At 63.5% G+C, this 55,601-nt stretch carries 59 protein-coding genes (1 of these 59 running past the window's edge); 39 read left to right on the top strand and 20 right to left on the bottom strand.

Features of this window, described 5'->3' with window-relative positions; all coding sequences use genetic code 11:
- From nrdG to ACH6CV_RS11065, 6 genes are all read left to right on the top strand, one after another.
- Positions 1-512: anaerobic ribonucleoside-triphosphate reductase activating protein (gene nrdG, locus ACH6CV_RS11040; protein WP_456358252.1), on the top strand; the 512-nt coding region annotated here is incomplete at its 5' end.
- A complete protein-coding gene (locus ACH6CV_RS11045; protein WP_456358253.1) occupies positions 509-2,776 on the top strand; it encodes a DEAD/DEAH box helicase in 2,268 nt (755 codons plus the stop codon). The genes nrdG and ACH6CV_RS11045, both read left to right, overlap by 4 nt.
- A 124-nt stretch (positions 2,777-2,900) precedes the next feature.
- Positions 2,901-4,028, top strand: a complete 1,128-nt coding sequence (locus tag ACH6CV_RS11050) for a D-alanyl-D-alanine carboxypeptidase family protein (protein ID WP_456358254.1) — start codon at positions 2,901-2,903, stop codon at positions 4,026-4,028.
- Positions 4,029-4,182: 154 nt separating this feature from the next.
- Positions 4,183-5,103, top strand: a complete 921-nt coding sequence (locus tag ACH6CV_RS11055; protein ID WP_456358255.1) for a carbohydrate ABC transporter permease — start codon at positions 4,183-4,185, stop codon at positions 5,101-5,103.
- Positions 5,103-5,939 carry a carbohydrate ABC transporter permease gene (locus ACH6CV_RS11060; protein ID WP_456358256.1) on the top strand — a complete coding sequence of 279 codons (837 nt, stop codon included), beginning with the start codon at positions 5,103-5,105 and terminating at the stop codon, positions 5,937-5,939. Before ACH6CV_RS11055 ends, ACH6CV_RS11060 begins: the two co-directional genes overlap by 1 nt.
- Before the next feature lie 70 nt (positions 5,940-6,009).
- Entirely contained in the window at positions 6,010-7,329 is a 1,320-nt protein-coding gene (locus ACH6CV_RS11065) for an ABC transporter substrate-binding protein (protein ID WP_456358257.1), read from the top strand.
- 123 nt (positions 7,330-7,452) lie between these two features.
- Here the strand turns inward: ACH6CV_RS11065 and gap are convergent, their stop codons facing one another.
- The 3 genes from gap to ACH6CV_RS11080 all read right to left on the bottom strand — a co-directional run bounded on the left by gap (position 7,453) and on the right by ACH6CV_RS11080 (position 10,175).
- Positions 7,453-8,460 (bottom strand): type I glyceraldehyde-3-phosphate dehydrogenase, encoded by a 1,008-nt coding sequence (gene gap, locus ACH6CV_RS11070; RefSeq protein ID WP_456358258.1) that lies wholly within the window; start codon positions 8,458-8,460, stop codon positions 7,453-7,455.
- Positions 8,461-8,569: 109 nt separating this feature from the next.
- Complete coding sequence (gene trpS / locus ACH6CV_RS11075) at positions 8,570-9,580, bottom strand: tryptophan--tRNA ligase (protein WP_456358321.1); 1,011 nt, start codon at positions 9,578-9,580, stop codon at positions 8,570-8,572.
- A gap of 31 nt (positions 9,581-9,611) precedes the next feature.
- Complete coding sequence (locus ACH6CV_RS11080) at positions 9,612-10,175, bottom strand: DUF1836 domain-containing protein (RefSeq protein ID WP_456358259.1); 564 nt, start codon at positions 10,173-10,175, stop codon at positions 9,612-9,614.
- Between the two features lie 146 nt (positions 10,176-10,321).
- Between ACH6CV_RS11080 and ACH6CV_RS11085 the strand changes: the two genes are divergently transcribed.
- Together ACH6CV_RS11085 and ACH6CV_RS11090 are read left to right on the top strand one after the other, a co-directional pair.
- On the top strand, positions 10,322-11,005 hold the full coding sequence (locus ACH6CV_RS11085) for an SGNH/GDSL hydrolase family protein (RefSeq protein ID WP_456358260.1): 684 nt from the start codon (positions 10,322-10,324) through the stop codon (positions 11,003-11,005).
- 55 nt (positions 11,006-11,060) lie between these two features.
- Positions 11,061-11,513: a GNAT family N-acetyltransferase gene (locus ACH6CV_RS11090; RefSeq protein WP_456358322.1), complete on the top strand. Its 453-nt coding sequence runs from the start codon at positions 11,061-11,063 to the stop codon at positions 11,511-11,513.
- Positions 11,514-11,558: 45 nt separating this feature from the next.
- Here the strand turns inward: ACH6CV_RS11090 and ACH6CV_RS11095 are convergent, their stop codons facing one another.
- Positions 11,559-12,596: a CapA family protein gene (locus ACH6CV_RS11095; RefSeq protein ID WP_456358261.1), complete on the bottom strand. Its 1,038-nt coding sequence runs from the start codon at positions 12,594-12,596 to the stop codon at positions 11,559-11,561.
- 188 nt (positions 12,597-12,784) lie between these two features.
- Between ACH6CV_RS11095 and ACH6CV_RS11100 the strand changes: the two genes are divergently transcribed.
- Positions 12,785-13,027: a hypothetical protein gene (locus ACH6CV_RS11100; RefSeq protein ID WP_456358262.1), complete on the top strand. Its 243-nt coding sequence runs from the start codon at positions 12,785-12,787 to the stop codon at positions 13,025-13,027.
- A gap of 70 nt (positions 13,028-13,097) precedes the next feature.
- Here ACH6CV_RS11100 and pyk read toward each other — a convergent pair whose 3' ends face one another.
- Complete coding sequence (pyk, locus tag ACH6CV_RS11105; protein WP_456358263.1) at positions 13,098-14,525, bottom strand: pyruvate kinase; 1,428 nt, start codon at positions 14,523-14,525, stop codon at positions 13,098-13,100.
- Between the two features lie 211 nt (positions 14,526-14,736).
- Between pyk and ACH6CV_RS11110 the strand changes: the two genes are divergently transcribed.
- Positions 14,737-16,782: a sodium-translocating pyrophosphatase gene (locus ACH6CV_RS11110; RefSeq protein WP_456358264.1), complete on the top strand. Its 2,046-nt coding sequence runs from the start codon at positions 14,737-14,739 to the stop codon at positions 16,780-16,782.
- Between the two features lie 68 nt (positions 16,783-16,850).
- Here the strand turns inward: ACH6CV_RS11110 and ACH6CV_RS11115 are convergent, their stop codons facing one another.
- Both ACH6CV_RS11115 and ACH6CV_RS11120 read right to left on the bottom strand, forming a co-directional pair.
- A complete protein-coding gene (locus ACH6CV_RS11115; protein WP_456358265.1) occupies positions 16,851-17,831 on the bottom strand; it encodes an NAD-dependent epimerase/dehydratase family protein in 981 nt (326 codons plus the stop codon).
- Positions 17,828-18,385: a folate family ECF transporter S component gene (locus tag ACH6CV_RS11120; protein WP_456358266.1), complete on the bottom strand. Its 558-nt coding sequence runs from the start codon at positions 18,383-18,385 to the stop codon at positions 17,828-17,830. Before ACH6CV_RS11120 ends, ACH6CV_RS11115 begins: the two co-directional genes overlap by 4 nt.
- 136 nt (positions 18,386-18,521) lie before the next feature.
- On the opposite strand from ACH6CV_RS11120, the gene ACH6CV_RS11125 reads away from it, so the two are divergent.
- Positions 18,522-20,561 (top strand): alpha-amylase family glycosyl hydrolase, encoded by a 2,040-nt coding sequence (locus ACH6CV_RS11125; RefSeq protein ID WP_456358267.1) that lies wholly within the window; start codon positions 18,522-18,524, stop codon positions 20,559-20,561.
- Between the two features lie 149 nt (positions 20,562-20,710).
- Here ACH6CV_RS11125 and ACH6CV_RS11130 read toward each other — a convergent pair whose 3' ends face one another.
- The 10 genes from ACH6CV_RS11130 to ACH6CV_RS11175 form a co-directional block, all read right to left on the bottom strand.
- On the bottom strand, positions 20,711-21,385 hold the full coding sequence (locus ACH6CV_RS11130) for a Crp/Fnr family transcriptional regulator (protein ID WP_456358268.1): 675 nt from the start codon (positions 21,383-21,385) through the stop codon (positions 20,711-20,713).
- 79 nt (positions 21,386-21,464) lie between these two features.
- Positions 21,465-23,165, bottom strand: coding sequence for an FAD-dependent oxidoreductase (locus ACH6CV_RS11135; RefSeq protein WP_456358269.1), 1,701 nt, complete (start codon positions 23,163-23,165; stop codon positions 21,465-21,467).
- Complete coding sequence (locus tag ACH6CV_RS11140; RefSeq protein ID WP_456358270.1) at positions 23,162-23,500, bottom strand: rhodanese-like domain-containing protein; 339 nt, start codon at positions 23,498-23,500, stop codon at positions 23,162-23,164. Before ACH6CV_RS11140 ends, ACH6CV_RS11135 begins: the two co-directional genes overlap by 4 nt.
- Before the next feature lie 2 nt (positions 23,501-23,502).
- Complete coding sequence (gene trxA, locus ACH6CV_RS11145; RefSeq protein ID WP_456358271.1) at positions 23,503-23,817, bottom strand: thioredoxin; 315 nt, start codon at positions 23,815-23,817, stop codon at positions 23,503-23,505.
- Positions 23,818-23,923: 106 nt separating this feature from the next.
- Entirely contained in the window at positions 23,924-25,099 is a 1,176-nt protein-coding gene (locus ACH6CV_RS11150) for a macrolide family glycosyltransferase (protein WP_456358272.1), read from the bottom strand.
- Positions 25,096-25,386 carry an AbrB/MazE/SpoVT family DNA-binding domain-containing protein gene (locus ACH6CV_RS11155; protein WP_456358273.1) on the bottom strand — a complete coding sequence of 97 codons (291 nt, stop codon included), beginning with the start codon at positions 25,384-25,386 and terminating at the stop codon, positions 25,096-25,098. Before ACH6CV_RS11155 ends, ACH6CV_RS11150 begins: the two co-directional genes overlap by 4 nt.
- Positions 25,387-25,519: 133 nt before the next feature.
- Positions 25,520-27,949 (bottom strand): ATP-dependent Clp protease ATP-binding subunit, encoded by a 2,430-nt coding sequence (locus ACH6CV_RS11160; protein ID WP_456358274.1) that lies wholly within the window; start codon positions 27,947-27,949, stop codon positions 25,520-25,522.
- A gap of 84 nt (positions 27,950-28,033) precedes the next feature.
- Positions 28,034-29,041, bottom strand: a complete 1,008-nt coding sequence (locus ACH6CV_RS11165) for an ATP--guanido phosphotransferase (protein WP_456358275.1) — start codon at positions 29,039-29,041, stop codon at positions 28,034-28,036.
- On the bottom strand, positions 29,038-29,577 hold the full coding sequence (locus ACH6CV_RS11170) for a UvrB/UvrC motif-containing protein (RefSeq protein ID WP_456358276.1): 540 nt from the start codon (positions 29,575-29,577) through the stop codon (positions 29,038-29,040). The genes ACH6CV_RS11165 and ACH6CV_RS11170 overlap by 4 nt, the downstream gene beginning before the upstream one ends.
- Complete coding sequence (locus ACH6CV_RS11175) at positions 29,564-30,049, bottom strand: CtsR family transcriptional regulator (RefSeq protein ID WP_456358277.1); 486 nt, start codon at positions 30,047-30,049, stop codon at positions 29,564-29,566. The genes ACH6CV_RS11170 and ACH6CV_RS11175 overlap by 14 nt, the downstream gene beginning before the upstream one ends.
- A 241-nt stretch (positions 30,050-30,290) precedes the next feature.
- Between ACH6CV_RS11175 and ACH6CV_RS11180 the strand changes: the two genes are divergently transcribed.
- The 5 genes from ACH6CV_RS11180 (at position 30,291) to ACH6CV_RS11200 (ending at position 35,128) form a co-directional block, all read left to right on the top strand.
- Entirely contained in the window at positions 30,291-30,914 is a 624-nt protein-coding gene (locus tag ACH6CV_RS11180; RefSeq protein WP_456358278.1) for a TrkA C-terminal domain-containing protein, read from the top strand.
- A 21-nt stretch (positions 30,915-30,935) separates the two neighbouring features.
- Positions 30,936-31,790 carry an aldo/keto reductase gene (locus ACH6CV_RS11185; protein WP_456358279.1) on the top strand — a complete coding sequence of 285 codons (855 nt, stop codon included), beginning with the start codon at positions 30,936-30,938 and terminating at the stop codon, positions 31,788-31,790.
- A 244-nt stretch (positions 31,791-32,034) separates the two neighbouring features.
- A complete protein-coding gene (locus tag ACH6CV_RS11190; protein WP_456358280.1) occupies positions 32,035-33,018 on the top strand; it encodes an ABC transporter substrate-binding protein in 984 nt (327 codons plus the stop codon).
- 18 nt (positions 33,019-33,036) lie between these two features.
- Positions 33,037-33,939 carry an ABC transporter permease gene (locus ACH6CV_RS11195; RefSeq protein ID WP_456358281.1) on the top strand — a complete coding sequence of 301 codons (903 nt, stop codon included), beginning with the start codon at positions 33,037-33,039 and terminating at the stop codon, positions 33,937-33,939.
- A complete protein-coding gene (locus tag ACH6CV_RS11200; protein ID WP_456358282.1) occupies positions 33,932-35,128 on the top strand; it encodes a quaternary amine ABC transporter ATP-binding protein in 1,197 nt (398 codons plus the stop codon). The genes ACH6CV_RS11195 and ACH6CV_RS11200 overlap by 8 nt, the downstream gene beginning before the upstream one ends.
- Before the next feature lies 1 nt (position 35,129).
- On the opposite strand, the gene ACH6CV_RS11205 is transcribed toward ACH6CV_RS11200, so the two are convergent.
- The 3 genes from ACH6CV_RS11205 to ACH6CV_RS11215 are packed head-to-tail and all read right to left on the bottom strand — an operon-like array spanning position 35,130 to position 37,539.
- Positions 35,130-36,110: a GntR family transcriptional regulator gene (locus ACH6CV_RS11205; RefSeq protein WP_456358283.1), complete on the bottom strand. Its 981-nt coding sequence runs from the start codon at positions 36,108-36,110 to the stop codon at positions 35,130-35,132.
- A gap of 12 nt (positions 36,111-36,122) precedes the next feature.
- Positions 36,123-36,677, bottom strand: coding sequence for a Fe-S-containing hydro-lyase (locus tag ACH6CV_RS11210; RefSeq protein WP_456358284.1), 555 nt, complete (start codon positions 36,675-36,677; stop codon positions 36,123-36,125).
- Positions 36,678-36,693: 16 nt separating this feature from the next.
- Positions 36,694-37,539: a fumarate hydratase gene (locus tag ACH6CV_RS11215; RefSeq protein WP_456358285.1), complete on the bottom strand. Its 846-nt coding sequence runs from the start codon at positions 37,537-37,539 to the stop codon at positions 36,694-36,696.
- A gap of 171 nt (positions 37,540-37,710) precedes the next feature.
- Here ACH6CV_RS11215 and ACH6CV_RS11220 point away from each other — a divergent pair, with 171 nt between their 5' ends.
- The 23 genes from ACH6CV_RS11220 to flhB form a co-directional block, all read left to right on the top strand.
- Complete coding sequence (locus ACH6CV_RS11220; RefSeq protein WP_456358286.1) at positions 37,711-38,646, top strand: TAXI family TRAP transporter solute-binding subunit; 936 nt, start codon at positions 37,711-37,713, stop codon at positions 38,644-38,646.
- Positions 38,647-38,649: 3 nt separating this feature from the next.
- Positions 38,650-39,156, top strand: a complete 507-nt coding sequence (locus ACH6CV_RS11225; protein ID WP_456358287.1) for a DUF1850 domain-containing protein — start codon at positions 38,650-38,652, stop codon at positions 39,154-39,156.
- Positions 39,123-39,875, top strand: a complete 753-nt coding sequence (locus tag ACH6CV_RS11230; protein ID WP_456358288.1) for a Crp/Fnr family transcriptional regulator — start codon at positions 39,123-39,125, stop codon at positions 39,873-39,875. The genes ACH6CV_RS11225 and ACH6CV_RS11230 overlap by 34 nt, the downstream gene beginning before the upstream one ends.
- Positions 39,876-39,955: 80 nt before the next feature.
- Positions 39,956-40,960 (top strand): hypothetical protein, encoded by a 1,005-nt coding sequence (locus ACH6CV_RS11235; RefSeq protein WP_456358289.1) that lies wholly within the window; start codon positions 39,956-39,958, stop codon positions 40,958-40,960.
- Between the two features lie 398 nt (positions 40,961-41,358).
- Positions 41,359-41,748 (top strand): flagellar basal body rod protein FlgB, encoded by a 390-nt coding sequence (flgB, locus tag ACH6CV_RS11240; protein ID WP_456358290.1) that lies wholly within the window; start codon positions 41,359-41,361, stop codon positions 41,746-41,748.
- Between the two features lie 11 nt (positions 41,749-41,759).
- Positions 41,760-42,185: a flagellar basal body rod protein FlgC gene (gene flgC, locus ACH6CV_RS11245; protein ID WP_456358291.1), complete on the top strand. Its 426-nt coding sequence runs from the start codon at positions 41,760-41,762 to the stop codon at positions 42,183-42,185.
- A gap of 30 nt (positions 42,186-42,215) precedes the next feature.
- Positions 42,216-42,527, top strand: coding sequence for a flagellar hook-basal body complex protein FliE (fliE, locus tag ACH6CV_RS11250; RefSeq protein WP_456358323.1), 312 nt, complete (start codon positions 42,216-42,218; stop codon positions 42,525-42,527).
- A gap of 48 nt (positions 42,528-42,575) precedes the next feature.
- Positions 42,576-44,168, top strand: a complete 1,593-nt coding sequence (gene fliF, locus ACH6CV_RS11255) for a flagellar basal-body MS-ring/collar protein FliF (RefSeq protein ID WP_456358292.1) — start codon at positions 42,576-42,578, stop codon at positions 44,166-44,168.
- On the top strand, positions 44,165-45,178 hold the full coding sequence (gene fliG, locus ACH6CV_RS11260; protein WP_456358293.1) for a flagellar motor switch protein FliG: 1,014 nt from the start codon (positions 44,165-44,167) through the stop codon (positions 45,176-45,178). The genes fliF and fliG overlap by 4 nt, the downstream gene beginning before the upstream one ends.
- Entirely contained in the window at positions 45,171-45,896 is a 726-nt protein-coding gene (locus tag ACH6CV_RS11265) for a FliH/SctL family protein (RefSeq protein WP_456358294.1), read from the top strand. Before fliG ends, ACH6CV_RS11265 begins: the two co-directional genes overlap by 8 nt.
- Positions 45,893-47,200, top strand: a complete 1,308-nt coding sequence (gene fliI, locus ACH6CV_RS11270; protein ID WP_456358295.1) for a flagellar protein export ATPase FliI — start codon at positions 45,893-45,895, stop codon at positions 47,198-47,200. The genes ACH6CV_RS11265 and fliI overlap by 4 nt, the downstream gene beginning before the upstream one ends.
- The gene (locus tag ACH6CV_RS11275; RefSeq protein ID WP_456358296.1) at positions 47,197-47,667 is read left to right on the top strand and encodes a flagellar FliJ family protein; all 471 of its coding nucleotides are present in this window, start codon (positions 47,197-47,199) and stop codon (positions 47,665-47,667) included. Before fliI ends, ACH6CV_RS11275 begins: the two co-directional genes overlap by 4 nt.
- Positions 47,651-48,958: a flagellar hook-length control protein FliK gene (locus ACH6CV_RS11280; RefSeq protein ID WP_456358297.1), complete on the top strand. Its 1,308-nt coding sequence runs from the start codon at positions 47,651-47,653 to the stop codon at positions 48,956-48,958. The genes ACH6CV_RS11275 and ACH6CV_RS11280 overlap by 17 nt, the downstream gene beginning before the upstream one ends.
- A 12-nt stretch (positions 48,959-48,970) precedes the next feature.
- A complete protein-coding gene (locus ACH6CV_RS11285) occupies positions 48,971-49,387 on the top strand; it encodes a flagellar hook capping FlgD N-terminal domain-containing protein (protein WP_456358298.1) in 417 nt (138 codons plus the stop codon).
- A gap of 46 nt (positions 49,388-49,433) precedes the next feature.
- Positions 49,434-50,300: a flagellar hook-basal body complex protein gene (locus ACH6CV_RS11290; RefSeq protein WP_456358299.1), complete on the top strand. Its 867-nt coding sequence runs from the start codon at positions 49,434-49,436 to the stop codon at positions 50,298-50,300.
- A 35-nt stretch (positions 50,301-50,335) separates the two neighbouring features.
- The gene (locus tag ACH6CV_RS11295) at positions 50,336-50,581 is read left to right on the top strand and encodes a flagellar FlbD family protein (protein ID WP_456358300.1); all 246 of its coding nucleotides are present in this window, start codon (positions 50,336-50,338) and stop codon (positions 50,579-50,581) included.
- 3 nt (positions 50,582-50,584) lie between these two features.
- A complete protein-coding gene (fliM, locus tag ACH6CV_RS11300) occupies positions 50,585-51,562 on the top strand; it encodes a flagellar motor switch protein FliM (protein ID WP_456358301.1) in 978 nt (325 codons plus the stop codon).
- A gap of 60 nt (positions 51,563-51,622) precedes the next feature.
- Complete coding sequence (gene fliY, locus ACH6CV_RS11305; RefSeq protein WP_456358302.1) at positions 51,623-52,924, top strand: flagellar motor switch phosphatase FliY; 1,302 nt, start codon at positions 51,623-51,625, stop codon at positions 52,922-52,924.
- A gap of 18 nt (positions 52,925-52,942) precedes the next feature.
- Positions 52,943-53,260, top strand: a complete 318-nt coding sequence (locus ACH6CV_RS11310) for a flagellar biosynthetic protein FliO (protein WP_456358303.1) — start codon at positions 52,943-52,945, stop codon at positions 53,258-53,260.
- A 23-nt stretch (positions 53,261-53,283) separates the two neighbouring features.
- Positions 53,284-54,117: a flagellar type III secretion system pore protein FliP gene (gene fliP, locus ACH6CV_RS11315; protein ID WP_456358304.1), complete on the top strand. Its 834-nt coding sequence runs from the start codon at positions 53,284-53,286 to the stop codon at positions 54,115-54,117.
- A 32-nt stretch (positions 54,118-54,149) separates the two neighbouring features.
- A complete protein-coding gene (locus ACH6CV_RS11320) occupies positions 54,150-54,416 on the top strand; it encodes a flagellar biosynthetic protein FliQ (RefSeq protein ID WP_456358305.1) in 267 nt (88 codons plus the stop codon).
- Positions 54,417-55,181, top strand: coding sequence for a flagellar biosynthetic protein FliR (gene fliR, locus ACH6CV_RS11325; RefSeq protein ID WP_456358306.1), 765 nt, complete (start codon positions 54,417-54,419; stop codon positions 55,179-55,181). It begins immediately after the preceding gene.
- 12 nt (positions 55,182-55,193) lie between these two features.
- Positions 55,194-55,601, top strand: partial view of a flagellar biosynthesis protein FlhB gene (flhB, locus tag ACH6CV_RS11330; protein WP_456358307.1) — the beginning only. The gene runs 660 nt beyond the window's last position; only the first 408 of its 1,068 coding nucleotides appear in the window; the start codon lies at positions 55,194-55,196; its stop codon lies beyond the right edge, outside the window.

Below are 55,601 nucleotides of genomic sequence, written 5' to 3' on the forward strand. Positions count from 1 at the left end.
ATAGTATGGATATTCGCATTGCGGGCGTGATCGACGACTCGATCGTGGACGGGCCCGGGTTTCGGATGGCGGTGTTCACGCAGGGGTGCAGGCATGCCTGCCCCGGCTGCCACAACCCCGAATCGCATGACTTCGCGGGCGGGCATGTCGAATCGGTTGCGGCGTTGGTCGAACGCATGAGGGCCAATCCGCTGCTCGACGGGCTGACGCTGACCGGCGGCGACCCGTTCGAGCAATGCGCGCCCTGCCGCGCGCTGGCCGAGGGCGCGCGCGCGCTGGGGCTTACCGTTTGGGCCTACACCGGCTACACCTGGGATCAGCTGATGGCGCAGGGCGGTTTGCGCGCGCTGGCCGAGGTCTGCGACGTGGTGGTGGACGGGCGGTTTGAACTGAATGAGCGCACGCTGGAACTGCGCTTTCGCGGCTCGCGCAACCAGCGGCTGATCGACGTGAAGCGCTCGCTGGCGGCGGGCAGCGCGGTGGAGTACCGGCTTGACGGAGATCGGCCATGAACCTTGCGCAATATGTGGAACAGCTCAGGCGCGACGAGCGCTTCATGGAAAACGTGGCGGCCTGGCGGGACATCCCCGCTCGGCCGGCGCATTTCTTGGATTTCCCGGAATGGGCGGACGCGCGGGTCGTCGAAGTGCTGCGCGCGCGGGGCATCCATCAACTCTACAGCCACCAGCGCCATGCCGTGGACGCCGCGCACGCGGGGCGGCACCTCGTGGTGGTGACGCCCACGGCGTCGGGCAAGACGCTGTGCTACAATTTGCCGGTCTTGAGCGCCATCCTCAGCGATCCCGACGCGCGGGCGCTGTATCTATTCCCCACCAAGGCGCTGTCGAGCGACCAGGTGGCCGAGCTGTATTCCGTGATCGAGGCGCTGGGCGAGGACATCAAGGCCTATACCTACGACGGGGACACGCCTGCGCCGGCGCGCACCGCGATCCGCCAGGCCGGGCACGTGGTGGTGACCAACCCCGACATGCTGCACAGCGGAATCCTGCCGCATCACACCAAGTGGGTGAAGCTGTTCGAGAACCTCAAGTACATCGTGATCGACGAGGTGCACGCCTACCGCGGTGTGTTCGGCTCGAATTTGGCGGGCGTGCTGCGCAGGCTTTCGCGCATCTGCGCGTTTTACGGATCGCAGCCGACGTTCATCTGCTGTTCGGCCACGATCCAGAACCCCAAGGAGCTGGCCGAGCGGCTGACCGGGCGGGACATGTTGCTCATCGACGACAACGGCGCGCCCGCGGGCGTCAAGCATGTGGTGTTCTATAACCCGCCGGTCGTCAACCGGCAGCTGGGCATCCGCAAGGGCGCGGCGAACGAGGCGGTGTCACTTACGCGCGACCTGATCGCAAACGGCATCCAGACGATCGTGTTCGCGCGCGCGCGGGTGACCGTGGAGGTGCTGGTGCGCAGGCTTAAGGACGCGGTGCGCGACCCGCTCGGGGAGTCGGGCCGGGTGCGCGGCTACCGCGGCGGGTATCTGCCCACGCTCCGGCGGCAGATCGAGCGCGCGCTGCGCTCGGGCGAGGTGGACTGCGTGGTGTCAACCAACGCGCTGGAACTGGGCATCGACATCGGCCAGCTCGAGGCCTGCGTGCTGTGCGGCTACCCGGGCACGATCGCCAGCACCTGGCAGCAGGCCGGGCGCGCCGGAAGGCGGAGCGCGGAATCACTGCTGATCGTGGTGGCTACGTCAGGCCCGCTCGACCAATACATGTGCGCGCATCCGGAGTTCTTCTTCGGCGCGTCGCCCGAGCGCGCCTACATCAACCCCGATAACCTGTACATCCTGCTCAACCATCTGAAGTGCGCGGCTTACGAGCTGCCGTTCGACGACGGCGAGTTGTTCGCGCTCAACCCGTCGACCGGCGAGTTGCTTACTTACCTGGCCGAGCAGTACATCCTGCGCAAGGTTCAGGGGCGCTACTACTGGATGGCCGAGGAGTTCCCGCAGGCCGGGATCAATTTGCGCTCGGCGAGCGACGAGAACTTCGTGATCGTCGAGATCACGCGGCCCGAGGCGCATCGCGTGATCGGCGAGATGGATCGATACACCGTGCCGATGCTGCTGCATGAGCAGGCCATCTACCTGCACGAGGGGCGGCAGTACCAGGTCGAACGGCTGGACTTCGACAACAAGAAGGCCTACGTGCGCGCGGTGGACGTAGACTATTACACCGACGCCGACCTTTCGACCAGCCTCAAGGTGCTCTACGACACCGAGGAAGCGCCGCTCGGGCAATTGGTCAAGCACCGGGGCGAGGTGCTCTTGAGCAGCATGGTGACGCTGTTCAAGAAGATGAAGCTGGACACCGGCGAAAATCTGGGGTGGGGGCCGGTCACGCTGCCGGAGCTCGAGATGCACACCAGCGCCTGCTGGTGGACGCTGCCCGACGCTCTGGCCGAACGCTACGGGCGCGACGGCCTCCAGGACGCCATGGTGGGCCTTGCGCATCTGATGCGCCATCTCGCGCCCGCCTACCTGATGTGCGCGCCTTCCGACATTCACGTGTCCTACCATGTGCGCGACCCGTTCACCGAGCGGCCGACGCTCTATCTGAGCGACTCGACGCCTGGCGGTCTGGGCCTGTCCGACCGGATCTATGAGATGGACATGACGCTGTTCACCGAAGCGCTGGAGCGCCTGTCGGACTGCCCCTGCGCGTCGGGCTGCCCCGGCTGCGTGGGCGCGGCGGCGTCGAACGAGGCCAAGGCGCGCCTGAAGGAGCTGCTCACGGAACTGTGTGCCGCGACATGAACGGCCATACAGGGTGACCTCACCCATTCCCCTCCTTTGGGGGAATGGGTAGAGCCGACTCGGCGCATAGACAATCCGGGAAAATCATAAGCATTGGTAGTTTATCCCCAAAGGAGGCGCGCCAATGCGTTTTGTTGTATGCGTTTTGCTTTTTCTGTCGCTGTGCGCCCCGGCGCTGGCGCAGGATGCGCAGGCCGTTCCGTTCGCGCCCGACCAGGTGGAGGCGCGCGCGATGATCTTGATTGAGCGCGCGAGCGGGCGCGTACTGTGCGAGCACAACGCCGACGAGCTGCTGCCGATCGCCTCGATCACCAAGGTAATGACGGCGTTGCTCGCGATCGAGCACTGCGATCAGACAGATATCGTGACCGTGGGTCGAAATGCCAGCGGCGTGAGCGGCACTTCGCTGTACCTGGGGCTTGGCGAGCGGCTGACGCTCAAGCAGCTGCTCCTGGGGCTGATGCTGCGCTCGGGCAACGACGCGGCGGTGGCGCTGGCCGAGCATGTAGCCGGCGACGAAGAAGCGTTCGTCCGGCTGATGAACGAGCGAGCGGCGATGTTGGGCGTACAGGCACACTTTGCCAACCCGCACGGGCTGGATGACGAAAACCACGTGGCCACGGCGCGCGCCATGGCGCTGATCGCCAATGAAGCGATGGACTACCCCGCTTTTCGCGCGCTGGCCCGGACGCGCGAGGCGCGCATACCCTGGTCGGGCAATCCCTACGAACGGGCGCTCACCAACAAGAATAAGCTCCTGTGGACCTACGAAGGCGCGACCGGCGTCAAGACCGGCTTCACCGGCAAGGCCGGGCGCTGCCTGATCTTTTCAGCCGAGCGCGACGGTATGGAGCTTCTGGGCGTAGTGCTGAACTGCGGCCAATGGTTTGAAGCGGCGGCACAACTCATGGACTGGGGCTTCGCGCACTACCGCTTCGAGACCTTTCTCACCATGGGTCAAGTGATAAAGCGCCTGCCGGTTGAGGGCGGCATGAAGTGGTCGGTCCCGGTCATCGCCCCGGCCACATTGACCGCGCCGGTGGGCGTCGCCGAGGCGGCGCGGCTCGTGATCGAGACCGAAGTGCGATTGACCGCGCCGGTGCGCGACGGTCAGGTGGTCGGGCGCGCCGACGTGATCGTCGCAGGTGAAGTGATCCGGAGTCTGCCGCTGCTCGCGGGCGAGTCGGTCGACGAACACACGTACGCCGCCGGCCTCAGGCGCGCGCTCCGGCACTTTAATCCAGTCGGTTGATCGAAACAGAGGTTTGGGAACCTTTATCAAGAATGCACAATCGAGAAAAATAGAATGATGCTCACTTGACGCTTTTGTGTTGACAAAGTGACAAAGGTATGCGTATAATGGGCGTGGGACATGTTTTCAATAACGCACAAAGGAGCCGGTTGTGATGGAGCAAGCAAGACCAGGGGGCGCGCAGGTTGTTCGCCGCAGAGGGAAGAAAAAGACATTCTACGAGCATATCGAGCCCTACCTGTTCTTGCTACCCGCCTTGCTGGTGTTTGGCGTTTTTCTGTACTTTCCGTTCTTTAAAACCATATACCTGAGCATGTTCCTGACCGACAAGCTCGGGCAGGCGAAGGTGTTCTACGGCCTGAAAAACTATGCAGACATTCTGTTTGGCAAATACAGCGCCTCGTTTCACAACAGCCTCTGGGTGACCATGCAGTTCGTCGTCATGGTGTCCCTGGGCGGGCTCATCATCGGCTTGGCCACCAGCCTGATGACCGTGAACAAATTCCCCGGCAGGACATTCGCCACGGCGATCTACGCGATGCCGATCGCGATCGCGTCCGCGGCGGCGGCGATGGCGTTCCGGATGATTTTGCATCCTTCGATCGGCCTGCTGAACGCCGTGCTGGGCACGAAGAACGTCTGGACCTCGGACCCAATATGGGCGCTGCCGATCATGGCGCTGCTCACCGTATGGCTGACGAGCGGCATCAACTTTATCTTCATCGGCGCGGGGCTGCGCAACATCCCCGACGAGCTGTATGAGAGCGCGTCCATCGACGGCGCGGGCTACTGGCGCAGGCTGTGGAGCATCACGCTGCCCTGCCTGTCTCCGACGCTGTTCTTTCAGATCATCGTCAACATCATCGGCGCGTTCCAGTCCTTTACGCAGATCCGCCTGCTGACGCAGGGCGGCCCGAACGAGGCGACGAACGTGATCGTCTACTCGATCTACCTGGACGCCTTCCGCAACTTCCGCTTCGGCACCGCGGCTGCGCGCTCGATCATCCTGTTCGCCATCGTCCTGCTCATCACGTTAATCCAGTTCAGCATGGAAAAAAGGAGTGTGCACTATTGATGGTACAGAACCTTTCGCGCCGCCAGAAGGAGCTATTCCTGCGCTGCGGCCGTCTATGCCTGAACGTCCCGTTCGTCGTCGTAATCATGATGCCGCTTCTATACACGCTGATGATGAGCGTCAAGCCCTCGAGCGAAATCTACACCCGGTTCTTCCCTTCGCAGGTTGACTTCGTCAGCTACAGCCACGTCTTCACCAAGACGGCCATCTCGCGCCACATCCTCAACTCGTTCATCGTGTCCATCGCCGTCACGGTCGGGCAGATGGCGACTTGCTCGATGGCGGCCTTCGCGTTTTCGTTTCTGGAGTTCCGCGGCAAGAACTTTTTGTTCCTGTGCATCCTGGCCACGATGATGGTGCCCTGGGAGGCGACGATCGTCGCCAACTACCTGACCGTCTCCGCCTGGGGATGGCGCGACACCTACAGGGTGCTGATCGTGCCCTACATCTGCTCGGCGATGGGCGTGTTTCTGCTTCGCCAGAACTACCTCACCTTCGCCAAGGAGTTGCACGAGGCCGCGAAGCTCGACGGCTGCAACAACTGGCGCTTCCTGCTCACCATCGTGATCCCGCTGGCGCGGCCCGCGCTGGGGGCTCTGGGCGCGTATGTGTTCCTGAATACCTGGAACCAGTACTTCTGGCCGCTGCTGGTGACCGATTCCGACCGGGTGCGCACGGTGCAGATCGGCATCTCCCAGCTCTACGACATCGATTCCGAGCAATTGGGCCTGATGATGGCCGGCGTGGTGGTCGTGATTATCCCGTCGCTGTCGATCTTCGTGTTCATGCAAAAGCAGCTGATTAACGGCCTGATGGCCGGCGCGGTCAAGGGCTAGCATTTCTCCGGTGCGTAACGCCGTCAGGCGTCGCTATACACCATTTTCACTTTGAAAGGAGCCATCGCACATGAAGAAGCTTCTGTCCCTGGTGCTCACCCTTCTGATGGTACTCTCCCTGACCGCCTCCGCAATGGCCGCGGAAGGCAAGACGCAGATCGTATTCTGGTATTCCCTGGCCGGGACCAACGCCGAGAACATCGTCAAAATGGTTGACCGGTTCAACGCCTCGCAGGACAAGATCTTCGTGGACGCGCAGTACCAGGGCGAATACGACGACGCCATCAACAAGCTGAAGGCGGCGGGCATGGGCGAACTGCCCTGCGACGTGGTGCAGACCTACGAAATCGGCTCGCGCTTTTTGATGGACAGCGGCTGGATCGTTCCGCTGCAGCAGTTCATCGACGCCGAAGGTTGGGATACTTCGGTCATCGAGCCGAACCTGCTGGCCTACTACACGGTGGAGGGCAAGATCAACGCCATGCCGTTCAACTGCTCCACGCCGCTCATGTACTACAACAAGACCGCGTTTGACGAGGCCGGCATCACCGAGATCCCGACCACGGTCGAGGGGATCCTTGAGATCGCGCCGAAGCTGACGACCTACAATGAGGACGGCACGGTCAAGCGCTACGGCTTCATGTTCAGCAACTACGGCTGGTTCTTCGAGCAGTGGATCGGCAAGATGGGCCGCGAGTACGTCGATAACGGCAACGGCCGCCAGGCCTACGCCACCAAGGTCATGTTCGGCGAAAACGGCGCGGCGCTCGACATCTTCAAGATGTGGGAGAGGCTCGCCGCCACCAAGGAGACCACCTACATCGAGCGTGGCGGCACCGCTCAGGCCCGCGCGGCGTTCGTCGCCGACACGACGGCCATCTTCCTCGCTTCCACCGCCAACCTCGCGGGCGTGCTGGCCAATGTGGGCGACGCCTTTGAAGTGGGCACCGCGTACTTCCCCTACGTCAACGCGGCCGACAAGGGCGGCGTTTCCACCGGCGGCGGCTGCCTCTGGATGCTCGAAAGGGGAGACGAAGCCACAAAGGCCGCGACCTGGGAATTCATCAAGTACATGGTCTCCGCCGACGAGCAGGCGCTCTGGAACGCCGCGACCGGCTACTTCCCGATCAACATGGGCGCGCATGAGACCGACACGTTCAAGAACAACATCGCGCAGTTCCCGCAGTTCCAGACCGCGCTCGATCAGCTCCACGCGTCCGGGCCGGAATACGTCGGCTCGATGCTGAGCGTGTTCCCCGAGGTGCGCCAGTACGTCGAAGAGACCACGGAAAAGGTCTTCCTCGGCGAGCTCACCGCCGAGCAGGGCGTAGAGGAACTGGTCACCAAGGCCAACGACGCCATCGAGATTTACAATCTGACGAACTACTAAGCATAGGGGAGGGGACGCCGTTCCCGAACCGCCGACAGCAAAGGCGCCGCCCGATGACGGGCAGCGCCTTTGCCGAATAAATACCGCCGTGTGGGCAACCCACACGGCGGTTGTGCGAAGACTTTACTTGTGATCGACGCTGTGCATGTACTCGACCAGGTCGATGATCTTGTTGGAGTAGCCCCATTCGTTGTCGTACCAGGACACGACCTTGACGAAGGTGTCGGTCAGCGCGATGCCGGCCTTGGCGTCGAAGATCGAGGTGCGCGGATCGGTGATGAAGTCGGAGGAGACCACTTCGTCCTCGGTGTAGCCCAGGATGCCCTTGAGCTCGCCCTCGCTGGCGGCCTTCATGGCGGCGCAGATCTCGGCGTACTTGGCGGGCTTCTTGAGGTTGACGGTCAGATCGACCACCGACACGTCGGCGGTGGGTACGCGGAACGCCATGCCGGTCAGCTTGCCGTTGAGCTCGGGGATGACCTTGCCCACGGCCTTGGCCGCGCCGGTCGAGGAGGGGATGATGTTGAACGCCGCGCCGCGGCCGCCGCGCCAGTCCTTCGCGGACGGGCCGTCGACCGTCTTCTGGGTGGCGGTGGTGGCGTGGACCGTGGTCATCAGACCGTCGGCGATGCCCCACTTGTCGTTGAGCACCTTCGCGATCGGGGCCAGGCAGTTGGTGGTGCAGGAGGCGTTGGACACAAAGGTCATGGAGGAATCGTATTTGGCGTTGTTGACGCCCATGACGAACATCGGGGTGTCGTCCTTCGAGGGGGCGGACATCACGACATGCTTCGCGCCCGCGTCGATGTGGCCCTGCGCCTTGTCCTTGGACAGGAACAAGCCGGTCGACTCGATGACGTATTCCGCGCCCACCTTGGCCCACGGCAAATCGGCGGGGTTCTTCTCAGAGAACACCGGGATCTCATGGCCGTTGACGATGATCGAATGGTCGGTGGTTTCCACGGTGCCCTTGAAGCGGCCGTGCACGGTGTCGTACTTGAGCATATACGCCATGTATTCGGGGGAGATCAGGTCGTTGATGCCGACCACTTCCACGTTCTTGTGGTCGAGGCTGGCGCGAAACGCCAAGCGGCCGATGCGGCCAAAACCGTTGATGCCAATCTTAATCATATAGCTTGCCTCCTATTTTGATTTCCATCATATTCTACCCGAATCGGGTGATATTGACAAGCGCAAAGCGCGAGGAATGCGTAAAATAGATCGATGTTTTTGTAAAAAGTTACAACTTTAACGAGGCCAGCCCCACCTTGCGGCGCACTTTCGACATGGTGCGCCGGGCGATCGCGCCGGCGCGTTCGGCCGAAGCGTTCATCACCCGCTCGAGATAGGGCGTATCAGCGCTGATTTCGGCAAAGCGCCGCTGAATGGGTTCAAGCTCCGCGATCACCGCGTCGGCGACCGTATCCTTGAAAGCACCATAGCCCAGGCCCTCAAAGTCGCGCTCGATCTCGCCGTGGCCACGGCCTGAAAGCGTCGCCAGGATGTCCATCAGGTTGCTGACGCCCGGCTTGTTTTCGGGGTCGTAACACACTTGCGCTTCGGAGTCGGTCACCGCGCGCCGGAGCTTCCTGCGGATCACGGCGGGCTCGTCCAGCATGGCGATGTAGGTGTCCTCGGGGTCGGACTTGCTCATCTTGCGCGTGGGTTCGGCCAGGCTCATCACCCGCCCGCCGACCTTGGGGATGTAGCCGTCGGGCACGACAAAAGTGTCACCGAAGCGCCTGTTGAACCGCTCGGCGATGTCGCGCGACAGCTCGAGGTGCTGTTTTTGGTCCGCGCCCACCGGCACCAGGTCGGTCTGGTAAAGCAGGATGTCGGCCGCCATCAGCGAGGGGTAGGCGAACAGCCCGACGTTGATGTTGTCCTCGTTCTTTTGCGACTTGTCCTTGAACTGGGTCATGCGCATAAGCTCGCCCATGTAGGTGATGCAGTTGAGCACCCAGGCGAGCTCCGCGTGCTCGTGTACATGCGACTGAAAGAACATAAGGCTCTTGTCCGGGTCGAGCCCCACCGCCAGATACAGGCTGAGCACCTTGAGACAGGCCTTGCGCAGTTCGGCGGGCTCGCGCTTAACGGTCAGCGCGTGCAGATCGACGATCGAATACACGCAGTCGTACTCGTCTTCCAGCAGCTTGAAATTGCGCAGCGCGCCGATATAGTTGCCGAGAGTCAGCGTACCCGTGGGCTGGATGCCGGAAAAAATGCGCTTCTTACGCGCCGGTTCTTGCACTTGCATGGTGATCCCTCCGCCCGTCTTTATCTTATCGTTTGCGGCCGCGCCGGTCAGCCGCGCCCGGCGCGGCTTCCTCCGTCCGGTCGCCAAGCATCGCCAGCAGCCGGTCGGCGATCAGGCAGTCGGCGCTGGCGCGCAGCGCATACTCCATCGCCAGTTCCTCGAGGCTTTCCTGCCCAAGCTCGCTCAGGCGCGCGGCCTCGGCCTCGAGCACGGCGGTCAAATTCTCGCAAAAGGCCTCGTAGCGCGCCTCGGCCGATACGTCGCCCGGCACGATCAGCTGCCCCACGCGCTGCATCGGCAGCACGCGCTTCAAAATGCAGGCCATCGTGAGCGCCGACAGCTGCTCGCGCGCGTAGCGCTTGTTGACGGGCCTGGGCACGATTGAGTCCTTGACGTAGTTGTTGATGATCGACGGCGTCACGAGACTTAACCCGCTGGCGTCCTGAAACAGCGACAGCTGCCGCTTCAAATAGGTGATGACCTGATCCATGTACAGCTCGAGATCGGGCATACCGCTCCACTTCATGGGCTGGTAGCCCCTGAGCGCCTCGCATAGCCGCGCGACCGACTCATCCCGCTTCATGTCCATGTCCGCACCCCGTTTCTCCTGCGAATAAGCCTTTCACATTGTACGCATATTATCCCAAAATGTCAAGCGAGGTATGACAAGGCACTTGACATTCCTCCGAAGATCGTGTAATATAGTTTTAGAAACCAGATGAGGCGGTGAGGCGAATGTGTTTAAAGGCGGTACAGGTCTGGGGCGACTCGGTGATGAAGGGCGTGATCTACGATGAAGCGCGCGGACGCTATGCGCTTTTGAAGGAAAACGCGCCCAACCTCGTGGCGCGCGAGGTTCAGTTGCCCATTGTCAACCGTTCGCAGATGGGGCGCACCGCGCCCGAGGGGCTGAAGGTGCTCTCCGGCGACGAGACGCCGCTGACCGGCTCGCTGGTGCTGATCGAGTACGGCGGCAACGACTGCGATTTTGATTGGGCGGCGGTGGCCGAAGCGCCCGGCCGCACGCACCAGCCGCATACGCCCGCCGCCGCGTTTGTCGAGGCGCTCACCGGCATCGTAGAGCTGGTGCGCGCGCGCGGCGGCACGCCGGTTTTGTGCACGCTGCCGCCGCTCGACCCTCACCGCTACTTTGCGTGGATCACACGCAACGGCCTGTCGAAGGAGCACATCCTGGATTTTCTGGGCGTTCCCGAGCGCATCTACCGCTGGCAGGAGTACTACTCCTCGCTGGTTCAACGCACCGCGGCGCAGCTGCGCGTCGCCGTTCTGCCCGTGCGCGACCGGTTTCTGGAGCTGGTGCGGGGCGAGGACGTGCTGTGCGCGGACGGCATTCATCCCAATGGCCTCGGGCACCGGTTAATCGCCGACGCGGCGATCAGCGCGCTGAACGCGATGTAGTGGCAGTCAAACCGCTACACAAAGGAGAGGCGGATCGATGATGACGGACGAGCACATCCACTTGAAGCCGCTCAGGCATTGCCCTGCGCTGCTGCCGCTGGCGGCCCGGTGGTTTCACGAAAAATGGGGCATCCCCGAGGCAACCTATCGCGAGAGCATGGAGGACTGCCTGAGGCAGCGCGCGCCGGTTCCGCAGTGGTACCTGGTGCTGAGCGAGGGCCGGCGCATCATCGCGGGCGCGGGCGTGATCGACAACGACTTCCACGACCGGAAGGACCTGGCCCCGAACCTGTGCGCGCTGTTCGTCGAGCAGGAGTACCGCAGCCGGGGCGTGGCGCGCTACATTCTGGATTTCGCGCGGGTGGACCTGGGAGGGCAAGGCGTGGAAAAGCTGTACCTGATTACCGACCACGTAGGTTTTTATGAAAGGTGTGGCTGGGATTTTTCGACGATGGTAACGGGCGACGACGGGCAAAAGGCACGGCTGTACGCCGCGCCCACGCTGTAGGGGCTGTGGGCGCGACCGCCCGGTTCGGGTTATGCCCACAGCCCCCTATTTGGGCGATAACTTCTTGATGCGCTTCAAGATACGCTCGGCGTCCTTGCCGGTGGCGGGCGCGGGCTGATAGTTGTTGCCCTCCTTGCCGGTCGCCGTCAGACAGGGGATGATTTCGTAGCCGTCGTCGGTCACCTCGCCACCTGCGACCCGATAGCGCTGGCGGTAGACGAAGCTGTCGCGGTCGCGCAGCCGGCGGTTTCCGCCGAAGCAGAAATTGGCCAGGCTGTACACGATGCGCTTGCCCTTGTAGGTCTCGATGCCGCCGACCACGTGCGGATGATGGCCCAGCACCAGATCGGCGCCCGCGTCGATTGCAAAGCGGCCCAGCTTGACCTGGCGCTTGGTGGCCTTACCCACGTTTTCCTCGCCCCAATGGAACGAGGCGATCACCAGGTCGCAGGACGCCGCAAGGTCCCCGACAACCCGCTCGATCTGCTTGAAATCGGAGCGCCAGGTGGTGAAGCCGCACAGCCCGATCTTGACGCCCTTGACCTCGACGATCGCGGTGTCGTCAAAGCCGAAGTGGGCGATGCCTTCAGAATCCAGCGCCTCGCGGGTGTCCCGCAAGCCGCCCTCGAGGAAATCGATCGCGTGGTTGTTGGCGAGGGTCACGGCGTCGATGCCGCCCGCGCTTAAAATCTTGGCGTATTCCGGGTCGCCCCGGAACACGAAGATTTCACCCTTGCGGAATTTCTTGCGCTGCGTCAGCGCGCCTTCGAGGTTCGCGATGGTCAGATCGTCCTCGGCGAATAGCTCCGCTACCTCCCGGAAATAATACGCATAATCCCCGCTTAGCCGTTCGAACGCGCGGTCGAAGGCGGCCTTGCTGCCCTTGCGCGGATCGCCGCCCAGCGTGCAGTCGCCTACGGCGCTGATGCTAAAGGTCATTTCGCCATTGACATTGGGCGTGGGAGAGGGAAGGGGTTCGGCCATGCCCATGAGCGGCAGCAGCAGCGCGCAGGCGATCAGCGCCGCAAGCCCGGCGAGGCTGGGGGAGAGGCCCGGGTGTCGCCGGGCTGTATCGTGTTGCATCGGGGGAACCTCCCGTTGGTGTCAATATGCAAACATTATAGCACACAGTTATCCCAAAATTCAACATGGCGAACAATTGAAAACGCTTTTCACAACGCGAACCATGGTATATAATATGTGATTGAATATGACTGATTATATGGCGTATATTGGAATTTCTTAATACGCAGCCGCCAGGAGGAAAAGTCATGGACTGGGATATGCTGTATCAAGAGGTGGCCCGGCGCTGCGGCGCTACGGTCGAGAAGGTGAAGGAAGAGATGGACGAGGCCATCTGGACGGCCTATACTGCGCACGACGCGCCGGACTGCGTCGTCGAGGCACAGCAGGGCGTGCCATGTGTGGGCGAGGTGCCCACGCGGGAGGAGTTGCTGATCCACCTGATCGGGCAGGTGCAAAACGAGGACGTATATCCGATAGAATTGCCGTAGACCGATCCCACATGGGCGGGGCATGCGGCCCCGCCATCCATTGCGTCCCCATATCGATAAAATTATACCATTAGTTTTCCGGTCCGTTGTACACGCGGATCAGGTTGGTCGTCCCCGACTTGCCGAGCGGCACGCCCGCGGTGATTACCACGGTGTCGCCCGCCTTGATTAGGTTGGCCTGTATCGCCGCGTCCACGGCGTGCTCGATCAGCACGTCGGTCACATGCTCCTCGCCCACGATCAACGGCGTGACGCCCCAGGACATCGACAGCTGGCGCAGCGTGCAGGCGTCCGGGGTACAGCCGATGATCGGGATGTCGGGCCTGAAGCGGCTGATCATCCGCGCGGTTGTGCCGTAGAGCGTGACGGTGATGATGGCGGCCGCGTTCAAATTGTAGGCCGTCAAGCAGGTGGCGTGGGAGATGGCGTCGGTGACGCCGTGCGCGTGTTCGCGCAGCGAGCGCTCGAAGAAGCGCTTGGGGTAGTTGATGTCGCGCTCGGTGCGCTCGGCGATGCGGGCCATGATCGCAACGGCCTCGACCGGGTACTTGCCGTTCGCGGTCTCGCCCGACAGCATGATGCAGCTAGTGCCGTCGTAGATGGCGTTGGCGACGTCGGTGGTCTCGGCGCGGGTCGGGCGCGGGTGGTTAATCATGCTGTCGAGCATCTGGGTGGCGGTCACCACCGGCAGCCCCGCGCCAGTGCCCAACTGGATCATCCGCTTCTGGATCGAGGGCAGTTCTTCGAGCGGGATCTCGACGCCCATGTCGCCGCGCGCCACCATCAGCATGTCGGACACCTCGATGATCTCCTCGAGGTTCTTCACGCCCTCGGCGTTCTCGATCTTGCTCATGATGCGCATGTGCTTGCCGCCGTTTTCGTTGAGGATTTTGCGGACGGCCAACACGTCTTCCCGGGAGCGCACAAACGAGGCCGCGATGATGTCGAACCCGCTTCTGATGCCCAGCAGGATGTCCTCATGGTCGCGCTCGCTGATGTAGGGCATGCTGAAGCGCGTATCGGGCAGGTTCACGCCCTTGCGGTCGGAGATCGGGCCGCCCGCGAGCACCGTGCAGCGGATCTCGCTGCCCTCAACGGCATCCACGCCGAGCTCGATCAGCCCGTCGTCGAGCAAGATGCGCGCGCCGGGCGCAAGGTCGCGGGGCAGATCCTTGTAGCTGACCGAGGCGCGGCTCTTCGTGCCCAGCACGTCCTCGCTCGTCAGGGTAAACGACTGGCCGTCGGTCAGTTCCGTGCGCCCGCCGTCAAACAGGCCCAGCCGGATTTCCGGGCCCTTCGTGTCGAGAATCGCGGGGATGTGCTTTTTTAGTTCGTTGCGCACCGACACCAGCGTACGGAAGTCCTCGAGCTTGCTCTCGTGCGTGCCGTGGGAGAAATTGAACCGGGCCGCGTCCATACCCGACTGAATCATGGCGCGCAGCGTGCCGGGGTTGTTGGAGGCGGGGCCGATGGTACAGATGATCTTGGTCTTGCGCATAATCTCTACTCCTCTCATGCCCTCCCAGTATAACACATGCATATAAGGATTGAAAGCGCCGCGTACTTATTGACAGTTCTCGACATTTCTTCGCGTTTCTTCACACGATCTTGTCGAACGTTTTGATGGACAATTTGCCACATAAGTTATACAATAGATTATGATGGGCAAATTTGCGGAGCCGAGAGATTTAGAGGAGGCGCAAATTTCTATGGACGGGGCTAAGATCTGGGCAATTGTTTCCATCGTGGTCGCTTTTGCGGCGCTGGGCGTCGCGGCTTACTTCTATCGTTGGGTCAAGGACCTGCCCATGGCGGGCAACGGGCTGGACCGGATCGCCAAGTTGATCCGCGACGGCGCGTTCACCTTCATGAAGCGCGAGTACAAGATACTGGGCCTGTTCTGCGGCGCGGTGTCGGTCGTCATCCTGCTGTTATTCCCGAATCCGGTTTGGAAGGGCGGGGACATCGGGGCCAATGTGACGATGGTGCTCAGTTATCTGTTCGGCTCGCTGCTGTCGGGCCTGGCGGGCATCGTGGGCATCAGCATCGCCACGATCGCCAACGTGCGCTCGGCTTCGCAAGCGCGTAAGGGACTGGCTCCCTCGTTCATGGCCGGCTTCCGCGGCGGCGCGGTCATGGGCATGGCCGTGGTGTCCACGTCGCTGCTGGGCGCGGCGGTCCTGTACCTCGCCACCGGCAGCGATCAGGTCATCATGGCGTTCAGCTTCGGCGCGAGCTCGCTGGCGCTGTTTGCCAAGGCGGGCGGCGGCATCTTCACCAAGACCGCCGACATCGCGGCCGACCTGACCGGCAAGGTGGAGCTGGGCATCCCCGAGGATGACCCGCGCAATCCGGCCGTCATCGCCGACAATGTGGGCGACAACGTGGGCGACGTGGCGGGCATGGGCGCCGACCTGTTCGACTCCAACGTGGCCTCGGTCGCGGCGGCTATCGTGCTGGCGGCGGGCCTGGGCAAGGTCGACATCATCTTCTGCTTCAGCGCCTTGGGCCTCCTGTCCTCGATCGTGGGCGTCTTGATGGCCAACATCAAGGAAGGCGGGAACCCCAGCCGGGCGCTCAACGGCGGCACGTATTTGACCTGCGGCGTGTTCGCGGCGCTGACGCTCGTGGCCAGCCTGATTCTCAAATTCCCGATTCAGGTCTGGGGCGCGACCATCTTCGGCATGGTGGCCGGCGTGGTCATCGGCCTGACCAGCGAGTTCTTCACCGGCGACGACAAAAAGCCGGTGGCCAAGGTGGCCGAGGCATGCCAGAACGGCCCGGCGTTCACCATCCTCACCGGTTTCTCCTACGGCCTGGTCAGCATCCTGCCCTCGATCACCGGCATCGGCCTGAGCGCGCTCGTGGCCTACAAGCTGTGCGAGCCGTTGGGCGCGGGCTACGGTGTGTTCGGCATCGCGATGGCCTCGATCGGCATGCTGTCGATCGTGGGCATGATTATCGCGAGCGACGCCTACGGCCCGATCGTGGACAACGCGCGCGGCGTGGCCGAGATGTGCTCGCTGGGTGACGATGTGCTCGAGATCACCGACAAGCTGGACGCCGCGGGCAACACCGCGAAGGCCATCACCAAGGGCTTTGCCATCGGCGCGGCGGGCCTGACCGTCATCGCGCTGCTGGCCGCCTTCAAGGATACCGCCGAAGGCCTCGGCGCGGTGGTGTCGTTCAACCTGATGAACCCGCTGGTGTTCTTCGGCGCGCTGGTGGGCGCGGCCATCCCGGCGGTGTTCTCGGCCATGCTGATGCTGGGCGTCGATCGCAACGCGCAGCTGATGGTCAAGGAAATCCATCGCCAGTTTAATTCGATCCCCGGCTTGCGCGAGGGCAAGACCTCGCCCGACTACGGCAAGTGCATCGACATCGCCACCATGGGCGCAATCCGCGAACTGATCCCGGCCGGCCTCGTGGCCATCCTGGCGACGCTGGTCGTGGGCTTCATCGGCGGCGTGGAGGCCATCGGCGGCTATCTGACCGGCAACATCGTGGTGGGCCTGATGCTGGCGACGCTGATGAGCAACGCGGGCGGCCTGTGGGACAACGCCAAGAAGTTCATCGAGTCCGGCAACTTCGGCGGCAAGGGCAGCGACGCCCACAAGGCGGCCGTCATCGGCGACACCGTGGGCGACCCGTTCAAGGACACGGCAGGACCGTCGATCAACACGCAGATCACCGTGGTTTCGCTGGTGTCGACGCTGGCCGCGGGGCTGTTCGTGGCGAGCTCGCTGATTAAGTAACCGAGGGAATTTGATGCCCATCGCAACGCAAAGCCGCCGGATATCCGGCGGCTTTGCGTTGGGATGCATTAAACCTTGTGGTACGCGCGGTACCAGTCGGTGAAGCGTTTGAGGCCGTCCTCGATGCGGGTGGAGGGCGCGAAGCCGAAGTCGCGCGCCAGCGGGGCGATGTCGGCCGAGGTTTGGTAGACGTCGCCCGGCTGCATCGGCCGGTAGATCACGTCGGCGGTCACGCCAAGGCACTGTTCCAACACCTCGATGAAGCGCATGAGCTTTTCCGGGCGGTTGTTGCCGATGTTGTACAGCCGGTGGCGCGCGCCGCCCAAATCGGGCGGCGGGGGACTTGGCAGCACCCGGACGAGCCCCTCCACGATGTCGTCCACATAGGTGAAGTCGCGCTGCAGGTCGCCGTTGTTGAATACCTCGATCGGTTCGCCCGAAAGCATCTTGCGCGTAAAGCTGTAGTAGGCCATATCCGGTCGGCCGAACGGGCCGTAGACGGTGAAGAACCGAAGGCCCGTCATCGGTATGCCGTACAGATGGCTGTAGGTGTAGCCCATCAGTTCGCCCGCGCGCTTGGTGGCGGCGTACAGGCTGACCGGTTTTTCGCAACGCTCATCGACCGAGAACGGGGCGGCGCTTGAGTTGCCGTACACCGAGGAACTGGACGCGAACAGCAGGTGATCGACCGGGAAATGGCGGCAGGCCTCGAGCACATTCAGAAAGCCGGTCACGTTGGAATCGAGATAGGCGTGCGGGTGGTCGATCGAGTAGCGCACGCCGGCCTGCGCGGCCAGGTTCACCACGATCTTCGGCCTGTGCGCTTTAAACACATCGAGCACCGCCTCGGCGTCGGCGAGGTCGGCGCGCACGAAGCTGAACCCGGCTTGCCCCGTGAGGTTCGCCAGCCGGTCCATTTTCAGCGCCACCGGGTAGTAGCTGTTCAGGTTGTCGAGACCCACCACGCGCCGCCCGTCCGCGAGCAGCCGCGCGCACAGGTGGTAGCCGATAAAGCCGGCGGCGCCTGTGACCAGGATAACGTCGTTCATTCTGTTATGTCCTCCGCGGGATCTAGCGCGCGTGGGATGCGCTTCAACGCCGCAAACATCAGATACAGCAGCAAGACATCAACGGGAAACTGCACCGCGCTTTTGACAATGCGCGGCAGAGAAAAGAAGGCGCGGCCGTAGACCAGCTTGATCCACAGCGAGTTGAGCAGCATGTTGACGCCCACGACCACCGCCGCGCGCGTAATCACGATCCGAAGGATGCCCGGCCGACGGCGGTAGAACCCGGCCGCGTAGATCAACCCCGCCAGCAGCGCCGACAGCGCGAAGCCGGGGAAGTAGCCCCCGGTGGGCTTTATCAGCCAGCCCAGAAAGTCGGCGAGCACGCCGTTTGCCATGGCGGGCACCGGCCCGTACAGCGCGGCCGTCGCCGCCAGCGCCAGGTGGCCGAAGGTCAGGCGATTGTCGGGCGTCAGGTATACGCCCAAGGATGCGTTGAGCGCCACCTGCGCCGCCAGCAGCAGCGCCGCGCGAGCGAGCGCCTTGGTCGATTTGAACTGCGACGCCGAGTGCGAAAACCAGGCCGTCAGGCGCATAGGCATCCCCCCCATCTTCTGTATGCGACATTGTACCATGCGGGGGCGCACTTTGTCCATATTTATCCAAATAGGAATTGCGTAAATCCACGTTTACCCTTATAATAAAGCCATATATGGGGGAGGAGTGGCGGCGATGAGGAAGGATGCCAGGCAAAAGCCCTACAAGATCATGGCGATCGACCCGTTTCTTAAGCCGTACAGGCAGGACATCGACCTCAGGATGCAGCACTATACGAAAATTCGCAAGACGCTGCTCGGCGGGCGAATGGATCTGGTTTCGATGGCCAACGGCCATCTGTATTACGGCTTTCACCGTACCGAAGACGGCTGGGTATACCGCGAGTGGGCGCCCGGCGCGGACGCTTTGTTCCTGATCGGCGAGTTCAACGGCTGGAACCGCGCAAGCCATCCGATGGCAAAGCTTCCGGGCGGCGTGTGGGAGATCGAGCTCAAGGGCAAGGACGCGCTGGAGCACGGCCAGCGCGTCAAGGTGCACGTCGTGAAGGGCGGCCGGGGTGTCGACCACATCCCGACCTACATCCGGCGCGTCGTGCAGGACAAACGCGACCACAGCTTCTCGGGTCAAATATGGGCCCCGAAGAAGCCGTTCAAGTGGACCGACGGCGGCTACGCCAAGCGCAAGATCAGCCCGCTGTACATCTACGAGGCCCACGTCGGCATGGCGCAGGAGGCCGAGCGGGTGGGCACCTACAAAGAATTCACCGAGCATGTGCTGCCCCGCATCAAGGCCGCCGGCTACAACACCGTGCAGCTGATGGCGATCCAGGAGCATCCCTACTATGCCTCGTTCGGCTACCAGGTGACCAACTTCTTCGCGGCGTCCAGCTGGTACGGCGAGCCAGAGGACCTCAAGGAGCTCATCAACACAGCGCACGGGATGGACATGCTGGTGCTGCTCGACCTCGTGCACTCGCACGCGGCGATGAACGTGGCCGAGGGACTCAACCGCTTCGACGGAACCGACGACCAGTTCTTCCGCACGGGCGAACGCGGCGTGCACCCGGCATGGGGTTCGAAGCTGTTCAACTACGGCAAGCACGAGGTGATCCACTTCCTGTTGTCCAACGTCAAGTTCTGGCAGGACGAGTACCACTTCGACGGCTTCCGCTTCGATGGTGTGACCTCGATGCTGTACCACGACCACGGGCTGGGCGAGGCGTTCGGCCAGTACGACAAGTACTTCTCCATGAACACCGACGTGGAGGCGGTCACCTATTTGCAGCTGGCCAACGAGCTGATCCACGAGAACAACGCCTTCGCGGTGACCGTCGCCGAGGACATGAGCGGCATGCCGGGCATGTGCCTGCCGCTTCGGGCCGGGGGGATCGGGTTCGACTACCGGCTGGCGATGGGCGTGCCCGATTACTGGGTCAAGACGCTTAAGCTCAGCGACGAGCAGTGGGACATGCACAAGATGTGGTTCGAACTGACCACCCGCCGCCCTCAGGAGATGAGCGTGGGCTACGCGGAGTCGCACGACCAGGCGCTGGTGGGCGACAAGACGCTGATCTTCCAGCTGGCCGACAAGGAAATGTACGAGGCCATGGACAAACAAAGGCCCTCGCTGATTATCGACCGCGCGGTGGCGCTGCACAAGCTGATCCGGTTTGTCACGCTGACGCTGGCTTCGGAGGCCTATCTGAACTTCATGGGCAACGAGTTCGGCCACCCCGAGTGGATCGACTTCCCGCGCGAGGGCAACGGCTGGTCGTTCAAATACGCCCGGCGGCAGTGGTCGCTCGCCGACGACGGCTCTTTGAAATACCAATGGTTGCTGCTGTTCGACGCGGCGATGCTCAGATTCGCGCGCAAGTACCGCGTGATGGTCAAGCGCGACCTGACGAACCTGTGGATCGACCAGCCGGGCAAGCTGCTGGCCTTTTCGAAGGGCGGGCTATTGTACCTGTTCAACTTCCACCCGACCCAGTCGCGCGAGAAGTTTTTCCTGCCCGCGCACACGCCGGGCGAGGGCGAATACGAAGTGGTGTTCGACAGCGACGCGCCCGAGTTCGGCGGCCAGGGCCGCATCGACCGGCGGACGATCTACCGGGCCGAGCCCCATCCGGGCGAGGGTATAGGTTTTTACGTGTACACGCCCTGCCGCACGGCGATGGTGCTGAAAAAAGTGAGCGGCGGGGTAGAGGAAAAGTAGAAGACGCGGGCGCGGTGCTTTCCGGCTCCCTCGCCAGAGGGAGGCAGGGACAAGTCCGCCCGACCGGGCTTCATCGGGTTCTGTACACAGGCCGCCACCCCCCCCTGCGGGACACCCCTCCTAAGGAGGGGAATGGGGACAGGCCGCTGTTATCGCGGCGCGAGCGCCTCGAGTTTCGCCCGGTCAACCAGCGTCACCCGTCCCCGCTGAAGGCGCACCATGCCTTCGCCCGCCAGGTAATGGAGCATCTTGGTGACCACTTCCCGCGCGCTGCCCAGGTGGCGCGCGATTTCCTCGTGCGTGATATTGATTTCGTCGCTGCGCTCGATGGCCGACTGCTCGAGCAGGAACCCGGCCAGCCGGCTGTCGAGGCTCACGAACAGGATCTGCTCCATCACCCACATCACGTCGGAAAAGCGGGCGGCCATCAGTTGGGCCTGGTAGTCGGCCAGCGGCAGCGAGCGCTTCGCCAGCCGCTCGAACAGCTCGGCGGGCACGATGAACACTTCGGCGTCCTTCTCGGCCTCGACGTGCAGCTCGAAGCTGATGTTCTTCATGATGCAGGAGGCGGAGAACAGGCAGATGTCCCAGGCGAACAGCCGGTACAGCGTGACCTCCTTGCCCCCCTCCGACAGGATGTAGACGCGCAGCTGTCCGCGCTTGACCAGGAACAGCCCGGCGCAGTCGCCCGCGCCCTGGTGCAGCACCTGCCCCCTGCAAAATGAGCGCGAATACACCCGGGCGCCGAGCTCGCCCCGCGCCTCGTCGTCCAACTGATCCCAGCACGGGAACACCTCGGCAAGCGTCGCCGGTATCCTGTCCATCTTCCCGCCCCCATGCGCAAAAAATCAGGCCCCATACCGTAGTATAAGGCCTGTTGCCGAGGATTTCAACCTTCATCCTTTACGATTGCTTCTTTGCGCCGCAGGGCAGCGGGGCTTCGCGCTCAAGCGATCCGTTTAATTTCATCACCTCGTACAGCGCGTAGCCGCCCGACAGGTTGAGGCAGCGAAAGTCGCGCTGGGTAAGGATGCGGCAGGCCGCGTAGCTGCGCAGCCCGCTCTGGCAGTAGACGTAGACGGTCTTGCCGCGGTCGAGTTCACCCAGCCGCTCGCGCAAATCGTCGAGCGGGATGTGCAGCGCGCCGCCGATGTGGCCCGCGTCGTACTCGTAGTCGGTGCGCACGTCGAGCAGCACGGCGTTCGGGTCCTCGAGCACGCCGGCCACGTCGTGCCAATGGAACTGGCGCAGCTTGTCGGTCAACAGGTTCTCGATCACGAAGCCCACCATATTGACCGGGTCCTTGGCCGAGGAGAACGGAGGCGCGTAGCACAGCTCGAGCTCGGCCAGGTCGTAGGCCCGCATCCCCGCGCGGATGGCGGTGGCCAGCACGTCCGCGCGCTTGTCCACGCCCTCGAAGCCCGCCAGCTGCGCGCCCAGGATGCGCCCGGTCGCCTTGTCGAACAGCGCCTTGATGTGCATGCCGGTCGCGCCCGGGTAGTAGCCGGCGTGGGAGGCCGGATAAGTGTGCACCACGTCGTAGTCGAGGTTTGCTGCCGCGGCCGCCGCCTCGTTCAAGCCGGTCGCGGCGATCGTCATGTCGAACAGCTTCATCACACTCGATCCCTGCGTGCCCCTGTAGGCGCTCTCGATGCCGGCAATGTGGTCGGCGGCGATGCGCCCCTGCTTGTTGGCGGGGCCGGCCAGCGGGATGTAACCAGGCGCGCCCGAGACCAGGTTTTTGATTTCAATGGCGTCGCCCACGGCGTAGATGTCCGGGATCGAGGTGCGCATGTGCTCGTCCACCACAATCGCGCCGCGCAGGTTCAGTTCGATGCCGGCCTTAAGCGCCAGCGCGCTGTCCGGGCGTACGCCCACCGACATCAGCACGAGGTCGGCCGCCAGCACCTGAGCGTCGTCCAGTTCCACGCCGAGCGATTCGGCGGCCGGGTGGAAGGCTTTCACGGCGTGCTTGAGCTTGAGGTGCACGCCTTGCTCGCGCAGGTATTGGTGCACATCCGCCGCCACGTCCAAGTCAAGCGGGCCGATCACATGGTCGGCAAACTCGACCACGGTGATATCCAGGCCCGCGCGCTTCAGGTTCTCGGCCATCTCCAGGCCGATGAAGCCGCCGCCCACCACGACGGCCCTGCGGGGCTTCGCGGCCGCAATATAATCGTGGATCGCGAAGGTATCGGGGATGGTGCGCAGCGTGAACACCCGGCGGTCGTCGATGCCGGGAAGCGGCGGGCGCACGGGCTCCGCGCCGGGCGACAGGATCAGCTTGTCATAGGTTTCCTCGTAGGTATTGCCGGTCGCGCCGTCCTTGATGGTCACCACCCGGCGTTTCGGGTCGATCGCGACCGCTTCGTTTTGTACCCGCACATCCACGCGGAAGCGCCGGCGGAAGCTCTCCGGCGTCATAAGCGTCAGTTCGTCCCGGTCGGTGATCTCACCGCCGATGTAGTAGGGCAGGCCGCAGTTGGCGTAGGAGATATGCTCCCCGCGCTCGAGCAGCACGATGTCCATGTCTTCGTCGAGCCGCCTGAGCCGCGCCGCGGCCGACGCGCCCCCGGCCACGCCGCCGACGATGATCGTCTTCATGCGCCCACCGTCCTTTCGAGTTCGCCCGGCCACTGCGTGATGCCGCCGATGTCAGTCACGCCCGTATAGCCCATCCGCGCGAGCTGCGCGCAGGCCATCCGGCTGCGCGCGCCGCTCAGGCAGTAGATGAATAGCTGTTCGTCCTTGTCGGGGACCACCGCTCCGATGCCGGCAATCCGGTCGAGCGGCAGATGCTGGCAGCCGGGGATGTGGCCCGCGTGGTATTCGTCGTCGGTGCGCACGTCCAAGAGGCGGATGGACTGATCCTGCGCGAGCGCTCGCTGGGCTTCCCGCATCGACATCGACCGGAACGCCGGCTTTCTGCCAAACCACATGTTCATCCCTCCAGCATCTTCAAAATTTCTTCCTTGGGGCGCACGCCCGCGGCTGCGGCCGTCACCACACCCTCCTTGACGACGGCCAGCGTCGGGATGCTGGCCACCCGGAACGCGGCGGCGAGTTCCTGCTGCTCGTCGACATTGACCTTGCCGACCACGACCTCGCCGTCGAGTTCCTCGGCGAGCGAATCCAGCATCGGGGACAGCATGCGGCAGGGCGCGCACCAGGGCGCCCAGAAATCGATCAGCACCGGCCGGCTCGAAGCCAGCACCTCGCTTTGAAAATTGTCCTTCGTCAGCGTAACCGTTGCCATGTACATTACCTCCCTCGTTCGTTGGCGACAGTATAGCAAACGAGGCGGCGCGGTTCTGTAACCAAGTTACAAAGCCGGGCGGATGGCAAGGGGTGAAATGGCGGCTTCATTTCCGCGCGACCTCCAGTATCTTGTCGGCCGCCAGCCTGGGCCCGCCGCATTTTCGGAAGCCCTCGGAGATTTTCCGGGCGTTATCCCTGTAGATTGGATGATCGGAAATCTCTTTTACGGCCTCCTTTATCGCATCCACACGATTGTCTTTTGGATATACGCCCGCGCCCAATTCGTTGACGCGGTAGGCAACCCCGCCCTGTTCGCCTGTCTGCGGAAACATGATTAAAGGCACTTCATAATACAACGCCTCGTTTACGCTGTTCATGCCGCAATGTGTAATGAACATATCGACCCGCTGCAAGACCTCGATTTGATTTACGCTTTTTTCCACATGGAAATTTTCCGGGATGTCACCCAGATCGGCCATATCAATCACGCTGCCGACCGACATGATGACATCCATACCACTGTCGTTCAGGGCCGTCATGCAATTGCGGAAAAAGGAGATATTCAGATTGTTTACCGTGCCAAGCGAGATGTAGACGCTCTTTCTTTTCGGCTTTATGATTTTATCGTCACGCTGGGGTACGGAAGGGCCGACAAAGATGTACTTATCCGAGAATGTCTCGGCGCAGGGCTGAAACGCCGGCGAGGTGTAGACGATTGTGTGGGTGTCGTTATCGTTTTGCAGGATGGATAGCACACCCCTGACCGGATAGCCCTTATCCCGCAGCCGCTTGAGGCTTCTGTTCGCCTTCGGCAGGGAGAGCAGCCATTTGAACAGCTCTCCGATCCCCTGCTTCATGATTTTTGCGGAATGGCGATTGAACGCAAACGTCGTCGTGGAAGAAACAAAGGGGATATCGAGCTTTAAGGCAATCAGCTTTCCCCAGATGGCCATCGAATCGGCCACGATGCAATCCGGCTTCCAGCTCCGCATGTCCTCGAGGAGCGCCTCGTCCAAGGCCAATGTGGTATGCACGAGCACTTCCATGGAAAAGGCGATGTCTTTTCCGATGCGGCCCGAGTCCTCGGGCTTCAGGTTCATTTGAATATCATACCGATCGCAAGAGATGTACCTTGCGCCTGTGGATTCAATCTTCTCCCTCATGAGGTCATAGGAGTAATACCGAACCTCATGGCCTTTTTCTACCAGGCACCTGACGACCTCCAGCGTGGGATTGGTGTGGCCATGCGCCGGAATGCCAAAAAACGCAATTTTCTTCATTTGCCGTCACCCGCTTCCTTAACCGCATTTGCGAACAGGAGCAAATCTTCTTCACTTTGATCCGGATAGATTTCCTTCGCTTTTCCAGCAAAAATGGCGTCGGAAATTTTGGCGAAGACGCCGTATCTTTCCAGGGCAATGCCCCTCTCACGATCCGCCAAAAGCAACAAGGTATCGCCCGGGGATATGTCAAACATGGCCCTGACTTCTTTCGGTATGACGATCTGCCCCTTGGGGCCGACCTTTATGGAACTCATAAAGCGTCCGTTTTTGGCTTTTGACTTCATAACATCGCGCCTCCGGGTTATAAAAGTATTACTTGTATAACTTATCATATTTTCCTAAATTTGTCAAGCCCCAAAGAAAAGGATCACCCGGTTTCCGCCGCTTGCGGGAACCGGGTGATCCTTGTATTGCACCCTACGCGGGCACATGTTCCAACTGCCTGAACGTCAGCTTGTCGCCGTCGACGCCGACGGCTACGCGACTGCCCAGCGCGATGCGGCCGGAGAGGATCTCCTCGCTGAGCGCGTCCTCCACCATGCGCTGGATCGCGCGGCGGAGCGGGCGCGCGCCGTACTGCGCGTCGAAGCCGCTCGTCGAGAGCAGGCCCACCGCCTCCTCTGAGGCCACCAGCTCAATGCCGCGCTCCTTGAGGCGGCGCGCCACCTGGCCCAGCATCAGCCGCGCGATCTGAGCAATTTCCTCCTCCTTGAGCTCGCGGAATACGATGATCTCGTCCACGCGGTTCAGGAACTCGGGCCTGAAGATCTTCTTGACCTCGTCCATGATGCCTTCCTTCATGACCTCATAGCCCTTGACCTCGCCGATCGAACTGCCGAAACCGAGCGTGCGCTGCTTCTTGAGCGCGTGCGCGCCGGCGTTGCTGGTCATCACGATCACGGTGTTTTTGAAGTCCACCACCCGGCCCTGGCCGTCGGTCAGCCGTCCGTCCTCGAGGATTTGCAAAAGCGCGTTGAACACGTCGGGATGCGCCTTTTCCACCTCGTCGAACAGCACCACGGAGTAGGGCTTGCGGCGCACCTTTTCGGTCAGCTGGCCGCCCTCCTCATGGCCCACGTAGCCCGGGGGCGAGCCGATCATGCGCGACACCGAGTGCTTCTCCATGTACTCCGACATGTCGATGCGGACCATGCTGTTCTCGTCGCCGAACAGCGCCTCGCCCAGCGCCTTGCACAGCTCGGTCTTGCCGACGCCCGTCGGGCCCAGAAAGATGAACGAGCCGATCGGGCGGCCGGGATCCTTGAGCCCGGCGCGCGCGCGGCGCACGGCGCGGGCCACCGCGGCGACCGCCTCGTCCTGGCCGATCACGCGGTCGTGCAGGATGTTCTCGAGCTTCAGCAGGCGCTCGGCCTCGCCCTCGGTCATGCGCGTGACCGGGATGCCGGTCCAGGCCGACACGATCTGCGCGACTTCCTCCTCGCCCACGGTCAGTACCTTTTCTTCGCGCTTCTTCTCCCACTGCTTGCGGCGCTCGTTCATCTCGTTTTGCAGCTTCTTTTTTTCGTCGCGCAGCGAGGCCGCCTTTTCAAAGTCCTCGTGCGCCACCGCCTCCTCGGTCTCCTTGTTGAGCGCCTCGAGTTTTGATTCCTGCTCCTTCATATCGGGCGGGGCGGTGAACGCCTGGATCCGCACGCGGCTTGCCGCCTCGTCGACCAGATCGATCGCCTTGTCGGGCAGGAACCGATCGGGGATGTAGCGGTCGGACAGGTTGACCGCCGCCTTCAGCGCCTCGTCGGTGATGTGCACGCGGTGGTGCGCTTCGTAGCGATCGCGCAGCCCCGTCATGATCGCGATCGCCTCGTCCTTGGTGGGTTCGCCCACCACGACCGTCTGGAACCGGCGCTCGAGCGCCGCGTCCTTCTCGATGTGCTTGCGGTACTCGCTGAGCGTGGTCGCGCCGACCAGCTGCATCTCGCCGCGGGCTAAGAGGGGCTTCAGGATGTTGGCCGCGTCGATCGCGCCCTCGGCCGCGCCCGCGCCCACCAGCGTGTGCAGCTCGTCGATGAACAGGATGACGTTGCCGGCCTTGCGAATCTCGGCCATGGCGTTCTTCATCCGCTCCTCGAACTCGCCGCGGTACTTCGCGCCCGCGATCATACCGGCGAGGTCGAGCGACAGTACGCGCTTGCCGCGCAGGATTTCGGGAATATTGCCCTCGGCGATCAGCTGGGCCAGCCCCTCGACGATCGCCGACTTGCCCACGCCCGGCTCGCCGATCAAGACCGGGTTGTTCTTGGTGCGCCGCGACAGGATTTGAACGATCCGCTCGATTTCGGTGGCGCGCCCGATCACCGGGTCGAGCTCGCCCGCGCGCGCCGCGCGGGTCAGGTCGCGCGCGAACTGGTTCAGCACCGGCGTGTCTTCGTCCGCGCCCTCGGACTTGGGGCCCTCTTCGTTGCCGATGAGCTTTAGCAGTTCCTCGCGCGCCTTGTCGAGGTCGATGCCCATCTTGATTAAGATGTGCGCCGCCACGCCCTCGCGCTCGCGCATCAGCGCCAGCAGCAAGTGCTCGGTACCCACGTAGTTTTGTTTCAAATCGCGGGCCTCGCGCCCGCTTTGCTCGAGCACCTTCTTGGTGCGCGGGGTGTAGCTCATCGCCTTGATCGGCTGGGTGTTGTCGCCGCGCCCGAGCAGCTCGAGCACCTCGGCGCGCACGGCGTCGAGCGTGAGGCCGGACAGCACCGCGCCCGCCGAGCCCGGATCGCTGAGCACGCCCAGCAGCAAATGCTCGGTGCCCACGTAGTTGCGCCCGAGCCCGGCCGCTTCCTGCTGGGAAGCGACCAGCGCGCGCTGCGCGCGCTCGGTGAATCTTGAAAAGAATGCCATATCTTAATCCTCCTTAAGGTCGTTGGTTCGGGGCGCGGCGCCATGGAACCCATTCCCCTCCCGGGGAGGGGAATGGGTCACCCGTCAAATGACTTTCAATGCGTCGCGCAGGATGTCGGCGCGCAGTGCGTCGCGGGCGCGCTCGGATAGCGCTTCGCCCGCGCGCACGGCCAGCGAGCCGTTTTGCAAATCCCAGACCAAGGCGTCGACCGCGTTGACCGGAAAGTTTACGAGGCCGATCGAGGCCGCAACGCGCAGATCGCTCATGCGGGGCATGAGCTCGGCCGCGCTCATCATGCGCGCCGTCTTCAAGATGCCCACCGAGCGCATCAGCTTATCCGCCACCGCCACCGCGTCCTGCTGGTTCATCGCCTCGCGCACCTGGCGCTCGTGCCCGGCCAGTTGCAGCGTCGTGGCGATCAGCGCGCGGATGATGTCGTCCTCGGTACGGCCGAGCGTGGACTGGTTCGACACCTGGTACAGGCAGCCCACCGCATCGCTGCCCTCGCCGTAGATGCCGCGCACCGTCATCGACAGCTTGGCGACCGCCTGGACGATCGAGCCGATCTGCCCGGTCGCGCTGAGCGCGGGCAGGTGCAGCATCGTGGAGGCGCGCATGCCGGTGCCGACGTTGGTCGGGCAGCTCGTCAGGTAGCCCCACTGTGCGTCGTAGGCAAACCGCCCCTGCTCGCTCAACCGGTCGTCGGCCTTGAAGGCCAGCTCGGCCGCTCGCTCGAGTTGCAGGCCCGGCAGCAACCCCTGGATGCGCAGGTGATCCTCCTCGTTGACCATGATGGACGTAGTTTCGCCGCTCGAAATCAGCGCGGCCGACCACTGCTTGAACTTGAGCAGGTCGTAGCTGACGAGATGGCGCTCCACCAAACGGTTGCGCGCGTCTTCGCTGAGCTCGGCCATGCGCAGGAATTCGTAGTCGCCCGGCTTTCGCTCCATCGCGGCGCGCGCTCGCTCGATCGTGAGGCCGGCGCGCTCGCCGTCCATCTTGGGGAAGAACGGGATGTCCGCGTAGTTGCGCGCCAGGCGCACGCGGCTGGACAGTACCACGTCCTGTTCGGGCGCGAGGTAATCGGTCATGTTTCTACCTCCCCGGCCGCGGGCACGGCCTCGAGCTTGCCTTTAAGCGCGCGAATCTGGTCGCGCAGCCGCGCCGCTTCCTCGTAGGCCTCATCGGCGATCGCGCGGCCCAGGCGCTGCTTGAGCCGCTCAATTTCCAGCCGGATCGACAGATCGCTCGATGAGCCGCCCGGCAACCGCCCGCTGTGCCGCGTGTGGCCGTGGATGCGCTTGAGCATCGTTTCCAGCGGCGCGCGGAAAGCCCCGTAGCAGCCGGGGCAGCCCAGGAAGCCGGTCTCGCGGAATTCCTCGTAGGTCTGGCCGCAGTCCGCGCATATGAGATCGAGGGCCTCCGGATGCTCGTCGTCGTCCTGCTGCTTGACCGCCTGCAACAGGCCCCCGATCAGTCCCGCGAGCGAGGACAGATCGAGCGTACCGAACTGCTTCTTGGCCTTGGCCATGCATTCGGTGCACAAGTGCCGCTCACGCTTTTCCCCACCCGATATCGTCATCAGCTTGATCGTGGCGTCGCGGACGCCGCATTCATCGCAAATCATCGCTGTCCTCTCCTTCCAGGTTGCGAAAAACCTGTTTGAGCATGCTGCTGAGCACGGCCGCCCGCAGCACATCCTTGGCGCTGATCGGCAGAGCCAGCGCGCTCTTCGAAACGGCCGCGCGCATCAGCGAAGCCTCGCCCGGGGTAACCAGCTCGCCGTCCTCAATCTGGGCGATGATCGCCCGCGCGGTGTCCTCGGCGATCGCCGTGCCCACGCGGCCCAGCAGGGCGCTCAGCAGATTGTCCGCGCCGCTCATCTGCAGGCGCACGATCCGCACGAACCCGCCGCCGCCGCGCCGGCTCTCGATCAGGTAACCGTGATCGACTGAGAACCTAGTCGCCAGCACGTAGTTGATCTGAGACGGCGCGCACCCAAAGTGCTGCGCCAACTCGTTGCGCCGAAGTTCTATCTGACGATCGTCGCACATCAGTTCCTTGATGAATCGCTCGATCATATCGCTCAGCTGTGCCATGTTCCCGACCTCCGTATTTGACCATCTTTGACTATATTATAAGCCGCGGTCAGGAAAAACACAAGTAAAAAGTTGAATGCGGCGCGCGGCAAAGGCACGGCTCAAGATTAAAATCAACCAAATCGCGCGGTCGTAAACAGCCATTCCATTATTTACGCGCCCCCATTGAAATCGGTGTAGGTTTAAGGTATGATGAAGGCGGCAAGTACGATGCCCGCTTGCGGCGGGCGATGAGGACGACATGAAAAAGGACAAGGGCGCGCCGGCGTATTTACAGGTGGCGCGGGACATCGCGGGGCGGATTGCGTCCGGCGAGATTGGGGAAGGGCAGCGCTTTTCGGGGCGCTCGCTGATGAGCTCGAGGTACAAAGTCTCCCCGGAGACCATCCGGCGGGCGTTGGGGCTGCTCAATGAAGTGGATGTGATCGAAATGAAGCCGGGCAGCGGCGCGCGGGTCAAGTCGCGCGAGCGCGCCGCTCAGTACCTGGGCCAGCACGACGAGGCCCACGGCATGCGCCTGCTCAAGGAGCGGCTGGCCGAACTGATCGGGCAGCGGCGCGTGATCGACGAGCAGATGCAGGCGACCATCCAACAGCTGACCGACATGGCCGAGCGCTTTCGCTACGGCGACGTGATGCGCACCTACGAGTTTGCGGTGCCGCCGGGCGCGCGCATCGAGGGCATGAGCATTGCCGAGATCGGCTTCCGAACGCAGACCGGCGCGACCATATTGGCCATACGCCGGGGCGGCGAGGTTAAGCTGTCGCCGCCGCCCGAGGAGGTCATCGTCGCCCATGATGTGCTGGTGGTGGTTTGCGGCGTGCTGCTGGTACCCGTCGTTTCGAAATTTGTGAGCCAAGTGTAGATGAAGCAAGGGGGCGACCGTATGCTGTATCATGTGTTGGGGAAGACGGGGCTGAGCGTTTCAGCCGTCGTGTTCGGCGGCATCATCAACATGGACGAGGCGCAGTCGGACGCCGACAGCCACGTGGCGCGGGCGATCGACGCGGGCGTCAACTACTTCGACGTCGCGCCCACCTACGGCGATGCCGAGGAGCGGCTGGGCCCGGCGCTCGCGCCCTACCGCAAGGACGTGTTGTTGGCCTGCAAGACCGAGGAGCGCACGGCGGCCGGCGCGCGGGAGAAGCTGGAGACGTCGCTTAAGAGGCTCAAGACCGACCACTTCGACGTGTATCAACTGCACGCGCTGGCCACCGACGCGGACCTCGACCGCGCGTTCGGCCCCGGCGGCGCGATGGAGGTCGTCCTCAAGGCCAAGCGCGACGGCATCATCCGCTGCGTGGGCTTTTCGGCCCACAATGAGGACGTGGCGCTGCGCGCGCTGACGATGTACGACTTTGACACGGTGCTGTTCCCGCTCAACTGGGCGCTGGGCATCGTGACGGGCTGGGGCGACCGGATCAGCCGGGCCGCGCGGGACAAGAACTTGGGGCTTTTGGGCATGAAGTCGCTGGTACGGCGGCAGTGGCGCGAAGGCGAACCGCGGCCCTACCCCAAGTCCTGGTGTCAGCCGCTGTGGGGCGACGAGGCGCTGAGCGTGGCCGCGATGAAGTACGCGGTACTCAAGGGCGCGCACACGCTGGTGCCGCCCGGCAACCTCGAACACTTTTTGTTCATGCTGGACCACGTCGATCAATGCTACCGCGACCCCATGACCGAGGCGGAATGGGCGATGCTGCGCAGCGGGGCCGAGGCCGTCAAGGACGAACTGATCTTTTAGCCAATGGACAGAAAACGAGCCGAGATCGCGAGATCGAGGCTTGTTTTTCATTTTCGTTAACATTCCGTAACAGTGCTTGACAAAGTGACAACTTTGATTTAGTGTATAAGTTGTCGGTTTTCAACGACACTTTTGAGCTTCGCTGCGCGGGCGCTGGAGTGAGCCGCCGCGAAGCTCCGCTGCCTGAACACCGTGCGCATACCACGGTGCGCACGGCGCAAAAGATGGAAGGAGGCACATGGACATGAAGAAACTGATGATGTTGACGCTTGCGGTACTGATGCTGGCCGCGTCGATCGCGGCTCCGGCGATGGCCGAGCCCAAGACGCGGATCGTGTTTGCCGACGTCGGCTGGGATTCGATCCGGTTCCACAACGCGGTGGCGGGTACGGTGGCCGAGGCGGTGTTCGGCTACAGCTGGGAGGAGTTGTCGGGCTCGACGCCGATCACCCACGAGGGTCTGATGGCCGGCGACATCGACGCGCATATGGAGGTGTGGACCGATAACCTGCCGAGCTACGCGCAAGATTTGGCCGAGGGCAAGCTCAAGGAACTGTCGATCAACTTCGACGACAACTACCAGGGCCTGTACGTGCCCCGCTATGTGATCGAGGGCGACGCCGAACGCGGCATCGAAGCGGTCGCGCCCGATCTCAAGACCGTCGAGGATTTGAAGCGCTACGCGGACATATTTCCCGATCCTGAATCGCCCGGTATGGGCCGCATCTTCGGCGGCATTCCGGGTTGGGAGGTCACAGAGATCCTGCGGCGCAAGGTGGAACTCTACGGTCTGACCGAAATGTACAATTACGTGCTGCCGGGCAGCGACGCAGCCATGAGCGCGGCGATCGTCTCGGCCTGGGACCGCGGCAAGCCCATCGTGACCTACTACTGGGAGCCCACCTGGCTCTTGGGCATGTACGACTTCGTGCTGCTCGAGGACGCGCCCTACGACGCGGACACCTACATGAGCGGCGCGACCGCGTTCCCCGCGGTCAAGGTGTCGGTGTGCGCAAGCCCCGGCTTTGCCGCGTCGAACCCCGAGTTCTGCGCCTTCCTTGAAAAGTACCGCACCTCGTCCGCGCTGACCAGCGAGGCGCTGGCCCACATGCAGGGGACCGGCGACGATTACGTCGCCACCGCGCGCTGGTTCTTGAACGAGCACCCCGAGCTGGTCGATGCGTGGCTGACGCCCGAGCAGGCGCAGTTGCTGCGCGCGGCGATTTGACGGAGGTGAACTAAGTTCATGGATTTGGGCAACTTCCCCATTGTGATGAAGCCCAATCTGGCGGCCATCGACCGCGCGATGCGAGCCTTCGCGGCGCGCGGCGCATGGCTGTTCGAGGACATCATCGCGGGCGGACTGGTCAGCTTGGTGAACAGCATCTACTGGCTGCTATCGCATATACCGTGGTTCGCGCTGGTGGCGCTGGTGTTTGTGCTGGGTTGGAAGGCGCGCGGCAAGGTGCGCAGCGGCGCGCTGTACGCGCTGATGCTGTGCCTGGTCGGCGTGGTCGGGTTATGGCAGCTGATGCATATGACGCTGTCGATTGTGCTCGCCAGCGTGCTGATCGCGCTGCTCATCGGCTTTCCGATCGGCATTTTGCTGTCGGCGTCGGCGCGCGCCACCCGCATCATGCGGCCGGTCTTGGATACGATGCAGACCATGCCGGTGTTCGTGTACCTGATCCCGGCGCTGCTGCTGTTCGGCATGGGCTCGGCCTCGGCGGTGATCGCCACCGTGATCTACGCGATTGTGCCGGTGATCCGGCTGACCAATTTGGGGCTTAGGCAGGTGGACGAGGGCGTGGTGGAGGCCTCGCAGGCGTTCGGCTCCACGCGCTGGCAGACCTTGGTCAAGGTGCAAATCCCGCAGGCCATGCCCACGATCATGGCGGGCGTCAACCAGACGCTGATGATGGCGATGGCCATGGTGGTCACCTGCTCGATGATCGGCGCGCGGGGCCTGGGCAACGAGGTGCTGATCGCGGTCAATCGCACCGAGATCGGCCGAGGGCTGGTCTCCGGCTTCTCGGTGGTCATCCTGGCAGTGCTGCTCGACCGGCTGACGCAGGGCTGGTTCGACGAGGACAAGCGTGCCCGGCGTATGGCTGTCGAGGCGAAATCGGGGGGTGAGGCGGATGGATGAGCGACTGGGCGACTATATCATCGAGGTCAGGAACCTGACCAAGCTGTATGGCGCGGGCCGCGACGTCGCCGCCCGCATGATGCGCGCGGGCGCGAGCAAGGACGAGGTCTACAAGAAGACCGGCGCGACCGTGGCGCTGTGGGACGTGAACCTCAAGATCAAGAGAGGCGAGATCTTCGTAATCATCGGGCTGTCGGGTTCGGGCAAGTCGACCGCGGTGCGCTGCCTGAACCGGCTCAACAAGCCCTCAAGCGGCAGCGTGCTGTACGAGGGGCGCGACATCATGAAGTTCGGCAAGCAGGAGTTGCTCGAGCTGCGCCGCACCCGGGTGTCGATGGTGTTTCAGTCGTTTGGGCTGATGAGCCACCGTGACGTGCTGGGCAACGTGGCCTACGGTCTGGAGGTCCGCGGACAGGGCAAGGCGGAGCGCGAGGCCAAGGCGCGCGAAATGATCGAGATGGTGGGCCTAAAGGGTTGGGAGCACCAGTCTACGGGGAGCCTCTCGGGCGGCATGCGCCAGCGCGTCGGCATCGCCCGCGCGCTCGCGAACGACCCGGAGGTACTGCTGATGGACGAGCCTTTCTCCGCGCTCGACCCGCTGGTGCGCCAGGATATGCAGTTCGAGCTGCTCAAGATCCAGCGCAAGCTGGGCAAGACCGTGGTATTCATCACCCACGACATCGACGAGGCCTTCAAACTCGGCGACACCGTGGCCATCATGGAGGGCGGCCGGGTGGTTCAGGTCGATACCCCCGAGCAGATGAGCGCCAATCCGGCCAACGAATACGTGCGCCGCTTCATCGACAGCGCCGACCGCACCAAGGTTACCACCGTGCGCAGCGTAATGATGACCCCGACCAGCCTCGCGCGCATCACCGACCGGCCCGCGCAGGCCGTCGGATCCATGCGCCGCAACGCGCTCTCGACCGTGTACGTGGTGGACGGAAAACTAAAGCTGTGCGGCATCTTGAGCATCTCCGAGGCCATACGCGCGCACCGCGAGGGGCTGAAAATCGCCGACGTGATGGAAACCACGTTTGAATCGGTCGCCCACGAAATGACCGTGCACGACATCTTGCCCCTCGCCGCGCAGTCGCGCTACCCGCTGGCCGTGCTCGACGAGGAGGGCCGGCTGATGGGGATCGTGACCAAGGCGGCGGTGTTGTCCTCGATGATTAACGAACCGTGATTCAACCGCCCGCCGCGGCCAACGACCGCAAGCGCTCCTCGATGTACAGCAGCGACCCCTGGTCGATTTGGTGGTGGTAGGGGAGGATCAGGTTGCCGGCTTCGGCGAACGCGCTCAGCGCCTCGCGGTCGGCGGGCGGCGCGTAGGACAGGTAGTCGGGCGCGACGATCACGGCTTGCTTGCCGGGGAGCAATTCGCCGAGCGCCTGCTCTCCGGCCAGCACCACCTGCGCTTCGCGGCTTCGCAGGTGCGGGAACAGCCGCAGGCCGCCCGCGACGATCTGGGCGAAGCGCTGGCTGCGGCAGTAGATCAGCGCGCCCTGGGCGGCCTCGACGCGCGAGAGCGCCGCCAGCGTATACGCGCTGGGCGACAGCGCCACCCGCGCAATCCGAGCGGCATTGCTTCCGAGCAATTGTCCGAGCTCATGGGCGTGGTTTTGTGTGGTAATTAAAAGCCGCATGTCGCGCGTCAGCGAGGCGGGCGAGCGGCGCACGTCGTCCAGCAGATACTCGCTCAGCGCGATGCCCGGGATGGCCGACAGCTGCAGCGCCGCCTCGTTCAACGATTCGGGGTTGCAGTCGATCAACGCCACCGGCATCATCGGCGTTTCGTCCTCGAACGGATGAAGCTTCAGGTTCAGGAACAGCCGGATTTCGCGCGGCGTGAATTGAAGCTCCTTGAGTGAGGCAAACATGTCGTCGATCAACTGCATCGCGCGCGCCTCGCGCCCGCCGTCTATCGTGTCCGGCGCGCACACAAAGGTGCCCCGGCCCTGCGATATGTCGAGCACGCCCTCGCGGGCCAGCAGCGCATAGGCATGGCGGATGGTGCCGTCGGACAGGCCCGTCTCGGTGAGCAGCGTACGCACCGTGGGCAATTGGTCGCCCGGCTTCAGCGCGCCCGATTCGATTTGCCGCCTGATCGCGTTCGCCAACTGCAAATAGAGCGGCTCGCCGCTGTGCCGGTCGATGGTGATTTGCATCGAGGAATCCCCTTAATCCATTCGGTATTTAGCAGGCCCGGTCTCGTACAGGTTATTTCCCCGGCTGTCGATCAGCACCAGCGCGGGGAAATCCTTTACCTCAAAGCGGTGGATGGCCTCCGCGCCCAGGTCGTCGTAGGCGATGACCTCGCTTTTTACGATACGCTTGGCGATCAGCGCCGCCGCGCCGCCCACCGCGCCCAAGTAGACCGCGCCCGCGCGCACCATCTCTTCGATCACGGGCCTTGAGCGATTGCCCTTGCCCATCATGCCCATGAGCCCCTGCTCGAGCAGCCGCGGCGCGTAGGCGTCCATGCGGTAGCTGGTGGTGGGGCCGGCCGAACCCACCGCGTAGCCCGGCTTGGCGGGCGCGGGGCCGACGTAGTAGATCAGCTGGTTCGTAAGGTCGAACGGCAGCGTCTCGCCGCGATCGAGCGCCTCCACCAGCCGCTTATGCGCCGCGTCGCGCGCGGTGTAGAGCGACCCGGTCAAAAGGACGGTGTCGCCCGCGTTCAGCGTCCGGATCTTAACCGGATCGAGCGGTAACTTCACAGCAACATTTTCCATATCGCTTGCCTCCTAATTATATCACCGCATGCGCGTGGCGCGCCGCGTGGCAACATACGTTGACCGCGACCGGCAGCCCCGCGATGTGGGTCGGGTAGGTCGCGATATTGACCCGAAGCGCTGTGGTGCGCCCGCCGATGCCGCCCGGGCCCACGCCCGAGCGGTTGATCGCGTTCAGGATCTTCTCCTCGAGCGCGGCGTAGCGCGGGTCGGGATTGGGTTCATCCACGGCGCGCGCCGTCATGCGCTTGGCGAGGATGGCGGCCATTTCCATCGTGCCGCCCAACCCCACGCCCACGATCACCGGCGGGCAGGGGTTCGAACCGGCGCTGACCACCGCGTCGGTCACGAACCGGATAACGCCGGCCTCGCCGTCGGCGGGCACCAGCATCTTGAGCTGCGACATGTTCTCCGAGCCAAAGCCCTTGGGCGTCACCAGGATGTCCACCCTGTCGCCCGGCACGATGCGCACGTGCAGCACCGGCGGGGTGTTGTCGCGGGTGTTGACCCGGTCGTACAGCGGGTCGCGCACCACGCTCTTGCGCAAGTACCCTTCATTATAGGCGGCGCGCACACCGTTCGTCACGGCCTGCGTCAGGTCGCCGCCCTCGATGCGCACGTCCTGGCCGATGTCGAGGAACACCACGCACATGCCGGTGTCCTGACAGATCGCCACGCGCTCGGTGCGCGCGATTTCGTAATTCTCAAGCAACTGATCGAGCACCGCGCGCCCCGAGGGCGAGCTTTCGCCATCCCTCGCGCGCTCGATGGCGCACTGAACGTCCCCTCCGATCACATAGCTGGCCTCAAGGATCAGAGATTTGACTGTGGATTCAATCCGCCCGGCTTCTATGATGCGCATAACGCCGTCCCTCCCGCGGGTGTATTTTGTTTGCTTTTATTATATCGCGCGGCGGGCGCATTTTCAAGCGGATGCGCGCGCCCCATGGCTGCAAGTTTTTGCTCTTGCAATCCCGCAAAGATTATGCTAATATCATAGCGTAACAAATAACGTCAAAGGGGGAATCATTCTATGAAGCGCGTCCTGTCCATCGCCCTGTGTGCTCTGCTGCTCATGGCCGTGCCGGCCTCGGCGACCGAGTTTTTGTACATGGCGACCGGCGGCACTTCGGGCACCTACTACGCGCTGGGCGGCGAGATCGCCAACCTGTTCGCCAAGAACATTGAAGGGCTCGACGTAACCGCGCAGTCCACCGGTGCCTCGGCGGAGAACATTCGGCTGATCGACCGGGGCGAGGCCGAGCTCGGCATCGTGCAGAACGACGTGGCCGATTATGCCTTCAACGGCGTGAACGCGTTCGAGGGCGAGCAGATTCAGAACTTTGACGTGGTGGCCTCGATGTACCCCGAAGTGGTGCAGTTGGTCGTCAATGCCGACGCGGGCATTAACACCTTGGCCGACCTCAAGGGCAAGAAGGTTTCGATCGGCGCGGCGGGCTCGGGCGTGTACTTTAACGCGGTGCAGTACCTCGAGGTGGCGGGCCTGACGGTTAACGACATCGACGCGCAGCTGCTGTCCTTTGCCGAGTCGGCCGACGCCATCAAGAACCGGCAGATCGACGCGGCGTTTATTACGGCCGGCTTCCCGAACCCCGCAATCCAGGAACTGGGCGCGACCGCGAGCATCAAGCTGCTGAACCTCGACGACGAGACCATCGGCAAGCTGATCGAGAAGTACCCGTTCTACGCCAAGGTGACCATCCCGGCGGGCACCTATCCCAATCAGGCCGAGGACGCCAACATGGTGGGCATCCGCGCCATCATGATCTGCAAGAAGGACCTGAGCGAGGACCTGGTGTACAACATGGTCAAGACGCTCTACGAGAAGACCTCTGACATCTCCCACGCCAAGGGCGCGGAGATTACGATCGACAAGGCGCTGCTGGGCGTGTCCACGCCGGTGCATCCGGGCGCGGCCAAGTACTACGCCGAGAAGGGCATCCAATAATCGATGAAGCGATATCGGCGGCCGCTGATCGCAATCGCGATCGCGGCCGCGCTGACGGCGGTGACGTGCTGGCCGATGGGCTGGCGCGTCACCGTTCGCAATCGTGCGGGTGAGTTGAAGTACGCCGCGCGCGTTAAGCGCGGGCAGCTCGTCTGGATCGTGTTCGACCACTCGGTCAACAGAAGCCCGGTCGAGGACGGGTACGAACCGGGCGACGGCTGCGTGACACTGCGCGAAACCCGGTTCCGGCACTACGGTGCGGGCATTCCCGACCCCGAGCCCGGGCAGACGTTCGAGGCGCGGGACGGTTACTACGCGATCACCGGCTACGACGTGCGTATGCCTACGCAGTGGACCTTCGTGGGCCGCGTGGCCGACCATCGGCTGCGCGTCGGCGAAGACGGCGAAGCGGTGCACTACAATCAGTTGGCCCGGCCCGGCGAGGCGCTCGGGCTGTCGGCCGACAGGTGGAGTTTATGGAAGGAAATCATGTCGAGGCTACGACCGTAGAAGCGCTGCTGGCCGATATGCTCCCCTTTTGGGATGAGCTGCCCCCGGAGGCGCGCCAGGAGATTGCCGCCGCGGCCGTGTACTCGGCGTTCGACCGGGATGCGATCATCTTCGGCGTCCACGAAAACGACAACCTGGGCATCAAGCTGATCGTCAAGGGCAGCGTACGGGTGTACCTGATGACCGACGAGGGCGACGAGCTGACGCTGTACCGGCTGCGCGAGCGGAGAGTATGCATGATGAGCGTGCTGATTACCGCGCGCTTGAACGGCCCGCCGGTCAACGTCGAAGCGCGCGCCGGGTCGTTGATCCTGACCGTCCCCGCGCCGCTGTACCGGCGGCTCATCGCCGAGCACAGCTGCGTGTACCGCTTCTCGGTTGAGGCCACCTCCGAGGTGTTCAGGCGCGTCGTGGAAAAAACTACCAGCGTGGCCTTCGTGCCGCTGAAAAGACGGCTGGCCGCGGCGCTGCTCGAGCGGGCTCATGTGGGGCGTTCCTCCGCACAGGAGCATGCAGTGCGGCTCAAGGTGACCCACGACGAGCTGGCCCACGACATCGGTTCTGCGCGCGAGGCGGTGTCTCGCATGCTTAAACAGCTTGTGCGCGAGGGCCTGGTGACGCTCTCGCGCGGCAGCGTGACGATCGTGAACGTCCGCGACTTGGAGCTTGCCGCCGGCGAGGCGCGCGATTACCGGCCGCCTATGCATAAGGAAGCGTGACATTGTCACAGACTAATCCCGCGTAATTTGCTACTATACCTATCGGTAAAGTGTGACTACGAACGCGGGAGGTTGTTTTCATGGGGAATCGGATCAGGAAGTTACTGGTGCTTTCGTTGGCGCTCGTTCTGGCGCTTTCGCTGACGGCGTGCGTGCGCGCGCAGGAGGTCTACCAGACGGGCTTGGGTGTGGTGACCTCGCTCAACCGGTCCGCGTCGGCGAGCGCCGACGCGGACGGCGTGGCGGAGGGCTACTCCACCGTGGCGGCGGTGCTGCTGGACGGCGAGGGGCGCATCGCGCAGTGCATACTCGACGTGGTGCAGTCGCAGCTGAAATTCTCGAATGAAGGCAAGATCACAACCGACCTCAGCGCGAAAGTCCTGAGCAAGAACGAGCTCGGCGACGCCTACGGCATGAAGGCGGCTTCCGCGATCGGCAAGGAGTGGTACGAGCAGGCGGCGGCGTTTGCGGCCTCGGTGATCGGCAAGACCGCCGACGAAGTGGCGGCCACGCCGATGGACGAGACCGGCTTGCCCACCGAGCCCGACGTGCTGGCCGGCGTTACGGTGCACGTGACCGACATGGTCGCGGCCATCGTCAAGGCCGCCGGCGGCGCGCGGGCGCTGGGCGCGGGCGCGGGTGATGAGCTCCGGCTCGCCACCACGACCGACGTCAGCGGCTCAAACGACGCGCAAGCCGAGAAGAACGGCCGCGCGCGCGCCTACAACCACTACTTTGTGGTGACCGTGAACGGCGAGGGCAAGGTGACCAGCGCGATCATCGACGCGTTGCAGGCCGACGTGATGTTCGACGCCGCCGGCCAGATTACGAGCGACATTCAGACTGCGGTCGCGACCAAGAACGAGCTCGGCGACGCCTATGGCATGAAGGCGGCCTCCGCGATCGGCAAGGAGTGGAACGAGCAGGCGGCCGCCTTCGCAGCCTATGCGGTCGGCAAGACGGCCGATGAAATCGCCGCCACGCCCCTGACCCAGGAAGGCACCGCCGCGCCCGATGTGGTGGCCGGTGTCACCGTGCACGTAGGTCCGTTCATCGAGGGCCTCGTGAAGGCTGCGAAAGGGTAACGCTACCCCCGGTAACTGACGGCGAAGGCGCCGCCCAAATGGGCGGCGCCTTCGCCGTCGTCAGCGCATATACGCCGATCCTCAGGCGCGCCTGAGCTCGAACTGGCGGCTTGACGAATTCGTAAATTGACCCAACCGACTCCTATATCGACTTATATCGACGCCTTTCGGGCGGATTTGAGGGGCAATCCGCATGAAAGCCGGGTTAAAATATGACTTATTCCGACGGTATAATGCAAAAGTATGACGAAATTACAAAATGTGGAAGATTACGGCATCAACAGCCTTGACACCGCTTGTACATATTGTATAATGGTTACAGATTGAATACACCATATAGTGTTTGGGCCTTTGAGAACGTGACCTGCCTTTGGGGCGGAGCGAACGGAGCGTGCGGGATGAGCAATTTTCTGAACCCGACCAGCATGTCGTTGCTGGAGAAGAAGATGGACGTGGTCTGGATGCGCCAGCAGGTGATCTCGGACAACATCGCCAACGCCGCGACGCCGGGTTACAAGCGCAAGACGCTGGAGTTTGAGTCGCTGCTCGAGGGCAGCTTGAACGGCGCGAGCGGGAACAGGCGCGCGATGGAGGAAGCGGTCAATGAGGTTCAGCCCCGCGTCGTCGAGCATCGGGACACGACCGCGCGCGAGGACGGCAACAATGTCGATGAGGATTTTGAGAACGTCGAGATGGTGCGCGCGTACACCGAGTACAGCTACCTGATGACGTCTCTCAATGCCCAGGTTCGCCGTATGAAATACGTATTGACAGAGGGGCGTGGATAACGATGGCATTCATGAGTTCATTGGACATCTCAGGCTCTGGCCTGACCGCGCAGAAGTTAAGGATGTCGATTGTGGCGCAGAACCTCGCCAACGCCGACACCACGCGCACCGAGGCCGGCGGACCCTACCGGAGGAAGCTCGTGGTGCTGTCCGAGCGCGAGGGGCGCAGGGACTTTGCCGGCGCGCTGAGCGCGGCGTCCGAGCAGGTAAGGGGCGTGCGCGTCGAGGAGGTGCTCGACGACGAGGACGACTTCCGCGTGGAGTACGACCCGACGCATCCGGACGCCAACGAGGAAGGTTACGTGCAACTGCCCAACGTCAACACGGTCGAGGAAATGGTGGACATCATGTCGGCGGCCCGGATGTTCGAGGCCAACGTGACCGCGTTTAACGCCATGAAGGGCATGGCGCAAAAGGCCCTGGAGATTGGGAAATAAAAAACCCACACGGAAGCGAGCGTGAAGCACATGCCACTGGATCCGATTCGCATCGCTCAGTTGCTCGGCGGCGCGATGAGTCCCCAACAGGTCACCCCCGCGAATCCCGCGGCCTTAAGCGGCCCCTCCTTCGGCGACACGCTGATGCAGTCGCTTTCCGACATCGCCAAGACCCAGTCGGCGGTACAAAGCGACGCGGTCGCCTTGGCCACCGGCAAGTCCGACGCACTGCACAACATCACGATCAACGCCGCCAAGGCCGACCTGGCGATTACCACCGTGGTGTCGCTGCGTAACAAGGCGCTCGAGGCGTACAACGAGATCATGCGGATCACCCTCTAGGAGCACAACCGGCCGAGGCGCGGCGATTACGCAGATTAGAGGGATATGATGGACTTTTCTATCTCGGGCATGTTCAAGAACATCGGCGCCTACTTCGGCAGGATGAGCAAGGGGAAGCGGCTGACGCTGCTCGGCGTCGCCGGCCTCCTGATTGTGGGCTCCATCGCGCTGGCCCGCTATTTGAACGATGCCTCCTACATCATGCTGTACCGCGGGTTGTCGCCCTCTGAAGGCGCGCAGGTCGTACAGATTCTGGATGGCGCGGGCGTCGATTACCGCTTGCAGAGCGACGGGTCGATTCTGGTGCCGAAAGAGGACGAGGCCAGGCTCAAGATGCAATTGGCGGCGAACGGCCTGCCCAACAGCACCTTGGGCTATGACTTGTTTTCGGGCCAGAGCGACCTGATGAGCACCGACTACGAAAAGAAGCAGTTCCTGATCTTCCAGCTGCAAGACCGGCTGCAGGCGGCGCTCAAGACGCTGACCGGCGTCAAGGACGCGATCGTCACGCTCAACGTGGCCGATGAAAGCGCGTACGTACTCAAGAGCGAGGTGCCCGAATCCTCGGCGTCGGTCGTGCTCCACCTGTACGGCTACGCGGACATCGGACAAAGGCAGATCAAGGGCATCGAGGCGCTGGTAACCAAGAGCGTGCCGGGCCTCAAGGCTATGAACGTCACCATCGTGGACGGCGAGGGCAATGTGCTCAACGACCAGTCGCACGACCTCGGCGCGGGCCAGACCGACGCCCAGATCGAGGCGATCGACAAGGTCAACAAGGCCTACGAGGACAAGATCACCCGCTTCCTTGAGCCGGTGTTCGGTGTGGACAATGTGAGCGTGTCGGTGAGCGCGCAGTTGAGCTTCGACAAGAAGACGACCGAGCAGACGACCTACACCCCGGTCGTAGGCCAGACCGGCATCATCGCGCGCCAGCAGAGCGACCGAACGAGCACCAACGGCGGGGTCGTGGTCGGCGGCGTGGCGGGCACCGAGGCCAACGTAGGGGTACCGACCTATCCCGAGCGGGAAGGCGACGAAGACAAGGACACCAGCGCCACCGAGCGCGTATCGACCGACTTCCTGATAAACCAGGTGATCGAGAGCGCGCTCGACAACGGCGGCAAGATATTGGACATGACGGTGTCGCTGATGATTAACGGAAAGGATGTCGCGCAGGAAGTGCTGACCAAGTACCGTGACATGGTGGCCTACAGCGTGGGCATCCCGCCCGAGAAGGTGTTTGTCACCAACGCCGAATTCCTGAAAAAACCCGAGCCGCCTTCCGCGCCCGCGGTCATAGAGGAAACGCCGGTCTACGTGCTGGGCCTGCTGCCGTTGACGGTTTCGCAGCTGATCCTGTACGGCGGGATCGGGCTGTTCGGACTGATTTTGCTGCTGATCCTGCTCGCGCTGTTGCGGCGCGGGCGCAAAAAGAAAAAGCCGGAGAACGCGGAGCGGCAGGGGCTCGAAGCGATCCAGAAGGGCGTGCAGCCGTCTACCGCCAACATCCCCGATGAGATCGTGCTCAGCGAGACCCGCGAGCAGGGCCTCAAGCGCCAGGTTCGGGAGTTCACCGCCGCCAACCCCGAGGTCGTCGCGACGCTGATTCGCGGTTGGATGAAGGAGGACGGCAAGTGAAGCCAAGAGGCAAAAACACGGAAATGATCCGGAAGGCCGCGACCGTGATCTTGTCACTGGGCGTCGATTACGCGTCGCAGGTGTTCAAATACCTCCGTCCCGATGAAATCGAGCAGATCACGCTGCAAATCGCGACACTCGACAACCTGTCCTCGACCGTGGTCGAGACCACGATGGAGGAGTTCTACAACCTGTGCATCGCACAGAAGTACATCACCGAGGGCGGCTTTGAGTATGCCAGGGCCATCCTCGAAAAGACGATGGGGCCAACCGGCGCGGCCGGCATTTTGGAGAAGATCGCGCGCTCTTTGCAGACGCGGGCGTTCAGCTTCCTCGCCGAGGCCGACGCCAAGCACCTGCTGAGCCTGATCCAGAACGAGCACCCGCAGACGATCGCGCTGATCCTGTCGTACTGCCAAGCCGACCAGGCGGCGGACATTTTGGGCGAGTTGCCCCCAAACGTGCAAATGGACGTGGTCAGCCGCATCGCCACGATGGACAGCACTTCGCCCGAAGCGGTGCGCGACGTCGAGCGCATCATCGAGAACAAGCTGTCGATCAGCGAGTCGATCGGCATCGCCGAGATCGGCGGCACCAAGTACATGGCGGGCGTGCTCAACCTGGTCGACCGCGGCACCGAGAAGTACATCATGGAGGAGCTGTTCAAGCAGGATCCGGCGCTGGCCGAGGAGATCCGCAACCGCATGTTCGTGTTCGAAGACATCACCACGCTCGATCCGATCTACATCCAGCGCTTCCTGCAGGATGTGAACAGCAACGACCTGCTCATCGCGCTTAAGGGCTGCACGCCCGAGGTCAGCGAGGTGTTCTACGCCAACATGTCGTCGCGGCTCAAGCAGATGCTTGAGGAGGAGTCGAAGTACCTGCACGGCGTGAAGCTGTCCCAGGTCGAGGAGGCGCAGCAGAAACTGGTATCGATGGCTCGTGCGCTTGAGGAATCGGGCGACATCATCATCAGCCGCGGGCGGAAGGATGAGATCATTGTCTAGGCTGGTCAAGGGAAGCTTCATCAACGTGGGGCAGTCGTTCGACTACCGCCCGGCGCCTGAACAGCTGCCGGTGCTGTGCGCGCAAACCGAAGACGGGGCGGAGGACGAGCGGGCGCAGCTCGAAAACCTGCGCGCCGAGCTCGACCGCGACCAGCGCGCCATGCGCGAAGGCATGCGCCGCGAGGCCGAGGCGATCCGCGCCGAGGCCGCCGAGCAGGGTTATCAGGCGGGCTACGAGCAGGGCCGCGCGCAGGCGCTCGAGGAGAATGGACGCTCGCTCGCCGAAATCAAGCGATTGGCGCAGGAGATTGAGCGCGACCGGCAGACGCTCATCGCGCGCGAGGAGCAGAACCTGATCGATCTGGCGCTTGAAATCGCCCGCAAGGTGGTGGCCGACCGGATCGAGCGCGACGACGAGGCTTTTGTGCGCATCTTCCGCCAGGCGGTCGAGGGGTTGTCCGACCAGAAGACCGTGCAGCTGACGGTGTCGCAGCAGGACATCGAGTTTGCCACCGCACACGCGCAGCGGCTGTGCGAGATGGTGCGGGACGCCGAGAAGCTGACCTTGCGCGTGATCGAGGACGTCCCGAAGGGCACCGTGATCGTGGATACCGACGACGTGCGCATCGACGCCAGCGCGCACAGGCAGCTCGAGGCGATCGAGCAGGCGATCGAAGACGCCCGGTACGCGGGCGAAACCGAGGAGGGGGAGGCTTGACACTTGCACGCTGCCGCCGGGTGGTGAAAAACAGCCAGCCGATCCGTCACTGCGGCAAGATCGACAAGGTCGTCGGCATGGTGATCGAGAGCACCGGGCCTACCGTTGACATCGGCACGATGTGCCGCGTGTACGACGCCCGCAACAGCGGCTACTCCTACGCCGAGACCGTGGGCTTCAAGGGTGACCGCGTGCTGCTGATGCCCTTCGGCGACCTGGCCGGCGTGGTCAAAGGCAGCGTGGTGGAGTCGACCGGCGACGTGCTGCGCGTACCGGTGGGCAACGGCCTGATCGGGCGCGTGATCGACGGGTTCGGGGAGCCGATCGACGGCGCGGGCCCGATCGACTTCGACCGGCGTTATCCGGTGCTCAACATACCCTCGAACCCCTTCGACCGGCCTCGGATCGACGAGCGGATCGGCATCGGTGTGCGCCCGATCGACGCGCTGCTCACCTGCGGCAAGGGCCAGCGCATGGGCATCTTCTCGGGTAGCGGCGTGGGCAAGAGCACGCTGCTCGGCATGATGGTGCGGGGCGTGACCGCCGACGTCAACGTGGTGGCGCTGGTGGGCGAGCGCGGGCGCGAGGTGCGCGACTTCATCGAGAAGGACCTGCAGGCGGAGGGCATGGCGCGCTCGGTGCTGGTGGTGGCCACCAGCGACCAGTCGGCCATGATGCGGCTCAAGTGCGCGCTGACCGCCACCACGATCGCCGAATACTTCCGCGATCAGGGCAAGGACGTGCTGTTGGTCATGGACTCGCTGACCCGCTTCGCGATGGCGCAGCGCGAGATCGGCCTGGCGGTCGGCGAACCGCCGGTGGCGCGCGGCTACACGCCCTCGCTGTACGCGCTGATGCCAAAGCTGCTCGAGCGGTCGGGCAAGTTCGCGCAGGGCTCGATCACCGGCTTCTACACCGTATTGGTGGAGGGCGACGACACCAACGAGCCGATCTCCGACACCGTGCGCGGCATACTGGACGGCCACATCGTGCTCTCGCGCGCAATCGCAATGCGCAACCAGTATCCGGCGATCGACGTGCTGGCCTCGATCAGCCGTTTGATGAGCGAGATCGTGCCGCCCGAGCATCAGGCGCTGGCCTCGCGGATGCGCCAGGTCATGTCGGCCTACAACGAGAACGCCGACCTGATCAGCATCGGGGCCTACAAAACGGGCAGCAGCGCGAAGATCGATCACGCGATCGCCAACATCGACCGGATCAACGCCTTCCTCGCGCAGGGCGTAGACGAGCGCGTGACCTTCGAGGAGACGCTTGCGCAGATGCAGGCGGTGATACAGCAATGAAGCGGTTCAAGTTTTCTCTGGACAAGGTGCTGTCCTACGACGAGTATGTGAAAAAGCGCGAGACCGACGTCCTCGGGCGGTTGCAGACCGAATACCGCGCGATTGAAGCGCGGCGCGACGCGGCGGTTCAGGAGGATCGCGCGGTCAAACGTCAGTTCCTGCTCGATTGCGAGAGGGGACAAACCGCGGCCAAGGCGGTGGCGACGGCCCGATACATCGAGGAACTCAAGCGGCGCATCGAGGATATAAACGTTCAGCTGACGCGCCAGGCCGAGAAGGTCGAGGCGCAGCGCCAGAAATTGATCCAGGCGGCCCGGGACGTGCAGGTGATCGAGAATTTGCGCGACCGGCGCTACAAGGGTTATCAGGCGGCCCAGGTAAAGTATAACGAACGGTTCATCGAGGGGTTCGTGTCCAACAGGATCGCGCGCGACGCGGAGGAGGTAACCCATGGTATCGAAGGTTAACCCGCTGCCGATCCGGCCGCCCACGGCTACGAACGGCACGGAAGCGGCGTGCGAGCCGGAGGCGGGCTTTGGAGCGGCGGTCGATCAGGCTTTTTCCCGAATCAGGCCCTCGCGCGCCAAGGGTGCGAAGCCGGGCGACGCAGCGCGCGACGGGGACGAACCGGGTGCGCAGGCCGCGCAGGCCGGACTGATCGCATCGGCGGCGTGCCAAGCCTACTTGGCCGCGCTGACGGCGCAGCCGATGGCAAAGCCGCCCGAGGTCGCGGAGCAGCCGGCCGAGGTCGTCGCGCAGGGGACGGCCGCGCCCGCACAGCAAGACGTTTCGGCGGTCGCGGTTCCGTCGGCGGAAGCGGGCGCGATGCCCATTGGCGTCCAAGCGGCGGCGCAGCCGGCCGAGCGGCGCGCGGCGTTTGAACTGCCCTCGGACATAGCGCACACCGCAGAGCGGCCCGAGGCGCGCCAGACCCCGCAAGCCTCGCGGGCCGTTTCGGTCGAGCCGATGGCGACGCCCGTAGAAGCGGCCGCCCGGGCCGCCGCGCAGGTTCCGGTCGAGGCGGCGCGGGCGGTTCCGCTCGAGGCGGCGCAGGCGGTTCCGGTCGAGGCGGACACGGCGAAGAGCGCGCCGGCCGCGCCCGAAGCGGAGCCCATCGCGGGCCGCGCGCCCGAGGAGCCTGCGCGGGCGCATCGTTCGCGCGCAGCGAAGGCGGATGCCCCGCACCAGGCGCGGGCAGAGCGCGCGCAGCGGGACGAAGAAGTGCCGCAAGCCGGGCGCGCGCTGCCGGCGAGCGGCCGTGCGGAGCCGGACGTCGCCCAGGCCGCGCGGGCCGCGCCCGCGCAAGGCGCGCGCGCGGCGGCGGAACCCGACGCCGCGGCGCAGGTGGCGCGCTCGATCCCGTCGGCGCTTCGGCGCGGGGAGACCCAATACCGGCTGAGGCTGCGGCCGGAGGGGCTGGGCGAGGTGGAGGTGTCGATCAGCGCCCGCGAGCGCACGCTGGGCCTGACGATCCGCACAGCGAACGAGGATGCGCGCGCGCTGATCGCGAGCCAGCTCGGGGAGCTTCGGCGGGAGTTGGTCGCAAGCAACTACGAGTTGGGCAACGTGAACATCGAGGTTAGCGCAAACGGACAGAACGGGGCCGCGTTCTCGGCTTTCGCCGAGCAGGGCAGGCGCGACGCGCAGCCGGGGTTCACGGGCGCATCGTCCGGCGCCGGCGGCATGGAAGGCGACGCGGAGCTTAGGCAGATTCGGGAGGCCTATGCGCGCGCGGGCGCGATTATGTACCGGATATAGGAGGCGATGACCATGGACGTGGCCGGCATCGGTTCGCCCAGCAACCTGGTCGTCCCGGGGCGGGAGGACAAGACGGCAAACATGGGGAAGTCCGAGCTTAAGATGAGCGACTTCTTCAAGCTCATGGTGGCGCAGTTGACCAACCAGAGCATGTACGACAGTGTGGACAATTCGCAGTTCATGTCCCAAATGGTGCAGTTTTCGACGCTGTCGCGGATGGAGGAGATGACGAACGCGTTCCAGGGCAACCTCGCGGTGTCGATGATCGGCAAGCAGGTCGCCATCGCGGACAAGGACGAGTACAATCGGGAGAACGTAATCCAGGGCGAGGTCACTCAGGTCAATTACCAAGGCGGCAAGCCCTATGTGATGGTAAACGGCCAGTCCTACACGCTCGATCAGGTGAGCGTGGTGCGCGAGAAGACATGACGGACAGGCAATCGGTACGACCCAGGCAAAGAATGGAGGATGCACCATGCTTCGATCGATGTATTCGGCGGTTTCCGGCCTTCGCGGCCATCAGACGATGCTCGACGTCATCGGCAACAACATCTCAAACGTCAACACCGCCAGCTTCAAAAGCAGCCGCGTGATCTTTTCCGACATGTACTACCAGACGCTGGCCGCGGCCTCGACGCCCACGGCGACCGTCGGCGGTTCCAACCCCAAGCAGATCGGCTACGGCTCGCAGGCCACGCGCATCGACGTGATTACTACCCGCAGCAGCTACCAGATGACCTCACGGCCGCTGGACGCCTACATCTCGGGCGAGGGATACTTCGTCGTGGAGAACCCCCAGGCCAACTTGGAATACACCCGCTTGGGCGCGTTTACGTTTGACACGGTTCCTACCGGCGCCAGCACAACCAGCGCCTTGAGGGGCCGCCTGCTGGACACCGAAGGCAACTTCGTCAGGGGTTGGGCCACGCCCCAAACAGGCGCTGGACCTTTCGCGGCCCCGACGAGGATTGAGATCAATGACTTTGAAACCTACACCAACGTCACGATCGCGCCCGACGGAACGATCACGGGTATCAAGAAGGGCGCCAACCAGCCGACCACACTCGCGCAAATCGCCGCCGCGATGTTCCAGAACTCGGACGGCCTCGAGCAGACCGGAAACTCGCATTACGTCGAGTCGAACAGCTCCGGCGCGCCCATCTTCGCCCCTCCCGGCACCGGTTCCGGCGTCCTGGTCACCGGCGGCCTGGAGACCTCGAACGTCGACCTGTCGAAGGAGTTCTCCGACATGATCGTGGCCCAGCGCGGCTTCCAGGCCAACGCGCGCGTGATTACCACGTCCGACCAGGTGCTCGAGGAATTGGTCAACATCAAGCGGTAATCTACACGAAACACCACCCTCGAAGGAGCACATCCATGATTAAGCTGACCAAGCTAAACGGGGACGCCTGCTACCTGAACCCGGGGCTGTTCGAGATGATCGAGACGGTGCCCGATACCCTGATTACGATGGCCAACGGCCGGAAGTACTACGTGCGCGAGTCGGCTGTGGTCGTGACGGAGCGCGTGGAGGCCTATCGCGCCCACGTACTCGCACGCGCGCGGGATCTGCCCCACCTTGCCTGGGAGAGCGCGCTACCGCCAAGCTTTGAGGAGGAGTAATCGATGGCCGAAGTTCTTACGCAAAGCCAAATCGACGAACTGCTCAGCGAGCTGGCCGGCGGCGACGGAGGCGCGGATGCGCTGAAGGCCGATGAAAAGAAGATCCGCCAGTACAACTTCCGCAACCCCAAGAAGCTGGCGCGCGACCAGCAGAAGGTGCTGCGCGGCATCGGCGAGGTGTTCGCGCGCCACCTGTCCTCCTACCTGGCCGGGATGACGCGCACCTACTGCGAGGTGACGGTGGAATCGCTCGAAGAGCATCCCTACAAGGAGTACAACAACGCGCTGCCCGACATCCAGCTGACCGGCGTGCTCGACGTGAGCACGATCAAGACCGCGATGCTGCTCGATTTGTCGAACTCCCTTTCCTTCGCGCTGATCGAGCGGATGTTCGGCGGCGTGGTGACCGAACGCGAGGTGCCCGTGCGCGAGTTCACCGACATCGAGGTCGCGCTGATGGAGCGTATCATCCGTCGGATCACGGCGCTGTTCCAGGAGGCGTGGACGTTCTTGCCCGACATGGAGATCACCGTGCGGCAGGTGGAGACCAACACCCGCTTCATCAAGTCGATCGGCATGGACGACATGGTGACCACCATGGTGATGGCGATCACGCTGGGCCCGGTTCACGGCACGCTGACCTGCTGCCTGCCCTGCATGGAGATGAAGCCGATGCTGGAGGCGGTCATCGACGAGCAGTCGGGCATGCACCGGCTCGACGAGGATGAGAACGAGCGCTCGCGCGAGGCGATGATGACGCAGGTGCAGAACGCGCAAGCCGAGGTGTGCGCCATTCTGGGCACGGCCACGGTGCCCATGCGCGAAGTCCTCGACCTGCAGCCCGGCGACGTAATCCGGCTCGACCAGGGCGTGGACAAACCGGTGCTGATCACCGTCAACGGCCGCAACTGGTTTTTCGCCGTGCCGGGCATGAAGAAGAACAAGATGGCGCTTCGGATCAACCGGCCATACGCCATCTGACGTAGGCCATGGCTCCCAATCAACCGGCAGTACGCCGCGTGAGGAAGGTATGTTTGCGCAATGAGCAGGCAGTCCAAAGCACAGAAGAACCCGGGCGCGATCGCGCTGAACCCGCTTGAGATCGACACGATCGGTGAAATCCTGAACATCAGCATGGGCGCGGCGGCCACCGCCATTTCGCTGATGCTCTCCAAGCAGGTGACCATCACCACGCCTTCGGTTCGGGTGATTCCCTCGAAGGAATTCGAGTGCAAACACTTGGAACCCGCCCTGGGCATCGAGATCGAATACATCAAGGGTATCAGCGGCTCCAACATCATGGTGATGAGCCGACGGGACGCCGTGGCGATTGTCGGCGTGCTGCTGGGCGAGGACGGAACGGGCGGTCTCGACGACGCGGAGATGGACGAGATTCGCGTAAGCGCGCTCGGCGAGATCATGAACCAGATGATGGGCGCGTCCTGCACGGCGCTGGCCACCTTCCTCGACAGGGGGCTCAATATCTCGCCGCCCAAGCCGTTCGAGATCAACGGCGACATCGACCACTTCGCCTGGGTCAAAAATGAAGAGACCATCGTGACCGTCGGCTTCCGCTTCGTGGTGGATGGTCTGCTGGACAGCAACTTCGTCACCATCATGCCGGTCGACTTTGCCAAGGAACTCATCGGCAACGTCATGCCGGAGGCTGGCGACGATGCCGGCGAGATGGTCGCCGCAACGCTTCAGGACGGAGAAAACGACGCGGCGATGCTCGGGCACACGCAGGTGCCGGGGCCCATCGACGTGAACGACTATCAGGAGAGCGCGTCCCGCGCCCCGCGCAAGGACCCAACACCCGCGCCCGACCCCAAGCCGGCCCCGCAGAGCGCGCCCCAACCGGCCCCGCAGCCGCAGATGTACGCCCAGCCGCAGTACGCCCAGCCGGCCCCGCAGCCGCAGATGTACGCGCAGCCGCAATACGCCCAGCCGGCCCCGCAGCCGCAGATGTACGCGCAGCAGCCGATGTACGCGCAACCGCAGCAGCCGGCGTACGCGCATAGCGCGCCGCGCCGTGGCGTGGACGTGAAGCCGATCACGTTCGGCAGCCTAGACGAGGGCGGATCCGGCAGCGCCGACCAGGTCAGCATCGACCTGGTGATGGACATTGACCTGAACGTGGTGGTGGAGATCGGTCGGATCAAGAAGCGGGTCAAGGAGATCGTCGACCTGCGCGCCGGCTCGATCATCGAACTCGACAAGCAGGCCGGCGACCCGGTGGACATCGTGGTCAACGGCAAGCTGATCGCGCGCGGCGACGTGGTGGTGATCGACGACAACTTCGGCGTGCGCGTCACCGAGATCGTCGCCAGTTTTTCGAGGTAGTGATACGGAGGGATCCAAATGGCGGAGGCGGGACAGGTGGCATCTCTGGTCATCCCGATGCTGTCGGTGGTGGCGGTGATCGTCTTGGTCTACGCTCTGACCCGTTGGCTGGTCCGGCGGCAACCCAATCATCCGGGCGGACGGCGCATCAAGGTCATCGAGCGCGTGCCGCTGACCCGGGATTCCATGCTGGCGCTGGTCGAGGTCGACGCTCAGACCTACCTGCTGGCGGCCGGGCCGGACGGCGTCAAGCCGATCGCGGCGATGAGCGGCGGGAAGCCGCCCGAGGATTTCGAGGCCATGGTGGCCAAGCGCGCGGGCGACGCCCCGCGATGAGATACAGGAAGAGGCGGCTGTTGATGGGGAAGGTGCTACGCAGATCCGGGTGGATCGCGCTGTTGCTGGCGGCGCTGCTGCTGACGCTGGCGCCGGGCGCGCTGGCGCAGGCGGCCCAGCCGAACGCGCCGACCGAGGCCCAGGCGCCGGTCGCGCCAGAAACGCTTAGGCCGGTCGCGGGCGTCGAAAACGGCGGCGAATCGCTGCGCCTGGGCGGGATCGATCTCGGGGAAAACGCCGACCTGCTTGAGATCCTGCTCATGCTGACGGTGCTGGCGCTGCTGCCCTCGATCCTGATCATGACCACCAGCTTCACGCGCATCGCCATCGTACTGTCCTGTCTGCGCAATGCGATCGGACTGCAGCAGACCCCGCCCAATCAGGTGCTGGTGGGCATGGCGCTGTTTCTGTCGCTGTTCATCATGCAGCCGGCGCTGACCGAGATTCACGAGCAGGCGTACAAGCCCTACGAGCGCGGCGAGCTGACTCAACTGCAGGCGGTGGAAAAAGCGGCGCAGCCGCTGCGCGCGTTCATGCTCCGCAACACCAACGCTCAGGACCTCAATATGTTCCTGGAACTCGGCGGCCGCGAGCGGCCCGAGACCTTGGACGACATCGACATCCTGACCGTCGTCCCCGCGTTCATCACGAGCGAGCTCAAGCGGGCGTTTCTGATCGGCTTCATGCTCTACCTGCCGTTCCTCGTGATCGACATGGTGGTGGCCAGCACGCTGATGAGCCTGGGGATGGTGATGCTGCCGCCGGCGCTGATCTCGCTGCCGTTCAAGCTGATGCTGTTCGTACTGGTGGACGGATGGTCGCTCGCGATCAAATCGTTGGTGATGGGGTTCCATTGACGGCGCGCATGATGCGGAAGGGGGGGGACGGCATGTCGCATCCGGAAATCGTCGGCATTTTGCAGGACGCGCTGAAGACGGCGTTAATCATGGCGGCGCCGTTTCTGGCGGTCAGCGTGGCGATTGGCATCATCGTGTCGATCATCCAGGCGGCCACGCAAATCCACGAGCAAAACGTGGGCTTTGTGTTCAAGGTCCTCGCCATCGCGCTGCTGATGGTCGCGCTGGGGTCGTGGCTGCTCGCGCAAGGCGTGGACTTTTTCGCCCGGGTGTTTGCGGTGATCGGCGGTATGCGCTAGATGAGCTACGATCAGTTTCTGCGCTTTCTGCTGGTGTTCACCCGCATGTCGGGGCTGGTGCTGTTCAACCCCCTGCTCTCGCGCAAGAGCGTGCCGGTGATCGTCAAGGTAGGACTCGCGCTGCTGCTGGCGTTTGTGATCACCCCGACGCTTTACGCCCTGCCGCTTGACTTCCCGACGCCGATCTCGTTCATGCTGTCGGTCGGGCGCGAGATGCTGCTGGGTCTTGCGCTCGGGCTTATTATGAACGTGACGCTGTCCTGGCTGCTGATGGCGGGCGAGGTCATGGACATGGAGATGGGCCTCTCCGTCGCCAAGATATACGACCCGCAAAGCGGCATATCGATGCCGGTCAGCGGCAATGCGTTCAACATCCTGTTCACGCTGATCTTCTTCGCGAGCGACGCTCACCTGACGCTGATCCGGATCGCGGCCGACTCGCTGCTGATATTCCCGCCGGGGCCGCACATGATCTGCCTTGACGTGGGCCCCCACATCGCGGACATGATGGGGCAGATGCTGCTGCTCATGCTCAAGCTGTCCATGCCGGTGCTGGCGGTCGAACTGCTGAGCGAGGCGGGACTTGGGGTGCTGATGCGCATCGCGCCCCAGATCAACGTGTTCGTGGTGGGCCTGCAGCTCAAGCTGCTGATCGGGCTGGCCGTGGTGGTGCTGGCGATGCCCTCGGTCACGCGACTGATGGACGCCACGATCGTGCAGATGTTTGGGTACATGCGCTCGGGCATCGCGCTAATGTTGCAGTAGGGAGGAGAACCCTTGTCGCAGGACGGTGGGAAGACCGAACGCGCAACACCGCGCAAGCGGTCGGACGAGCGCAAGAAGGGCAACATCTTTCAGAGCCGCGACGTGGTCACCGCGTTTTCGCTGCTCGGGATGATGTACCTGATGCGCATGGGCGGCGGCCTGTTGATCGAGCGGCTGGCGGACATGATGCGCGAGAGCCTCGGGGCGATCGGCGGGGTGCAGCAGCTGGGGCTGCGGGACGCGGCGGGGATGATAAAGGGCTTCATCATTCAGGCGGGGATGCTGATCCTGCCGATCGGCGGGGTCGCGATGCTGCTGGGCGTTATGCTCACCGGCGCACAGACGCGGTTCCTGGTCACGCCCAGCCTGCTTACGCCCAAGTTCTCCCGGATCAGCCCGTTGTCGGGGCTTAAGAGCCTG

Source organism: Anaerozeibacter quisquiliarum (genome assembly GCF_051162045.1).
Taxonomy (GTDB): domain Bacteria; phylum Bacillota; class Clostridia; order Christensenellales; family Aristaeellaceae; genus Anaerozeibacter; species Anaerozeibacter quisquiliarum.

Bases quoted from the DNA above. Each gene is read 5' to 3' on its own strand.
- ACH6CV_RS11080 (WP_456358259.1), bottom strand. From the start codon at position 10,175: ATGGACATGAAGCGGGATGAGTCGGTCGCGCGGCTATGCGAGGCGCTC.
- ACH6CV_RS11295 (WP_456358300.1), top strand. From the start codon at position 50,336: ATGATTAAGCTGACCAAGCTAAACGGGGACGCCTGCTACCTGAACCCG.
- ACH6CV_RS11175 (WP_456358277.1), bottom strand. From the start codon at position 30,049: ATGGCACAGCTGAGCGATATGATCGAGCGATTCATCAAGGAACTGATG.
- ACH6CV_RS11160 (WP_456358274.1), bottom strand. From the start codon at position 27,949: ATGGCATTCTTTTCAAGATTCACCGAGCGCGCGCAGCGCGCGCTGGTC.
- pyk (WP_456358263.1), bottom strand. From the start codon at position 14,525: ATGCGCAAGACCAAGATCATCTGTACCATCGGCCCCGCCTCCAACAAC.
- ACH6CV_RS11110 (WP_456358264.1), top strand. From the start codon at position 14,737: ATGGACGGGGCTAAGATCTGGGCAATTGTTTCCATCGTGGTCGCTTTT.
- ACH6CV_RS11220 (WP_456358286.1), top strand. From the start codon at position 37,711: ATGAAGCGCGTCCTGTCCATCGCCCTGTGTGCTCTGCTGCTCATGGCC.
- ACH6CV_RS11185 (WP_456358279.1), top strand. From the start codon at position 30,936: ATGCTGTATCATGTGTTGGGGAAGACGGGGCTGAGCGTTTCAGCCGTC.
- trxA (WP_456358271.1), bottom strand. From the start codon at position 23,817: ATGGCAACGGTTACGCTGACGAAGGACAATTTTCAAAGCGAGGTGCTG.
- ACH6CV_RS11230 (WP_456358288.1), top strand. From the start codon at position 39,123: ATGGAAGGAAATCATGTCGAGGCTACGACCGTAGAAGCGCTGCTGGCC.
- ACH6CV_RS11190 (WP_456358280.1), top strand. From the start codon at position 32,035: ATGAAGAAACTGATGATGTTGACGCTTGCGGTACTGATGCTGGCCGCG.
- ACH6CV_RS11310 (WP_456358303.1), top strand. From the start codon at position 52,943: ATGGCGGAGGCGGGACAGGTGGCATCTCTGGTCATCCCGATGCTGTCG.
- flgC (WP_456358291.1), top strand. From the start codon at position 41,760: ATGAGTTCATTGGACATCTCAGGCTCTGGCCTGACCGCGCAGAAGTTA.
- ACH6CV_RS11085 (WP_456358260.1), top strand. From the start codon at position 10,322: ATGTGTTTAAAGGCGGTACAGGTCTGGGGCGACTCGGTGATGAAGGGC.
- fliE (WP_456358323.1), top strand. From the start codon at position 42,216: ATGCCACTGGATCCGATTCGCATCGCTCAGTTGCTCGGCGGCGCGATG.
- ACH6CV_RS11195 (WP_456358281.1), top strand. From the start codon at position 33,037: ATGGATTTGGGCAACTTCCCCATTGTGATGAAGCCCAATCTGGCGGCC.
- ACH6CV_RS11120 (WP_456358266.1), bottom strand. From the start codon at position 18,385: ATGCGCCTGACGGCCTGGTTTTCGCACTCGGCGTCGCAGTTCAAATCG.
- ACH6CV_RS11280 (WP_456358297.1), top strand. From the start codon at position 47,651: ATGGTATCGAAGGTTAACCCGCTGCCGATCCGGCCGCCCACGGCTACG.
- ACH6CV_RS11065 (WP_456358257.1), top strand. From the start codon at position 6,010: ATGAAGAAGCTTCTGTCCCTGGTGCTCACCCTTCTGATGGTACTCTCC.
- ACH6CV_RS11155 (WP_456358273.1), bottom strand. From the start codon at position 25,386: ATGAAGTCAAAAGCCAAAAACGGACGCTTTATGAGTTCCATAAAGGTC.
- ACH6CV_RS11275 (WP_456358296.1), top strand. From the start codon at position 47,197: ATGAAGCGGTTCAAGTTTTCTCTGGACAAGGTGCTGTCCTACGACGAG.
- ACH6CV_RS11130 (WP_456358268.1), bottom strand. From the start codon at position 21,385: ATGGACAGGATACCGGCGACGCTTGCCGAGGTGTTCCCGTGCTGGGAT.
- ACH6CV_RS11235 (WP_456358289.1), top strand. From the start codon at position 39,956: ATGGGGAATCGGATCAGGAAGTTACTGGTGCTTTCGTTGGCGCTCGTT.
- ACH6CV_RS11170 (WP_456358276.1), bottom strand. From the start codon at position 29,577: ATGATTTGCGATGAATGCGGCGTCCGCGACGCCACGATCAAGCTGATG.
- ACH6CV_RS11050 (WP_456358254.1), top strand. From the start codon at position 2,901: ATGCGTTTTGTTGTATGCGTTTTGCTTTTTCTGTCGCTGTGCGCCCCG.
- flgB (WP_456358290.1), top strand. From the start codon at position 41,359: ATGAGCAATTTTCTGAACCCGACCAGCATGTCGTTGCTGGAGAAGAAG.
- ACH6CV_RS11165 (WP_456358275.1), bottom strand. From the start codon at position 29,041: ATGACCGATTACCTCGCGCCCGAACAGGACGTGGTACTGTCCAGCCGC.
- ACH6CV_RS11055 (WP_456358255.1), top strand. From the start codon at position 4,183: ATGGAGCAAGCAAGACCAGGGGGCGCGCAGGTTGTTCGCCGCAGAGGG.
- ACH6CV_RS11320 (WP_456358305.1), top strand. From the start codon at position 54,150: ATGTCGCATCCGGAAATCGTCGGCATTTTGCAGGACGCGCTGAAGACG.
- fliF (WP_456358292.1), top strand. From the start codon at position 42,576: ATGGACTTTTCTATCTCGGGCATGTTCAAGAACATCGGCGCCTACTTC.
- fliR (WP_456358306.1), top strand. From the start codon at position 54,417: ATGAGCTACGATCAGTTTCTGCGCTTTCTGCTGGTGTTCACCCGCATG.
- fliP (WP_456358304.1), top strand. From the start codon at position 53,284: ATGGGGAAGGTGCTACGCAGATCCGGGTGGATCGCGCTGTTGCTGGCG.
- ACH6CV_RS11225 (WP_456358287.1), top strand. From the start codon at position 38,650: ATGAAGCGATATCGGCGGCCGCTGATCGCAATCGCGATCGCGGCCGCG.
- ACH6CV_RS11215 (WP_456358285.1), bottom strand. From the start codon at position 37,539: ATGCGCATCATAGAAGCCGGGCGGATTGAATCCACAGTCAAATCTCTG.
- ACH6CV_RS11060 (WP_456358256.1), top strand. From the start codon at position 5,103: ATGGTACAGAACCTTTCGCGCCGCCAGAAGGAGCTATTCCTGCGCTGC.
- ACH6CV_RS11045 (WP_456358253.1), top strand. From the start codon at position 509: ATGAACCTTGCGCAATATGTGGAACAGCTCAGGCGCGACGAGCGCTTC.
- ACH6CV_RS11210 (WP_456358284.1), bottom strand. From the start codon at position 36,677: ATGGAAAATGTTGCTGTGAAGTTACCGCTCGATCCGGTTAAGATCCGG.
- ACH6CV_RS11150 (WP_456358272.1), bottom strand. From the start codon at position 25,099: ATGAAGAAAATTGCGTTTTTTGGCATTCCGGCGCATGGCCACACCAAT.
- gap (WP_456358258.1), bottom strand. From the start codon at position 8,460: ATGATTAAGATTGGCATCAACGGTTTTGGCCGCATCGGCCGCTTGGCG.
- ACH6CV_RS11125 (WP_456358267.1), top strand. From the start codon at position 18,522: ATGAGGAAGGATGCCAGGCAAAAGCCCTACAAGATCATGGCGATCGAC.
- ACH6CV_RS11200 (WP_456358282.1), top strand. From the start codon at position 33,932: ATGGATGAGCGACTGGGCGACTATATCATCGAGGTCAGGAACCTGACC.
- ACH6CV_RS11100 (WP_456358262.1), top strand. From the start codon at position 12,785: ATGGACTGGGATATGCTGTATCAAGAGGTGGCCCGGCGCTGCGGCGCT.
- ACH6CV_RS11285 (WP_456358298.1), top strand. From the start codon at position 48,971: ATGGACGTGGCCGGCATCGGTTCGCCCAGCAACCTGGTCGTCCCGGGG.
- ACH6CV_RS11095 (WP_456358261.1), bottom strand. From the start codon at position 12,596: ATGCAACACGATACAGCCCGGCGACACCCGGGCCTCTCCCCCAGCCTC.
- ACH6CV_RS11115 (WP_456358265.1), bottom strand. From the start codon at position 17,831: ATGAACGACGTTATCCTGGTCACAGGCGCCGCCGGCTTTATCGGCTAC.
- ACH6CV_RS11290 (WP_456358299.1), top strand. From the start codon at position 49,434: ATGCTTCGATCGATGTATTCGGCGGTTTCCGGCCTTCGCGGCCATCAG.
- ACH6CV_RS11140 (WP_456358270.1), bottom strand. From the start codon at position 23,500: ATGTGGTTTGGCAGAAAGCCGGCGTTCCGGTCGATGTCGATGCGGGAA.
- fliM (WP_456358301.1), top strand. From the start codon at position 50,585: ATGGCCGAAGTTCTTACGCAAAGCCAAATCGACGAACTGCTCAGCGAG.
- ACH6CV_RS11205 (WP_456358283.1), bottom strand. From the start codon at position 36,110: ATGCAAATCACCATCGACCGGCACAGCGGCGAGCCGCTCTATTTGCAG.
- ACH6CV_RS11180 (WP_456358278.1), top strand. From the start codon at position 30,291: ATGAAAAAGGACAAGGGCGCGCCGGCGTATTTACAGGTGGCGCGGGAC.
- ACH6CV_RS11135 (WP_456358269.1), bottom strand. From the start codon at position 23,165: ATGAAGACGATCATCGTCGGCGGCGTGGCCGGGGGCGCGTCGGCCGCG.
- fliY (WP_456358302.1), top strand. From the start codon at position 51,623: ATGAGCAGGCAGTCCAAAGCACAGAAGAACCCGGGCGCGATCGCGCTG.